We start from the raw sequence: 57671 nt of genomic DNA on the forward strand, positions 1-57671 counted from the left end.
ATACAGAAAGGTTCCAAGAAAAACTTCACGGCCTTTCCCCGATAGAATATCGGGAAAAGGCCGTGGCATAATACTCTTTTTATTACTGTCTACTTGACAGGGAGATGACCAGTAGCGCGTCTTTTTTATTAGTTACGGATTAAGTAATCAAATGCACCTAAAGCTGCGTTTGCACCTGAACCCATAGAGATGATGATTTGTTTGTACGGATTATTTGTACAGTCACCTGCAGCAAACACTCCTGGTACGTTTGTAGCGCCGTGCTTGTCTGTTACGATTTCACCACGAACGCGTTCAACTGTTTCGCCTAACCAGTCTGTGTTTGGCACAAGACCGATTTGTACGAATACACCTTGTAACTCAACGTGATGAACTTCTTCAGTTTCACGATCGATGTAAGAAATACCGTTTACTTTATCAGTACCAGTGATTTCTTTCGTTTGAACGTTTTTCAGAACAGTTACGTTTGGTAAGCTGTTAAGACGCTCTTGTAATACAGCATCAGCTTTTAATTCTGGCATGAATTCAAGAACAGTTACGTGCTTAACGATACCTGCTAAGTCGATAGCTGCTTCAATACCAGAGTTACCTCCGCCGATAACTGCTACGTCTTTTCCAGTGAATAATGGACCGTCACAGTGTGGGCAATATGCTACACCTTTATTTTTGAACTCAGCTTCACCTGGTACGCCAACATTACGCCAACGAGCACCTGTAGAAACGATTACGCTCTTACTTTTCAGAATAGCGCCGTTTTCAAGTTCCACTTCAATAAGTTCTTTTTTCTCTAAACGTTTCGCACGTTGTAGATTCATTACATCGATGTCGTATTCTTTTACGTGCTCTTCAAGGCTTGCTACTAGCTTAGGACCTTCAGTCTTTTTCACGCTGATGAAGTTCTCAATGCCCATAGTATCCATTACTTGACCACCGAAGCGCTCAGCAACGATACCAGTGCGGATGCCTTTACGTGCTGCGTAAATTGCTGCACTTGCACCAGCAGGGCCGCCACCAACAACAAGAACATCGTATGGATCTTTATCAGAAAGCTCTGATGCATCTGGACCGTTACCCATTTTAGCTAAAATTTCTTCAAGTGTCATACGACCGCTTCCGAAAGATTCGCCGTTTAGGTAAACAGTTGGTACTGCCATAATGTCTTTGCTTTCTACTTCCTCTTTGAATGCAGCGCCATCAATCATAGTATGTGTAATACCAGGGTTAAGAACGCTCATTACGTTAAGAGCTTGTACAACATCAGGACAGTTATGACAACTTAGGCTGATATAAGATTCAAAATGATATTCGCCTTGAATGTTTTTAATTTGATCGATTAATTTTTGTTCAACTTTTGGAGCGCGTCCACTTACTTGTAGTAAAGCTAACACTAATGATGTAAATTCGTGTCCTAATGGAATACCAGCGAATACGACACCAGTGTTTTCACCAGGGCGGTTTACGCTAAAGCTTGGTGTTCTCTCTAATTCAACTTTTTCTACTGTAATCTTAGATGACATAGTAGCTAATTCGTCTACTAGAGCTAACATATCTTTAGATACGTTATCGTCTCCTGCGCTTACTTTAAGTAAAATATCGTTCTCCATTAATTGAAGGTATTGGGATAGTTGTGTTTTTATATCTGCATCTAGTATCATTTTGATCGAACTCCTTAGATTTTGCCTACAAGGTCAAGGCTTGGTTTAAGTGTTGCAGAACCCTCTTGCCATTTAGCTGGGCAAACTTCACCTGGGTTGTTACGTACGTATTGAGCAGCTTTAATTTTGTTAACAAGAATGCTTGCGTCACGGCCGATACCGTCAGCATTGATTTCCATAGATTGGATAACGCCGTCTGGATCGATGATGAATGTACCACGAGCAGCAAGACCTTCTTCTTCCATTAAAACGTTGAAGTTTGTAGTGATTGTGCGAGTTGGGTCACCAATCATGATGTACTCGATTTTGCCGATAGTTTCTGAGCTATCATGCCATGCTTTGTGAGTGAAGTGAGTGTCTGTAGATACAGAGTATACTTCAACGCCTAAGTCTTTTAGAGTTGCGTATTGGTTTTGTAAGTCTTCAAGTTCAGTTGGGCAAACGAATGTGAAGTCAGCTGGGTAGAAACAAACTACACTCCATTTTCCTTTTAAACTTTCGTCAGTAACTTGGATAAATTCTCCATTATGGTAAGCATTAGCTTTAAACGGTTTTACTTCTGTGCCGATTAATAACATGTTAAAATTCCTCCTAAATGTTGGTTTTGAGCATCAAAAAATAGTGTGCTCATAAAATATATTTTTTAATTAACTATAATAATTCTAATTCGATATTAATTATCATATAGAAGTGGTTATTTTGTCAAGAGAATAAACCAACTTTATACCAATTTAATTAATATTTATTCTCAATTAAGACTAACAGGGAATGGAAAGGTAATTTTAAGTCTATAAATTTTAGATGAGTAGTTGAAAGTTTAGTGTGTATGTTAGAGATAGTGTGTAAGTTTAATTTCTTAGGAAGGAGATATTTCTTAGAAGTTGTGGTTTTGAAAAGGAACTGCTTACTTCTATTTTACAAAGAATTTTGTGATAAATAAAATAAAATGAATCGGAAATTTTTTGAACAATTTTTGTCATCTCAAATATATAATTAGGAAGTATATTACGATAATAGTTAGAAACATTGACTCAAAGTGCTAACAAGATATAATAAAACCTAGATATACATTTCAAAAAGAAGATCATATATTTTAGGATGAAAGATTTAATCCCATTATTTTTTATAGCTTTTAGAAAACGCTTACAATTAGTGTGGAGGGGAAACCATGTCTAAGTTCACGAAGTATTTTTTAATGGAAGCTAACGATGTGATTGCATATGTGAAAGAGAAATTATCTAAGTTTGAACATGCAAAGGGGCTAAAGTGTAAAGAAATAGGTGATGGCAATTTAAATTATGTGTTCCGCGTTTGGGATGAAAAAGAGAACATGTCTGTCATCGTAAAGCAAGCTGGGGATACAGCCCGCATTTCAGATGAGTTTAAGTTATCGACGAATCGTATTCGTATAGAATCAGATGTTTTGCAGTTAGAGGATGAGTTAGCACCTGGACTTGTTCCTAAGGTGTATTTATTTGATAGTGTGATGAATTGTTGCGTAATGGAAGATTTATCGGATCACACAATATTACGTACAGCACTTATAAATCATCAAATATTTCCGAGGCTTGCTGACGACTTAACTACTTTTATGGTAAATACACTTTTATTAACATCGGATGTTGTAATGAATCATAAAGAGAAGAAGGAACTTGTGAAGAATTATATAAATCCTGAATTATGTGAGATTACAGAGGACCTCGTATATTCAGAACCATTTACAAATCATAATAAGCGTAATGAGTTATTTCAGTTAAATGAGGGATGGATTAGGGAACATATTTATAGTGATAAAGAGCTTCGTATGGAAGTAGCGAAACGTAAATTTTCTTTTATGACGAATGCACAGGCATTACTTCATGGTGATTTACATACTGGTTCTGTTTTTGTAAGAGATGATTCTACAAAGGTTATTGATCCTGAGTTTGCTTTTTATGGACCTATGGGATATGACGTTGGGAATGTAATGGCGAATTTAATGTTTGCTTGGGTGAATGCAGATGCAACGATGTCACCTGGAGCTAAGAAAGATACGTATATGGATTGGTTACAAACTACGATGGTAGAGGTAATTGATTTATTTAAGCAGAAGTTTTTAGGTGCTTGGGATATTCATGTGACCGAGATTATGGCGAAGGAAGAAGGCTTTAGCGAAGTCTATTTGCAATCTGTATTAGAGGATACAGCTGCAGTGACAGGTCTGGAATTAATTCGCCGTATTGTTGGATTAGCGAAAGTAAAAGATATTACTTGTATTGGGAATGAGGAAGCACGTGCTAGAGCGGAGCGAATTTGTCTTCAAGTAGCGAAGGGTTTTATTTTACGAGCGAATCAATATAGAACGGGCACAAGTTTTGTAGAAACGTTAAAAGAACAGTCAATGCACTACGCGAAGTAAGGGGAGAATATGATGGAAGAGCAATTAATACCAATTCAGTGGAAAGATGATGCTTTAGTTTTGTTAGATCAAACGTTATTACCAAATGAAATTGTCTATGAATCTTTTAAAACAGCTGAAAGTGTGTGGGATGCGATTCAAGTAATGAAAGTACGAGGTGCACCCGCGATTGGTGTTTCAGCTGCTTATGGAGTGTATTTAGGGATAAAGGAATTTGCTGAAGGTACGGAAGAAGGATTTATGGATGAAGTAAGAAAGGTATGTACATACTTGGCGACATCAAGACCGACTGCAGTAAATTTATTTTGGGCACTTGAAAGAATGGAGAATGTAGCGACGGCGAATACTGACTTATCAATCTCACAGCTGAAAAATAGATTACTAGAAGAGGCAAAAGAGATTCATAGAGAAGATGAAGAAATTAACCGTCAAATTGGAGAACATGCATTAACATTATTCCATGATGGAATGGGAGTATTAACACATTGTAATGCTGGTGCGTTAGCGACAACTAAGTATGGTACTGCGACAGCTCCAATGTATTTAGCGAAAGAAAAAGGATGGGACTTAAAAATCTATTCTGATGAAACACGCCCTAGATTACAAGGTTCAACGTTAACAGCATTAGAACTGCAGCGAGCAGGCATTGACGTTACTGTTATTACAGATAATATGGCAGCTATGGTCATGTCACAAGGGAAGATTGATGCGGTAATTGTTGGATGTGACCGTGTAGCAGCGAACGGTGATATAGCAAATAAAATTGGAACATTAGGCGTATCTATTTTAGCGAAATACTACAACATTCCGTTTTATGTAGCAGCGCCAACGCCGACAATCGACTTAAAAACACCGACAGGAAAAGAAATTCCCATCGAGGAAAGAGATGCTTCTGAAGTGATTAATCGCTTCGGACAATATTCTGCTCCGAAAGAAAGTAAAGTATATAATCCAGCATTTGATGTTACTCCACATGAAAATGTAACAGCGATTATTACAGAAAAAGGGATTGTAAAGGCACCATTTACGGAGAATTTAAAAAAGCTATTTCAATAAGTAGATAAATATAAAAGTCAGTCATCATAAGCTTCATACTTAGGGGGATGTATATGTTATTACAAAAAGAAAGAGAAGAAATTGTAGCGTATGGAAAGAAAATGATTTCTAGTGGTTTAACAAAGGGAACGGGCGGTAATATTAGTATCTTTAATCGTGAACAAGGTCTTGTTGCGATTAGCCCAAGTGGTTTAGAGTATTATGAAACAAAGCCTGAAGATGTAGTTATATTAAACCTAGATGGTGAAGTAGTAGAAGGAGAGAGAAAACCATCAAGTGAATTAGATATGCACCTTATTTACTATAGGAAGCGTGAAGATATAAATGCGCTTGTGCATACACATTCTCCTTACGCGAAGACGATTGCTTCATTAGGATGGGAGCTTCCGGCTGTGTCATATTTAATTGCTTTTGCAGGCCCGAATGTCCGCTGTGCGCCGTATGAAACATTTGGTACGAAGCAATTAGCGGAGGCTGCTTTTGAAGGCATGATTGATCGCCGTGCTGTTTTACTTGCAAATCACGGTTTAATTGCTGGTGCAAATAATATAAAAATGGCGTTTACTGTTGCAGAAGAGATTGAGTTTTGTGCTCAAATTTATTATCAAACGAAAAGCATTGGGGAACCAAAGCTATTGCCAGAAGATGAGATGGAGAATTTGGCGAAGAAGTTTGAAGGGTATGGGCAGCAGTAGAATGAAACAAAGACACCCTCAAGAAAAGATCTTGAGGGTATTTTTTACGCTTTTTTAAGCAACAAATACATAAAGTAAGGAGCCCCAATTAAAGCAACGACAATACCTGCTGGAATGCCATTAGGATCAACGATATTTCGTCCGATTGTATCAGCTAATAATAATAGCCATCCGCCGATTAAAAGGGCGATAGGCATGAAGATTTGATGTCTTGGACCTACTAAAGATTTCGCGATATGAGGAGCCATTAATCCGATAAAGCTAATTCCTCCTGTTACGGAAACAGCTGCGGCTGCAAGTGCAACGGCTGCAACTAATAAGTACCTGCGTTCTTTTTCAATTTCAATTCCAACGCCAATTGCGACTGGTTCGTTTAATGCTAAAATGTTTAATCGATTTGCTTTATAGAAAACAAACGGAATTAATACGATTAACCATGGGAGCATTGCTAAAACGAAAATCCAGTCATCTCCCCAAATATTTCCGGCAATCCATTTTGAGATAAAGTCCACTTTCATACGATCAGCGGATGAAATAAGGACAATCATCGCTCCAGATAGTGCAAATGCAAAACCGATACCAGTTAATGTTAATCGTATTGGTTGAAGTCCAGTTGATTTACTATATGAAAACACGTAAATTAGAACAGCTGTCAGAAATGCCCCAATAAATCCAACGACAGGTAGTAAGTAAAGAAATGAACCTACGTCTATTGGAAAGTATAAAAAGAAAATAGCAACAGCAACACCAGCCCCAGAGTTAATACCAAGAATACCAGGTTCAGCTAAATCATTTCGGGTAATTCCTTGCAGAATAGCCCCTGATAAAGCGAGAGCCATACCAGCTAATAATGTAATGACAATTCTAGGTAGTCTTAAAGAGTATAAAACAAACTCCTCTTTAAAAGTCCCTTGCCCCATTAATGTTGGGAGTAGTCGATCATAAGATAAAGATGCTGAACCAAGTCCCATTCCAACTACAATGGTTGTGATGATTACTATAAGTAAAGCGAGTATAATGAGACGCTGTTTTCTTAAAATAGATTGCATCATGAGAATGTTTTTCCTCCTTTACGTACAATGAATAGGAAGAATGGTAACCCTACAATCGCGACAATTGCCGCAACTGGTGTTTCGTATGGAGCGTTAATAGTACGTCCGATTGTATCTGCAAGTAGCATAAAGGAAGCTCCAGCAATTGCTGACAGCGGTATAACAAATCGGTAATCTGGACCGACAATTGGGCGTACCATGTGAGGTACCATTAAGCCGATAAATGCCATATTTCCAACAAGCGCTACAGATGCACCTGCAAGTAAGATAATAATGATAAATAAAATAGTTTTAATAACAATAATTTTTTGACCTAGTCCAATAGCCACTTCCTCACTGAAACTAAGAACTGTCAATTTTTTTGCTAGTAAGATAGCGATAAAGATACTAATTGAAATGACTGGAATAATAATTTTTAATTGGCTCCAAGTTGTTCCAATTACGCCCCCAGCAGTCCAAAGTGATACATCTTGTGAAATTTTAAAGTAAATGCCGATTCCTTCTGAAATTGCGAGTAGAAATGCTGAAACTGCAGCGCCCGCTAATACAATTCGAAGAGGAGAAAGGCCGCCTTTTTTCACCATACCAATTCCAAATACCATAATTGCGCCAATTGCCGCACCGATAAAGCAAGCTAATGTTAAGTAAAGATAGCTGATGGAAGGGTTGAAAGCAAGTGTCAGTGCAAGCGCAGCATTTGCTCCACCAGATAGCCCTAATAATCCAGGATCCGCAAGTGGATTTCGTGTTAATCCTTGCATAATTGCCCCAGAAACGGCTAATCCAGCTCCTACAAAAATAGCAGCAACTTCACGTGGTAAACGTATTTCTCGAATAATAGATATTTTGTCTCCTTTAGCGGAGGAAGTGAGTGCTAACCATACATCCTTTATCGAAGTATCTGCAGCACCTAATACCATTGCAACCGTAAAAATAAGAAAGAATGCAATTAAGCTTAAAATTAGTTTGTATGTAAAAGCTATAGAACGTGGATTGTCATGATCTTTTGTCATTCGTTTCACATCTTTTCTGTTCATAGAATAAAGGAAGAGGAATTCTTAAATTAAGAATTCCTCATGTTTGTATTATTTACCAAGAAAGCTCTTCTTGAAGAAGTCTAGTTGGAAATCTAATGTAAGTGGATCATTGAAATAGAATTCCATCATGTTTGCTTCATATACGCGATTATTTTTTACTGCTGGGATGTTTTTATATGATTCTGTCTCTTGGAATGAGTTATCAGTATCTTTGTTTTTACTTACGATTAAGTAATCACCAGCAAATTCAGGTAATACCTCAGTAGATAATGCGTAGTAACCTTCTTTTAATGCTTTTTCTTTTACTTTTTCAGGCATTTTTAATTTCATTTCTTGGTACAGGATTTCTGTTCCACGGCCCCAGTTCTCGCCGTATACATAAAGCTGTTTGTTGAAGTTTTCAACAACAGAAACTGTTGCATCTTCACCGATTTTTGCTTTAATTTCTTTACCAGCTTCTTGTGCGCGTTTCTTGAAGTCATCAACCCAAGTTTTTGCTTCTTTTTCTTTGTTTAATAACTTACCAATTTCTAAATGCTGTGTTAAGTAATCAACTTTTCCGTAAGTGTAAGTTACAGTAGGAGCGATTTTCTTTAACTTATCAACATTTTTAACATTTGATAAACCAATGATTAAATCTGGATTTAGTTCAGCGATTTTTTCAACATTTTCATCTGATACTTCAGCAACATCTTTAAGTTTACTATCAAAACGTGGATTTTGTTTAGACCATGAATCTACCCCAACAAGATTTACACCTAATGACATTACGTTACCAGCGAATGATGATAATACAACAACGCGTTTTGGATTTGCAGGAACTTCTATTTTTTTACCATCTTCAGTTTGGTATGTAATTGTTTCTGATTTGCTACCTTTTGCATCATTCTTTTTGTCTGTAGAGCCATTGCTACAAGCACTCATGACAAGAACGAAAAGGACTGTTAGTGAAATAAATAACTTTTTCATCGTCTTTCTCCTTTAACATAGATGATATGTGTATACAATAATTTGTTTAACTGCAATCTTTTTGAAATAGTAGTGGTAATGCAAAATAATTTATTAAAAATCTTGAATATGAGATTTTATAATATAGTAATAACTATATTAATGAAAGAAGATGTAATCTCAAATTTGCTAATTATTAACAAAATGATAATGATTATCACTATTGATTCTTTAAATAATATAATTTTATATAGGTGTATTGTCAATAGTAATTTTGATTGTAAATTTTGCGGAAACAGGTTATATTTTATTGAGAATGATAATCAATGATTAATAGCTGAGGAGTGAGCACGAATGAATCGAGAAGAATTGTTTGATGTAACCGTGATAGGCGGAGGACCTGCAGGGCTTTATTCAGCTTTTTATAGTGGACTCAGAGAAATGAGAACGAAAATAATAGAATTTCAACCACATTTAGGTGGAAAAATACATGTGTATCCGGAAAAAATGATTTGGGATGTAGGAGGACTATTGCCAGTTACCGGTGATAAGTTAATTGAACAACTTGTACAGCAAGGGTTAACATTTAAGCCGGAAGTTGTATTAGATACAAAAGTAGAATCGATTATTCGTAATCAAGATGGTACTTTTACATTAAAAACAAGTACTGGCGAAGAACACTTTTCAAAAACAGTTATCGTCGCAACAGGAAGTGGTATATTGAAACCGCAAAAGTTATCTATTGAAGGTGCTGAGCGATTTGAAGTATCGAATTTAAATTATACAGTTAAATCTTTAAAGCGTTTCAAAGGTAAAACAGTTATTATTTCCGGTGGAGGCAATTCTGCTGTTGATTGGGCAAATGAATTAGAACCAATTGCGAAAAAAGTGTATGTAACCTATAGAAAAGAAGAATTATCTGGTCATGAAGCACAAGTAAAACAACTTATGAACAGCTCAGCGGAGTGTTTCTTTAATACATCGATTACAAAATTAATTGCTGGTGATAACCATGAAGCGATCGAATATGTAGAATTAACAAATCATGAAACAGGTGAGGTTTCTCATTTACCTATTGATGAAGTTATTATTAATCATGGATATGAACGCGACATTACATTATTAGAAAATAGTGAGTTAGACGTTGCAATTATAGATAATTATTATATTGCAGGTAATGCAAATAGTGAGTCTTCAGTAGATGGATTATATGCTGCTGGAGATATTTTAAAGCACGAAGGGAAACTACACTTAATTGCAGGTGCATTCCAAGATGCTGGAAATGCTGTGAATAAAGCAAAACAATTTATCCAACCAGATGCAAGTGAGTATGGAATGGTTTCTTCTCATAATGAAGTATTTAAGAAGAGAAATCGCGAACTGATTAAGCAGATGATGAAATAATAAGGAACAAGTATACCCCCACGTATTTCTCTATTCAAGTGAATGAGAGATGTACGTGGGGGTTTTCCTGTTTACTATATTTTCTATCATTATAATGACACCGGTTTCATCAGTTCATATGATATGAACATTTTATTGGTAAAGCATCCTAGAAAACAATTTAGCTATGTTTTGCTTACACAGAACATGGCTAAATTACGCTGTCCCTTTAGCGCGTTCATTAGGAAATGGCATATTTAGTATAGAAGCAATATACTGTTTTCCGTGTTTTCGAGCCAATGATTCTAATATTTGACGGACGCGTTTTGTAAGATGACCTTGTTTTTGGATGGCTTCACAATATGCGTCATAGAAGGCATATTTAGCCCAAAGGAAATCATCTTGTTGGAATAAGAAATGATTTTTGTACCATTCACCAATTGTATGATAACAATTGTTTTCATGTATTGCTGTGCTTTGAGAAAGAAAACGATCAGATAAAGATACATTCAAATGAGAAATTGTGTTTTCTGTTTCAACTTGTAGTGTTTTTTCTAACATTGTAATGATGTGACGAGTAGCCATATGTTAACTCTCCTTTGTGTAAATGGGTAATACCATTCTATATTTAAAAAATTCTTACTACATAATACTATACAATATATGGAATGCATCTACCTGCTTTTTGAACTGCATTTACAAAATCTTTTTTATTTGTTTACAAAAATAAAGTAAAGTAAGATACAGTATAGATGAAAAAATAATAAAGGAATGAATGCATTGTATATAACAATAGAAGAGACTGCGGAGTATTTGAATTTACCAAAATCGTATATTGAAGAGTTAATTCAGCAAAAGAAAATTCGTGCGCTATTCGATGGAGAGCAATATTTAGTAAATAAAGAACAATTCAATACGCATTTAGAACAAATGGAGAAATATAAGCAATTAGTGGAAGAAATATTGAACGAACCAATTCCAGAAGATATGGATGTTAAAGACGAAGATTAAACTATGGGAAATCCCTTATGAAGATATGCAGAAATGTATCTTCATAAGGGATTTTTTGTTTGAAGATATCAAAAACATAAGGAGTTCTTAGCCTTTCTTCAAATTTTGATAGGTAGTAGTCTACCATGTTAAAAGCATATTTTTTTCTAGCTAGGACAAACATAGAGAACGTAACCTGTACAGATACATATACTATCAGTGCAAAAGCTTATAAATTAATGGAAGGGGTTTTCTCGTGAGTTTATTTCATTGTGATTTTTTGAAAGACTTAATTGGATCTTTTGTGAGAGTAAACAGGGGTGGTCCAGAATCTCAAAAAGGAACAATAATATCAGTATGTCAGGACTACTTCGTATTGAAGAATGAAAAAGGTGAGCTTTATTACTATCAACTTAAACATCTAAAAAGTATTACAAAAAATGCGAAAGAATGTGGATCAAGTGATTGTGAGTGGGAAGATTGCGCCTGTGCAGAAGATTTTGAAGCACTACTTGAAAGTTTCAAATATTGCTGGGTGAAAATTAATCGCGGCGGTCCAGAGAAAGTGGAAGGCATTTTGCAAGATGTTTCTTGTGACTTCGTAACATTAATCGTAAAAGAAGAAATTATATTAATTGCAATAAAGCATATTAAAAGTGTTAACTATAATGCTTTAGCATGCGAAGAGAGCGATGAGAGCGACGATAGTAAGGAAAGTAGCGATAATTCAGGTCGTGCTCGTGCACAAAGACAATCAAGTAGAGGAAGATAATTAGAAAGGGGGATACGAAATTGGAGAATGTATTATGCTGTGACCAAATTAAATGTTTAGTTGGTGAGACTGTAAAAGTAAACCTTCGTGGACCAGAAAGTCGAGTTGGTGAGCTCGTATCGTTAGGAAAAGACTATCTTACATTACAACTACCTCATGGTGAATTAGTATATTATCAGTTGAAACATGTGAAGAGTCTAGTGAAGAAAGTGAAAGAAAGTAAATGTGGCGATTGCTATAGTTCATGTTTCTGCTCTGATGAGGATACTTTTCTAGATATATTAAAAGACTTGAAGTATAAGTGGGTAAAAATTAATCGTGGCGGTCCAGAGTGTGTGGAAGGATTATTAAGTGAAGTGCATGAAGAATGTATTACACTAGTAAACGGCGACGAAGTCATTTATATCATTAATTATCATATTAAGAGTGTGAGTCAAGTAGTGAAATGTAAAAAGAATGAAGATGAATAATGTTTAATAAATAAGAGGGGCATTATGAGGGAAAGAGAAGAAAAATTTCTTATTTCGATAGTATGAAAAGGAATTACTTACTATTAAAACAGAACTTTGCCCTGATTATTTTTTTAGAAGTGGAAGACAGGTAAGAAGAAATTCATAGGAAGGAGGATATAGATGAATGAGTTAAACAAAAGTATTGGAGAAAATATATATGTTAAATTAATCGGTGAAAAAAGATTTAAAGGTGTATTAATAGATGTAGGAAATGATATCGTTGTTCTTTACAATGGACAAGACTATGTATATATATCTTTATATCATGTACAATACTATAAGTTTTTAAGACCATATGACGAAGAAATATTAAAACCAGATGTTGATTCTGTAATTAAGAGGGAATCCCCTTCAATTTCTTTGAGAAAAGTATTAAGTACTTCTAAAGGAATTTTTACAGAAGTTTATGTAGCAGGAAGTGCTCCAATACATGGTTATGTTACAAGTGTGATGAATGATTATATTGTTTTTTATAGTCCGGTTTATAAAACGGTATATATATCTTTAAAACATTTAAAATGGTTAATTCCGTATAAAGAAAACCAAGTGCCGTATGCCCTCAATAAAAATGAACTCCCCGTAAATCCGTTAAATATTACGTTAGCTCGAACGTTTGAAGAACAACTTATTAAAATGGCTGGGAAAATCATGGTGTTCGATTTAGGTGAGGAATCTAATAAGATTGGAAAGATGGCGAAAATTGATGAAGGGCATATTGAAATATTAAAAGCACGTGATGCGAAAATGTATGTAAATATTCAACATGTAAAATCTGTCCATTGTCCGTAAGCTAGTTGAAAAAGGGCTGGCTTTTTCTTTTATATGCAGAAGAAAAGGTCGAGCCTATTTGTTTAGCTCGATTTGAATATGAGGGGAAAAATGAATTGAACATAAATATATTATGGTATGATTTTTTTTGAAAAATTTTGCACAAATTTATAAAGAAATGTGTACGAGCTATCTTTTTATGTATTCAATTTATTTTTTGAGGAGGAGCTGCTCAACTAATTTATTAAAGGGGTTTTGTTGGTGGAGCAGTTTCTAAATCCGTTATCGATTACATTACTTGGTAGTGCTGGTGGAGCAGCAAAAGCAGTTTTAGCAATTTTAAATCAAGCGATAGCAAATGAAAAAGATCCAATTTATGAAGTATTAAAGAATGCTAAATTTCATTTGGTGGATATAAAACAAAAAGATAGGAATTATTATGATGAATTGTTTTCGAATTTGAAAGATCAATTATATATATATGAAATAAACCTTCAAAATGTAGTGGAATTTAAAAAACATTTAAAAGAAAAAAGAACGAGTGTTGTGATTGATGTTTCAGGGGCAGATACAATTAGAGTATTAAGCTGCTGTAATGAACTAGGAATTTGTTATATTAATTCAGCCTTGGAAAATGAGGCAGTAGATCAGGACGATAGTTTAATTGGCTTTCAGCTTACGGAAAGATATACGAGATTTGAGAAGGAAAAAGAGAAATTTACAAATACAAAAGCAATTATAGGCTCAGGTATGAATCCAGGGGTTGTTCAATGGATGGTTGTTGAACTTATGAAGGAACGCCCGAATGAAAAGCCAAGAGCATGTTATATAGTAGAACATGATACGTCATTTTTGAATGATACAGAACTTATAAAGCCTCATACACTGTACGCTTCATGGGCAGTAGAGCGATTTCTAGATGAAGCGATCTGGAGTTATCCGATGTATATGAGTCATCATCGTCCCCTTTACTTTTATGAGGATGTATATGCTTCAGAGTATAAAGTAAAGTTGGGAGAGAAAGAGTTTTATGGTTGTTTAATGCCACATGAGGAAGTATTAATTTTAGGGAAAAACTTTAACATGGAAGTTGGGTTTCTTTACCGAATTAACGAGTATACAACAAATATAATTAGACAGAACTTAGATCAAGTAGAAGATTTATGGAACTGGAATCGTAAAGTGTTTAATCCAGCGGAAGAAGAGGTTGCTGGAGAGGACTTGGTCGGTGTGTTACTCGTTTATGAAAATAGTGAGACATATATGTATAATGTGATGAATAGTAGCCAAGTTTTTCGCAAATATAAAACGAATGCAACGTATTTTCAGGTAGGGTGCGGGATTTATGCGGGCTTGTCAAGTTTACTTTTAGATCAATTTGAACAAGGTGCTTATTACGTCGAGGAGTTGTTATTAAATACAGAAAGTAAGTACGGTGAGTATTTAAATTTATATATGAAGGATTTTGTAATGGGGCATAATACTTTTACTGATGGATTGTTACATGATAGGGTAAGATGGATATAAGTTGCTACCAAAAGGAAGGAGAGATCTCCTTCCTTTCAGTATTATAAGGTTAAATATTGCCCTGAAAGCAATTTCATACTTATACTTTAAGGAGATAACAATGAAAGTTTTTTGTATCGATCAAGGGGAGTTTTTATATGAACAAATACAAGAGCTTGATTTATGAAGAAAGAAGAGCCTTAAAGGTATTTATATTATTATTCTATATTATATTCTTTTTATATGACGCTATATATTATTTTGTATATCCTGCTATGAATATTAGTGGAACAGCGGTAGGGTGGCCAGAAGGTAGTCTTGGGATAGGTGTGCCTATATTTGTAATAGCATTATTTCCTATTTCGATATATCTTCAAAAAAGAGGGTATGTATATTCTATAAAATATTTATTTTTATTTGGATACATGTTTATCAATCTTGTTAATAATTTAATGATTTATTTGCGAACGGATAGACCTTTTGAACATGGTAGTATGGTAGAAATGTTATTAATTTTATTTGCCCCAGTTTTCGTGAATAGAAAATACTTTTATTTAGTGTCCTTTAGTGTAATTGGAAAGTACGTATTTTTCACATTGCTATTACAAGATTTAAAAGTGATAATTCCACTTGTTTTATGTGTATTTTATTTTATTATTTCACATTCTTTATTAAAACGATTTCAATCTTATGTAAGAACAGTGGTTGAAATGATGAACAATATGAAAGAGACGGAAAATTTAGCTGTGATTGGAACTATGTCTACAACAATTGCCCATGAAATTCGAAATCCGTTAACAGCGTTAAAAGGGTTTACGCAAATGCAAAAAGAAAGAAATCCAACTGATACGATGAGCTACGACATTATGCTACAAGAAATTGAAAGAGTCAATGGATTTGTTAGTGAATTGATGTTGTTAGGAAAACCAAAGCCAACAAATTATGAAAGGTGTAATATACGAGACATCCTTCTATATGTTGTGCATCTAATGGAAAGTTATGCAACGCAATATAGAGTTAAATGTTATTTACAAGTAGATGGGAATTTACCAGCTATAAACGGTGATGATAAGCAATTAAAACAAGTGTTATTAAATATCATTAAAAATGGAATAGAATCAATGCCAGAGGGTGGAGAAATTCATATTCGTGCATATCAAAAAACGCAAGGACATTTGTGTATTTCTGTTGAAGACCAAGGATTTGGTATAGAGAATGAGAAGTTAGAAAAAATTGGCAAGGCGTTTTACACAACAAAGGAGACTGGTACAGGACTTGGGTTAATGATTACATATAAAATTATTAAGGAACATCAAGGGAGTATCACGATTCAAAGTAGTGTAGGAGTAGGAACGAAAGTAGAAATTTTTTTGCCGACCGTTTAATGTATTGGGAGAAAAGATTTTTCAGAAAAGTGTTCTTGTTGTGTAAATATAAACATTTTATAAAATGTTTCAAGAAGGGTTTTTTTTATAAAATACTTCGTTTATAATGGAGGAAAATATCGACATGAGATTGATTGCTCATGTAGCGGTTCAGTAGTGTTATGAAAAGATAAGAAGGGGTGCACACGCATCCTTTTTTCTATGCAGATATTATGAAAGAGGTGGTATGATGGAATTAACATTAAATTCGACTGTATGTTTACACACGATTCAATTTCGAAAAGAGCAAAAGAATTATATTGTAAAAGATACAATTACAGGAGAAAAATATGAAATGCCGCCACTTTGGATTGATGCATTGGCAATGATGCGTGACGGTTTTTTATTGGGGGAAATTGAGGAGAAATTAAAAGAAGAGTATCCATCCGAAGAAGTGAATATGTTAGCATTCACGAGGCAACTGTTAGAACTAGAACTTGTTGAAATGGTTGATGGAGAAGAGATAGCTTGCACAAAGAAGAAAGAGATAGATTGTTTAGCTTGGGTGCGTCCCCGTGTGGAACAATTCTTTCTTAATTTAAATAGAAAATATAGAAGCAAAGACCAATAGTGGCCTTTGCTTTTTTTATAGGCTATGTTTAAAAAATAACAGCAAATGCTCTTGCGAAAGCACCGTCACTATTTTTAATTTTTAAAGGTGCTGCTGAGAAAAAGAAACGTTTTGCTTCGATAGCATCTAGATTTGTTAAATTTTCAATTAAGTAAATATTATTCCCTAGTAATATGTGATGAATCGGTGATGTTTCTGTTGTGACTTCATCAGGAGAAATGAAATCTAAACCGATAGATTTTACCTTTAATCGCACTAGTTCTTTAGCTAATTCTTCAGAAAGATAAAATGCTTCCTTTTCATAAGATTCTGTATTCCATTTGGTGGATAGATTAGAATGAAAAATAACAATATCACCTTCTTTTATGTCAGTATTATGCAATACTGCCTTAGGTAATTTTCGCTCTTGAATATGTGTTACATCTATAAGAACAGCTTCGCCTACAAATTGATCTAGCGGTAATTGATCGATGGTCGTTGCGCCTGAAATGAAATGCGCAGGGGCATCACAATGCGTGCCAACATGAACGACAGAATGAAAATCTGTAACTTGATATCCTGATTCTTCAACACTTGTAACAGCTTCTAGTTGTATTTTAGGTGTTCCAGGAAATTGAGACATATTATTTTCAAATGTTTGTGATAAATCAATTACTTTCATTTTACATACCTCCAATATATGTTTTTCAAATAATAAAAAGCTCATCCTTCAGTATCAAGAAAGATGAGCTTTACATGCTAGTTGAGTTTTATCTTCCAAAATGCATTGCATTTTGCAGGAATTAGCACCTATTCAGTTTGTATAAACTGAGGTTGCTGGGCTTCAAAGGGCCGGTCCCTCTGCCTCTCTTGATAAAGAAGTATTCAGTTTTTAAAATCGGAATTTTCCGATAGTTAAATTGTAATTCATTTCCTTTTTGCGTGCAATACAAAATAGGTATTCACCCAAATAAAGCTGCTCGCATATTGTAGCTTATGTAAATAGAATGCTGCGAAGGAGTGAGTGCAGTGACAGGAAATGTATTAAATTATTATGCTGGTGGTAATACAGCTAGGGGATTTCACAATTTATACGAAGAGAATTTAAAAGGATTAGACAGATTATTTATCTTAAAGGGTGGCCCAGGAACGGGAAAATCTTCTTTAATAAAGGCAATAGGTCGTGAATGGATTGAAAAAGGATATGATATTGAATTTTTACATTGTTCTTCTGATAATAAATCGGTTGATGGTGTAATTATCCCAAAATTAAAAGTAGGAATTGTTGATGGGACATCGCCGCATGTTATTGAGCCAAAAATGCCAGGAGTTGTTGAAGAGTATATAAATTTAGGAATTGCTTGGGACTCAGATAAACTAAGAAAGCAGAAGTTAGAAATTGAAAGATTTGTTTCAGAAGCAAGCAAAGCTTTTCAGTCTGCTTACGCACGTTTTAAAGAGGCATTGGTTATACATGATGAGTGGGAGAAGATATATATTGATAATATAGATTTTAATAAAGCAAATGAACTAACCAATCAGCTAATCCAGAAATTATTTGCAGATAAAAGCGGGAGACAATCGCTGGTAAAACATCGTTTTTTAGGAGCTGCTACACCGAAAGGAGCAGTTGATTTTGTTCCTAATTTAACAGAAGGGTTACCACATCGTTATTTTATAAAAGGGCGCCCAGGTTCTGGAAAATCAACGATGCTCAAAAAGTTAGCTAAGGCAGCTGAAGAAAAAGGGTTTGAAGTTGAAGTATATCATTGCGGATTTGACCCGAATAGTCTTGATATGGTTATCGTAAGAGAATTAGGTTTTGCAATTTTTGATAGCACCGCACCACATGAATATTTTCCAAGTCGCGAGGGTGATGAAATTATTGATATGTATGCCCTTATTGTTACGCCAGGGACGGATGAGAAATATGCGAAGGAAATTCGTGATGTTTCCATTCAATATAAAGCAAAAATGAATGAGGCGATGTCTTTCTTAGCGAAAGCAAAATCGGTTCGTGATAAATTAGAACGAATTTATATTGCTGCTATGGATTTTTCAATAGTAGATGCATATAAAGAGGAGATTCAAAAAGAGTTTGAACGAATTGCTGCTACTGTAATTGAAAAGCAACAATAGACGTTTCATTAGGCTGTCAGTAATTTCTGACAGTTTTTTTAGTATGTAGTAAAATTAATAGTGTATTGTCGAATTTCCAAGGAAATAATCAAAAAATGGAGGTGTTATGAAATGAGAGAGAAAATCGAGTTGGAGTTAGAAAGAATTGAAAAAGAGAATGATGTAAAAATTTTATTTGCGGTGGAATCAGGGAGTCGTGCTTGGGGGTTTCCATCGAAAGATAGCGATTATGATGTTAGGTTCGTTTATATACATCCGGTAGAATGGTATTTATCAATTCATGACAAACGAGATGTAATTGAATATCCAATTAGTGATGATTTAGATATAAGTGGTTGGGATATTAAAAAGGCGTTGCAACTATTCGCGAAGTCGAATCCTGCTTTACTTGAGTGGATTCGATCACCAATTGTTTATTCGAAAAACTCTAATTTTCCAGAACTACTTCAACAGATGAGTGAGAAGAATTTTGATCCAAAAGCAACGATATATCATTATTTACATATGGCGTCGAAAAATTATCGTGAATTTTTGCAAGGTGAGAATGTAAAGCTGAAAAAGTACTTTTATGTATTACGTCCCATTTTAGCTTGTAAGTGGCTAGAAGAGAAAACGACTTTACCTCCTGTAGAATTTGATCGATTAATTACAGAATTATCATTAGAACGTAGCGTATTAGATGAAATTGAAAAGTTGTTAATAAAGAAAAAAGCAGGTACTGAATTAGATGTTGGATTGAAAATTAAGGTGCTAAATCAATTTTTAGAAGAACAAATTCATTACTATCAGCAATATGTAAAAGGAATTGAAAAGGGATCAGGGATCGATATTGAGATTTTAAATATACTATTTCGAGACATGCTGTTTGAAGCATATGAAAAAGAGCACAAGTAAGTTTGTGCTCTTTTTATTTTGTAGGAATGAAGAAAACAGATATAGCTGCGATAAGACCTGCAAAGGAGAATAAGTAAAAATTCCATGCTAAGTCATATTGCATTGTCATAATAATACCGACGAGAATTGGGCCAGCAATTGCACCAACTCGGCCAAGCCCCAGTCCCCAGCCTAAGGAGGTAGCTCGGATATGTGATGGGAAGTATTGTGTTACATATGCATTTAATATTTGAGTAATACCGACTGATCCAATACCAGCAAGGCCAATTAAAAGATAAATGATTGTAACAGATGGTTTGATTGTTAATAGTCCGATACATATGGCTGCCATAAGATAAGAGATGCTAATAACGATTTTTGCTCCTATACGATCAGCAATTGCTCCAGCGAATAATGCGCCGATAGCTGCGGTAATATTTAGCATAAGTAGAAATGACAGACTAGACCCAAGAGGATATCCTGCCTGGCGCATCATCTGTGGTAACCAAGTGTTTAAACCATATATTAAAAACATTCCCATTATATAAGTAATCCAAAAAAGTAGTGTTGCTTTTATGTATTCTTTTGAGAATAAAGTAAAAAATCCATTTTTCTTTCGTATAGTAGATGGAGCTTGATGAGTTTTATCTTTTACATGAAATTCAATTTGAAAACGATTAAGAATTTGGTTCACTTCTTCTTGGTGATTACGTGATAATAAAAATTGAATGGACTCGGGTAAATAGCGAATAATGAAAGGGATGAGGAGTAGTGGAATCATTCCGATACCAAACATAATTCTCCATCCGAAATCTTCTAACATAAGCATGGACAAAATAGCACCTAACACGATACCTAAAGGATAGCCAGTAAACATAAGAGCATAAATAAAAGATTGCCTTTTTTTTGGTGAATATTCAACAGTAAGTGCTGAAGCTGTTGGGATAACACCGCCTAATCCGATTCCTCCTATAAATCGAGATAATCCAAATAACTCAGGAGAAGGAGCGATAGCCGCTAAACCCATTGTGATAGAAAAAAGTGCTAAACAGCATATAAGCGTCCATTTACGCCCAATTAGATCTGTAATCGTTCCAACTAGAATAGCCCCAATAAACATCCCAAATAAAGCATAGCTTGCAATTGTACCAGCATGCGCTGGTGATAGCGCCCAGCTTTTGTCTTCTAGGAGCTTTGGTAGAACGGCACCGTAAATACCTAAATCATATCCATCAGCTAAAATGGCTAGCCAACAAATAAAAACAACAAGTTTTGTAATAGAGCTTGGAAAGATAGTTTCTGTAGATTCTAGATGAGGTGGAGCTGAAGGTTGCATAATATTCACCCCTTTTAATTTGTAGATGAATATATTATTTTATTTAATGTTAATATTTTCCTCCTTGTGTCGAATTTTATCTGAAAAGGGTTTATAACAAATAAAGAAGTTCAACAGTAATTTTGTTGAACTTCTTTATTTGTTTACTCATTATCAACTCGTTTTAACGGTTGATCTGCTGGGCCTTCAAGAACGTCTCCCTCAATTGAAAAACGAGAACCATGGCAAGGGCAATCCCAAGTACAATCACCATTATTCCATTCAACTTCACAGCCGAGATGTGTACAAGTTGTATCGACGATATGTAATTTTCCTTCTTTGTCCTTATAAGCACCTGCTCGTTTACCGTTAACATGTACGACAGATCCTTCACCAACTTCGAGATCTTCTGGCTTACGTAATGCGGTTTCAATCTTTCCTGCAATTAAATGTTTCGCAACATCAATGTTTTGGGAGAGGAACGTTTTTATATCTGGATTTGCATGGAAGCGTGATGGTGCATACAGTTCTTTATAGGGACTGTGAACTTTTAGGATGGAGTCCTTCAGTAGGTGAGCGGCAGCAGTTCCAGTTGTCATTCCCCATTTGCGATATCCAGTTGCAACAAATATATTTGGATTTCTTTCGTTAATATGTCCGATATAAGGAAGCTTATCTAGAGTAATTAAATCTTGTGCTGACCATCTATAAGGAACTTCATCTATTCCAAAAGTGGCTTCAGCAAAAGAATAGAGTGCTTCATAATGAAGCATCGTATTTATTCCCTGACCTGTTTTATGACTCTCTCCGCCAATCAAAATTAATTTTTCTCCATTGTTTGTTATATAGCGTAAGGAGCGCTTTGGATCATCAATACTTAAATACATGCCACCTGGATACTCCGTTTTTGCTTTTATTGCAAGAGCGTAGGAGCGTTCTGCGTACATTCGCGTAAAGAAAAAGCTATTCGCATCATAAAAAGGAAAATGTGAACAAGAGACGACATATTCACAAGTGATATGATGGCCCTCTTTTGTAATTATTTGTGAATAATCGCCCTTTTCCACATCCATAGCTGTTGTTTGTTCGTAGACCTTTCCGCCCATCTCCACAAACTTTTCTAAAAGTGTTTTTAAATAAAGAAGGGGATGGAATTGTGCTTGATTTTTCATTACAAGCGCAGATTGTACTGGAATAGGAATCGATAGAGATTGAACATAGTCACAAGGTATATTTAATTTTTGATAAGCTTCATATTCTTTCGTTAAATTTCTTAATCCGTTATCGGTAGTTGTATATAAATATGAATCTTCATTTGAGAAATTACAGTCGATTTTATATGTTTGAACAGTTTCATTTATGAATTGTAGAGCCTGATTATTTGATTCATAGTAAAGCCCGGCCTTTTCTACACCGAAATGATTTATTAATTCATCATAAATAAGATCATGTTGTGCTGTTACTTTCGCTGTTGTATGCCCAGTTGTTCCATTTAAAATACGACCAGAATCAATTAAAACAACATCGATGCCTTCTTTTGCAAGTAAATAGGCGGTAGTAATACCTGTAATACCAGCACCGATAATAGCAACTTTCGTCTTTATATTTTCGGATAAACGAGGGAAAGTAGGAAACTGAGTAGATTCAATCCAATAAGATAGCGGCAGTTGTGGAAATGTATCACTTGTCATTGCGGAAACCTCCTGATTTTAGAACAATTTTCCTTTTAATATTTCCATATTATATGAAATTCATGTGTGTTGTTTTAGAAGTAGTCTATTTTTATTAAAAGAGGTTATAAATTATTTTAATATAATTAATTAGATGGGGCATTATGAAGTGGTAGGATTTATATAAAACTAAATTCAAGGGATTCTGTTTGTTGATTACATAGGGAGTTATTGAGTGAGATAGAGTCTATGGCGTTTAAGAAAATGTCTATATATAGTGGGTAAATCCTTATGGAATCTATACATTTTCTTTAGTGAAATAAAGTATGATTATAAAAATATAACCACCTTTTATTACTAGGTCATAAAAGGTGTTGACAATATAGAAATTCTATTGTTATGATTCATCATGTGGAAAGGTTGATAGAGAGTAAAAAGAGAAATGTTTTTCATTGATAATAAAAGCGAAAAATAAGTGACGATAGAGTGAGTATATTTTCCTTATAATAGATGCTTTTTGGATCATCTAGTAAAATCAATCTGGAAGCAAGAATTGATATATGTAAGTTGCGCAAGGCGCGGCATAAGAAAGGAGCAAAAGGATGAAGGAGCTTCATACGTTTGGGTGGTATGCAGCACGTGTATCACCACATTTGCCGAAAAAAGCATTTAAACCAGTGCCTACTCGTTTATTTGGTGGACTGGCTTATTTGCTTGTGGCATTGGCGGGGTTAATATCGATTGGTGTATTTGAATTGAATGTGTGGGCGAATCTAGGAATTGCGATTGTTCTTGGATTATGTTTTGCTTCACTAGGATTTTTAGGGCATGAAATTTTACATGGAACTGTTGTAAGAAAGGCATGGCTTCGTGACTTCTTAGGCGCGATTGCATTTATGCCATTATCAACAGGGCCAAAGCTTTGGAGAAAGTGGCATAATGCAACGCATCATGTTCATACACAGCATGAAGAGAATGATCCAGATGCATGGCCGACACTTGAGAAACTTAAGAAGAGTAAGTTTTTGAGTTGGGTATATCGTATGCCTTTACATGTACGTTCATTCTTTAGTTTTCTGTCACTAACAATTCAATTTACATTGCATTCGACTCGAATGTTCTTTCATTTTATAAAAGAGTTCAAGTCATCCAATCAAAAATCTGTATGGCTTCAACTTCTTTTGCCTTGGACAGTTTGGATTAGTTTATTGTTTATTATGGGACCTGGAAAATGGTTATTTGCATATGTCATTCCGTTGTTAATTGCTAACTTTATTGTAATGGCATATATCGCAACAAATCACCGCTTAAATCCAATTGTTCCAGTAAATGATCCGTTAGCAAACTGTTTGTCAGTAACAGTGCCGCGCTGGGTAGACGTTTTACATTTCAATTTCTCATATCATACAGAACATCATCTGTTTCCTGCTATGAGTTCTAAATACTATCCGTTAGTAAAAGAGAAGATTAAAGAAATGTGGCCGGAACGCTATCATGAGATGCCGATGACAAAAGCTTTGGCAGCGCTATGGAATACACCACGTGTGTATTATCAAGGAAGTGAATTAGTGGATCCGCATAGAGAGCATTTCTATGGTTCTTTAGGAAATGGACTAGATCCTCATAATATTTCATATCGTGAGGAACATATAGAAGAAGAAAAGAGTATTAAAAAAGTAAATCAGTAAAAATTAATATATTTTTGCAATGAAAAAGCAAGCCATCTCAGGCTTGCTTTTTCTTATAAAGAAACTTCCTTTTTGTTCCTTTTATGGACTTGGACGGAGTTAGTTTCTTTTCGTTGTAATCGGTTTTCTAAAAGATTAACAAAATAAGTAAATAGAAGAACAAGTACGAGATAGTATGCACCAACGATTATGTAAGTATCTAATTGTTGGAAGTTACCTGCTGCAATTGATAAACCTGAACCCCATAATTCGGACATTCCTACATAAGCAACAAGTGAAGAATCTTTTAATCCGATAATAAATTGGTTTCCTAGAGGAGGAAGAGACAGACGAAATGCTTGTGGTAATATAATTCGTCGCATAGCTAAAGGATAAGGCATGCCTAAAGAGCGAGCTGCTTCTAATTGTCCCCGGTCAACGGATTGAATAGATCCACGGAAAATTTCCGTAATATATGCACCGTTATGAATTGCTAAAGCGATTGCACCTGCCCAAAAAGGGGTGAAAACAACAACGGATGTAATTCCAAAATATAGAATGGCAATTTGAACAATTAAAGGTGTACCACGAATAATAGCAATGTAGACATGAGCGATACTATTTAAAACTTTATTGTTAGAGATTCGAAAGAAAGCGAATAATAATCCAATTAATGAACCGAGTACTAGGGAAGTTAATGTTAATTGTAATGTGACAATAGTAGCCTTTAAGAGTGTGGGATAGGAAGAGATAAAAATTTCAAACATGCGTTTCACCTCATATTGTATAGATTTTAGTAGAGAATGAAATGCCCCACATAAAATGAACATTTAATCAGTGGGGCATTGTTTATGAATCTTTTGAATGGCTAACTTACTTCGTTTTTTCCTCTTCACCGAGAATATTACGCCCGAACCATTTTTTACTGATCTTTTCATACGTACCATCTTTAATGATTTCATCTAACGCTTTATTTACTTTCTCAACCATTTCTTTATCATCTTTGCGAATAGCAATTCCCATTTCATCAAGATTTAATGGTTTTCCGGCTTCTTTTATATTCGATTTTCCTTCTTTTATCATACGTAGACCAACCATTTGATCCGTAATTACTGCGTCAACACGCCCAGGCTCTAAATCCATAAGAGCAGTAATATCGCTGTCATATTCTGTGATTTGATCTGTATATTTTGCAACAAGATTTTTAAAGGTACTAGCTTTTACAACACCAATTTTCTTACCTTTTAAATCTTCTGGAGAAGAGATAGCGTTATTCTTTTTAGCTACAAAAATTTGGGCGCCAGAGCGATAGTACGGATTTGAGAAACTAACAGCTTTTAAGCGCTCCTCTGTAATTGCCATACTACCCAGTATTACATCATATTTCTTCGCTTGAAGACCTTGAATCAGCGTTTCCCATGGGTTTGTAACGGGCGTAGCCTTCATGTTCATCTTTTTAGCAAGAGCTTCACCGATTTCTACATCAAAGCCGACAAGTTTGCCGTCATTTTCTTTATAGTTAAAAGGTTTGTATAATCCACTCATCGCATAGCGAAATTCTTTTTCACCATTTGATGAAGTAGTAGAGCTTTCTTTGCTACAAGCTCCTAGTATGAAAGATGTACATAGTGTAATGCTAGCAACAATGGTTAATAGTTTTCTTTTCATAAAACCCCTCCTATATATTGATCATACGGATGGTTTTTTAGTATGTTATTGAAATATTTTATTTGGATGATTAGTTGTGCACCGTATGAATGTATTCCTTTTCGTTTGAAACAAAAGTTACATTATAAAACGTTGCGTAAAAATTGTTTTGCCCGTTCATGTGATGGAGCTGAAAAGAATTGTGCTGGCGGAGCATCTTCTACAATCTTTCCATCATCCATAAAGATGACGCGATCAGCTACATCTTTTGCGAAATTCATTTCATGAGTAACAATAACCATTGTCATCCCTTCTTCAGCAAGTTCTTTCATAACTTGCAATACTTCTCCAACAAGTTCAGGGTCTAAAGCTGAGGTAGGCTCATCAAATAGCATAATCTTAGGGCTCATTGCAAGAGCTCGTGCAATGGCAATGCGCTGTTTTTGACCACCTGAAAGAAGATGAGGAGTTACATCCGCTTTATCTTGAAGGCCGACTTTTTGGAGAAGTTGATTTCCAATATCCTGTGCATTTGCTTTCTCTAATTTTTTTACGTGAATAGGTGCTTCTATGATGTTTTCTAGTGAGGTCATATGAGGAAAGAGGTTAAAGTGCTGAAAAACCATACCGACATTTTCACGGACTTTATTTAAATTTGAATGCTTTGGATCAATTCGCTCACCTTGTAAGTGAATTTCGCCTTCATCGTACATTTCTAAAAAGTTAAGACAGCGAAGTAATGTACTTTTACCAGAACCACTGGCACCAATTAAAACAACAACTTCTTTTTCTTTTACTTCTAAATCAATTCCTTTTAACACATCAAGTGAACCGAATGATTTTACTAGATTTCGAACTTGAATCATACAAAACCCCCAGTTAAAAATATATTTTACAAATGTTGCCCTGTATTTCTGTTATTAGTCATAAATTGTCAGAATCCTTTATTTTTTTCGTGCAATTTGATATTCAAAGAAATAATGATTTTTAAAATCTCTATATCCTTCTATAATGAAAATATGGATAATAATATATAGGTAGTATTTATATTGCTTATAAAAAGGGGGAAAGGGAAGATGGAAAAAGAAAGAAAAACATTTTCTTTTGGATTACGTACACAACTTATGCTATTCACTACAGTTTTAGCTTTCATTACATATTCAACAAGTATCTTTTTTATTTACGTGATATACGATTATTTTCAAAGTTATGTAAGTCAAACTGTATATAATATTATCGTTATGTTATTAGGGGTAGTATGGTCTGGAATTTTAGCATATGGAGCAGCCGTATTTTTAATTAAACCGCTTCGCAAGTTAGAGGAGGCGGCAAGAAAAGCAGCTGAGGGTGATATTCGTGAAGATGTTCCATTACCGAAGACAGATGATGAAATTAAATCTTTAAGTGTTGCATTTAATATGATGTTAGGAAACTTAAGGGGCATGGTAAAAAATATTGATACAACATTTTCGTATACAAATAATCAAGTACAGCAGATTAGAAAACAAACAGGCGAAGCAACGAGACAAGCGCAAGGTGTATCTGAGACACTTGCAGAGATTTCTTCAGGCGCTGAGCAATCAGCGGCATCAATTCAAGCAATTGTTTCTGCTGTTGATACAACGACTTCTATTGCAAGTGAAGTAGAAGAAAAAGCGAAGCAGTCTGATACATTGTCTTCAGAAATGGTTGAAGCTTTAGGGCATAGTACTCGTGTCTTTACGTCTTTAATTCAAGGTATTCAAACATTGGCAAAAGAAAATGAAGATTCAATGCAAAATGTACAGAAGTTAGAAGAACGAATGAAACAAGTAGAACATATTGTGTCTGTTGTGAGTGCGATTGCTAGCCAAACGAATTTATTAGCACTAAATGCTTCTATTGAGGCAGCTCGCGCAGGAGAGCATGGAAGAGGCTTTGCGGTTGTTGCGGAAGAAGTACGTAAACTTGCTGATGAAAGTGATCATTCTGCAAGAAACATATCGCAGTTATTACGGAATATGCAAGATGAAGTACAACAAGTTGCAATGAAAATGACAGAACAAGTGAAAATAGCTAAAGAAGAGGCGAAACGTGGGGAAGCTACGGAATTAATTTTAAAAGAAATGTCATCAAGTGTTATGGAAGTAGCCGATGCAACTCAGCAAATTAGTAGTTATATGAATGAACAAGTGAGCCACATTCATCAAACAGGAGCACAAACAAAAGCTGTAGCAGCAATTGCTGAAGAAACGTCAGCTGGTTCGCAAGAAGTAGCACGTGTGACGCTACAACAATCTAAAAATATGATAGTAATCGATCAATTATTAAAGGATTTAGAGAAGCAAGCAACTGATTTGAAACAAACAATTGAACGATTTTCAATGTAAAAGGAAGAACAGAATATTGTTCTTCTCTTTTTTATTTAGCTTGATTTAATATTTACAGTTAAACTATGAACGTTTCCGCAACATTCTTTTCTGTCCCTTTCGGATGAAAATTATAGCGAGCTATAATATTAAAAGGGGTGTCTTTTATGAAAAAAGAAAAAAGACAACGGTTAATTAAACAATTTGTAAAGGAGTATGAAATAGATAAGCAAGAAAGATTGGTAGAATTGTTAGCAAAAAAAGATGTATTAGTAACACAAGCTACGGTTTCTCGCGATATTCGTGAGTTAAACTTAACGAAGGTACCTTCTCAAGAAGGATTAATGATATATAAAGTTTTCTCAGAAGAGCATTTACAAACTGATATAAAGTTAAAGAAAAAATTACGAGAAGTTGTTGTGAAAATTGATTGTGTAGATCAATTAATGGTTATTAAAACATTACCTGGTAATGCACATGTTATTGGTGTTTTATTTGATGAGTTAGATTGGAAAGAAAAAATAGGATGTATATGTGGAAATGATACATGCCTTATAATTTCACAGTCGAAATCAGATAGGGAGATTATAGAAGAAAGATTAAATTTAATTATTTAGATGCAAAAATCCTGTTTTTAATAAAATTAAAAACAGGATTTTTGTTTAAATACGGAAGTTAAATATTCAACATATATGCGTAATATATGTATTTTTTATTGAGAAAGCAAGATAGTTTGTTATAAAAATACATATTCGTATGATTTTAAAAAAATAACTTGTTTAATATTTCACAATGATAATGTGGATGCTTTCACAAAGATGAAAGTACAGAGCATTTATTATGTACTTGTAAGACATCAAACATATTTAAAAGGAGGTACAACAAATGAAACATCCGATACATGTTACTTCAGAAATTGGGGAATTACAAACGGTTTTATTAAAACGACCGGGTAAAGAAGTGGAAAACTTGACGCCAGATTATTTGCAGCAATTATTATTTGACGATATTCCATACTTACCAATTATTCAAAAAGAGCATGATTATTTTGCACAAACGTTACGCAATCGGGGTGTTGAAGTTCTTTATTTAGAAAAACTAGCCGCTGAGGCGTTAGTAGATAAAAAACTTCGAGAAGAATTTGTTGATCGTATTTTAAAAGAAGGACAGGCCGACGTAAATGTTGCACATCAAACTTTAAAAGAATATTTACTTTCCTTTTCAAATGAAGAATTAATTCAAAAAATTATGGGCGGTGTACGTAAAAACGAAATTGAAACAAGTAAGAAGACACATTTATATGAATTAATGGAAGATCACTATCCGTTTTACTTAGATCCAATGCCTAATTTATATTTTACTCGTGACCCAGCAGCTAGCGTGGGCGATGGCTTAACGATAAATAAGATGAGAGAACCAGCGCGTAGACGTGAATCATTATTCATGGAGTACATCATTAAATATCATCCAAGATTTGCAAAACATAATGTACCAATCTGGTTAGATCGTGATTATAAATTTCCAATTGAAGGTGGCGACGAGCTAATTTTAAATGAAGAAACAATTGCGATTGGAGTATCTGCTCGTACTTCAGCTAAAGCAATTGAACGTTTAGCTAAAAATCTTTTTAGCCGACAAAATAAAATTAAGAAAGTGTTAGCAATAGAAATTCCAAAATGTCGAGCATTTATGCATTTAGATACAGTATTTACAATGGTTGATTATGACAAGTTTACAATTCACCCAGCCATTCAAGGGCCAAAAGGGAATATGAATATTTATATTTTAGAAAAAGGATCAGATGAGGAAACTCTTAAAATTACACATCGTACTTCTTTAATGGAAGCATTAAAAGAGGTATTAGGCTTAAGTGAATTAGTTCTTATTCCATGTGGAGGAGGAGATGTAATTGCTTCTGCTCGTGAACAATGGAATGATGGCTCGAACACATTAGCAATTGCACCAGGTGTAGTTGTTACATATGATCGTAACTATGTATCTAATACGTTATTACGTGAACACGGTATAGAAGTGATTGAGGTGCTAAGTTCGGAATTATCTCGTGGTCGTGGGGGTCCACGTTGCATGAGTATGCCAATTGTTCGTAAAGATATTTAGTATAAATAACGGAGAAAGTAGGGATGAATTATGTTAATGACTAGACCAAATTTAAAAGGAAGAAGCTTTCTAGCAGAAAAAGATTTTACACAAGAAGAATTGTTATATTTTCTAGATTTGGCAGCAGAATTAAAAGAGAAAAAGAAAAATGGTATCCCGCATCATTATTTAGAAGGTAAAAATGTAGCGCTCTTATTTGAAAAAACTTCTACTCGTACGCGTTGTGCATTTACAGTAGCATGTACAGATTTAGGGGCAAATCCTGAATATTTAGGGAAAGGTGATATTCAACTTGGGAAAAAAGAATCTGTAGAGGATACAGCAAAAGTGTTAGGGCGTATGTTTGACGGAATTGAGTTTCGTGGATTTAATCATGAGACTGTAGAATCTTTAGCACAAAATTCTGGTGTGCCAGTTTGGAATGGATTAACAGACATGTGGCATCCAACACAAACACTAGCAGATTTATTAACAATTAGAGAACATGTAGGGAAGTTGAAAAATGTGAAGCTCGTTTACGTTGGCGATGGACGAAATAATGTTGCTAATAGCTTACTAGTTGGTGGAGCAATCGTTGGAATGGATGTACGTATTTGCACACCAGAATCTTTATGGCCTGCACAAGAAGTAATTGATTTAGCAAAAAAATATAATGAACAAGTAATGATAACAAGTAATGTGGAAGAAGCTGTTGCGAATGCAGATGTAATTTATACAGATGTATGGGTGTCTATGGGGGAAGAAGAAAAATTTGCTGAACGTGTCGAGTTATTGAGACCTTATCAAGTAAATATGAAAATGATTAAAGAAACAGGGAATAAAAACGTGATTTTCTTACATTGTTTACCTGCATTTCATGATGTTGAAACGATGTATGGCGAAGAAGTTTACGAGAAATATGGGTTGAAAGAAATGGAGGTAACTGACGAAGTATTCCGCAGTAAACATTCAAAAGTATTTGATCAAGCTGAAAATAGAATGCATACAATTAAAGCGGTTATGGCAGCTACTTTAGGAAACATGGAGTAAAGAAGAAAGGGAGTCTTCCTTTCTTCTTTCTCCTCCTTTAGACACTATCATTCACTATTGCTTTTGTATTGTTATTGCAATTAAAGAGAGGTGAGTGGAATGGGTGAAGATAAGAAATTAGGGTTGTTTACACTAACGGCTCTTGTAGTTGGGTCTATGATTGGCGGTGGAGCCTTTAATTTAGCGAGTGATATGGCAAAAGGTGCTGGTGCTGGAGCCATTATTATTGGCTGGGTTATAACAGGAATTGGGATGATTGCACTTGGATTATCTTTTCAAAATCTAACTGTAAAACGGCCAGATTTAGATGGTGGTATTTTTAGCTATGCAAAAGCAGGATTTGGTAATTTTATGGGATTTAATAGTGCGTGGGGATACTGGCTATCTGCTTGGCTTGGGAATGTAGCTTACGGTACATTATTATTTTCTTCATTAGGATATTTCTTCCCGATCTTTGAAGGCGGTCAAAATGTAGAATCCATTATTGGTGCAAGCGTATTATTGTGGTGTGTTCACATGTTAATTTTACGTGGAGTTCAATCAGCAGCACTTGTGAATTTAGTAACTACAATCGCAAAATTAGTACCTGTATTTGTATTTATTGTCATAGGAATCTTCGCGTTTCATATTGATACATTCTTAGATGGATTTTGGGGGCAAACTGGTTCTTTTTCATGGGGAGCAGTTGGCAGCCAAGTTAAAAGTACAATGCTTGTAACTCTATGGGTATTTATTGGGGTAGAAGGGGCTGTTGTTTTATCCAGTCGAGCAAAAAATAGAAGTGATGTAGGGAAAGCAACCGTTATTGGCTTAATTGGTACACTCATCATTTACATTTTAATCACATTATTGTCTCTTGGACTTATGCAGCAAGCAGATATTGCAGGTTTGAGAAATCCGGCTATGGCTTATTTATTTGAAAGTGTTGTTGGAAAATGGGGTGCTATCTTTATTAATTTAGGTTTGGTCATCTCTGTATTAGGTGCTTGGTTAGGTTGGACTTTGCTCGCTTCTGAAATTCCATATTTAGCGGCTAAAGATGGAGTATTTCCAAAATGGTTCGCAAAAGAAAATAAAAATAAGGCTCCAGTAAATTCGTTATGGATAACAAATGGTTTAATACAAATGTTCTTGTTAACATTCGTCGTTTCTGATCAGGCGTATAACTTTGCATTCTCTTTAGCATCTTCAGCTATTTTAATCCCATATGCTTTTTCAGCATTTTATCAACTGAAGCATAGCTTAAAGTCTGAAGAAGCAGATCGAAATAAAAATATAATAATTGGCTTGATAGCAAGTATTTATGGCGTGTGGTTAGTTTATGCAGCCGGTTTAGAGTATTTATTATTAACAATGACTTTATATGCGCCAGGTATTTTTATTTTTTATAATGTTCAAAAGCAAAAGAGTTCGAAGCAAATATTTACTCGAGTGGAATTAGCATCATCCGTAGCAATTGGTGCTTTAGCATTCTTTGCGATTTATGGATTAATTACAGGCAGTATTACTTTATAAAGCGCTGTGAAAGCGAAATCAACTGGAGGGCTGGAATATGGTACGAAGAAAAATTGTAGTTGCACTAGGGGGAAATGCGATACAGTCTGGAGAAGCTACTGCGGGAGCGCAGCAAGAAGCGTTGGAAAAAACGGCGGAACAACTTGTGAAAATAATGGAAAATGATGTGGATATAGTAATTGCGCATGGAAATGGCCCACAAGTGGGGAATATTTTATTACAGCAAAAAGCTGCAGAAACGGAAAAGACACCTGCAATGCCATTAGATACTTGTGGGGCAATGAGTCAAGGGATGATTGGGTATTGGATGGAAAATGCAATTGAAAAGGCATTGAAAAAACGGAATATAAACAAAGATGTAGCAACGGTTATAACACGCGTTGTTGTGGATAAAAAAGATGAGGCATTTAAAAATCCAACTAAACCAATTGGTCCTTTTTATACAGAAGAAGAGGCCAGAAAATTAATGGATGAAACAAAAGCAGTGTTTAAAGAAGATGCTGGTAGAGGATGGAGACGTGTTGTTCCATCACCGAAGCCTGTAAGTATTCATGAACATAAAGTGATTAATTCTTTGGTCGAAGATGGAAACATAGTGATAGCTGTTGGCGGAGGTGGAATTCCAGTAATTGATTCCGAAGAAGGGTTAAAAGGAACTGAAGCGGTTATCGATAAAGATTTCGCTGCGCAGAAATTAGCAGAATTAGTAGATGCCGATACGCTCGTTATTTTAACTGCAGTTGATCATGTGTATGTAAATTATAATCAACCGAATCAAAAAAAATTAGAGCATGTCACAGTGAATCAATTAAAAGAATATATTGAAGAACAACAATTTGCTGCGGGAAGCATGCTTCCAAAAATTGAAGCTGCTATTAATTTTGTTAATACAAATCCAAAAAGAAAAACAATTATTACGTCTTTAGAAAAAGTATATGAAGCACTAGAAGAAAAAGCCGGTACTATTATTTCAAAACAGAATGTATGCATGTGTGTTTAAAATTATTATGTACGCTACTTAGTAGTAAAAAAAGAATGAGGTTAATAACTTCATTCTTTTTATTTATTAATATTTTTTGTATTCATTGTTCATAAAGTTTTCATGATGAAATCTGAATATACAAGTTAATTATGATAAAATTCAAATTGAATACGCTTTCTTGATTTTTCGCTCCAACATACAGCAAGAGAGAGGGAATTTTATGAATAGACGGAACGTAGTGAAAGACTTAAAGCAGTTCGAATTATTTGCTCATTTAACAGAAAAAAAATTGAAAGGCTTAACAGAGTTTGTTTATTGGCGAACTTATAAAAAAGGTCAATTTTTATTTTTAGAAGGGGATTCAAGGGAAAGAATTTACTTCATGTTAGATGGTTTTGTAAAGTTAGAGCGGGTTAATCAAAATGGGAACTTATTATACGATGACTATGTAAAGCGGTATTCTATTTTTCCTTATGGTGGTATGTTTACAGACAGAGGATATAACTATACAGCAGAAGCAATGACGGATGTGGAGGTATATTATATTCCAACGGTAATCTTTGAAGATATGGTAAAGTCCAGCAGAACGCAATTGATGTACGTTGTTCAGCAATTATCATCTATATTAAAATTGAACGAAAATCGAGTGCAAAATATTACAATTCCTAATGCACAAGATCGTGTTATCCAAACGTTAAATTATTTAATGCAGGATTTAGGAGAACAGAGTGGAGAAAAGATTGTAATTTCATGTCCACTTACAACAATTGAAATATCCAAAATATCTGGAACATCTCGAGAGACAGTTAGCAGCGTATTAAAACAATTAAAAAATGATAGCATTGTTACAATTTTAGATAAAAAAATTACAATACATGATCCAACATATTTTGAAGAAATCTCTATGTGAAAATTGTATATTGATTTTTTAATTCATAGTGTATATTAATAAGGTTCTTTATATATTTATAAGGAACTTTTTTACGTTATCCTCTATAAAAAGATTGTATAGTATGGTAATAATAGCTAAAATCGATAATAAAATACAAAGTGAAGGGGAGAAAGAATGATTCGTATTGAGTATGATCGATTAGTAGCTATTTGTTACAGTATAGGGGTTTTGTTATTATTAAAAATTCCAAATGATAATGAATTAATTGGGGAAAAACTATTCAATGTCTATAAGATTCCGATACATACGTATGTTTATATGGATTATAAAGTCTCAAATATATTGATTGTTTCTTTCATACTACATGTAATTGCATTTATATTATTTTTAAAATGGCTAGGAAAAAAGGAGTCTAGTACATTTAGAAAAATGAATAAAATAAAAGTAGTAGGTACTAGTATTTTGATTGTAATGATGCCGTTTATTTTAAATACAATCCTCCAGACATTAAATAAAACATGGTATTATGCAGGAAAAACAGGGGTAGAAGCAATAGAATATAAAAAAGAAGATAGCCAGTGTAGAATGGAGAAAAATGGAGAGAATATCCAACCGAAGTGCATTGTTACTTTAAAAAATTATCGTAATCATTCACAAGCATTAAAAGTTGTTTTATATGATAATGCAAACGAGAATTCAAAAAGCTATCCAGTACCGAAACCAGTCTATTTACAAAAACATGAGACAAAGCAATTTGAATTTCAAGTTCCTGTTTCTTATAATAGAGGTATTGAAAAAGATAAAGTACCAAATATTAAATTACATTCATTGCATGAAAATGATACGAAATACAATTAATCTGTAAGTAAAAGTTTATGAGTAGGAGCAAGAATTTGAAACGATATAGAAAATCAACTTGAATCATCCAACATACTGCGAGGTAACGGTATATTGGATGATTTTTTTATGTTATCCCCTTTTTTCACGTATGAAAAGGAGGAATACTTTGTTGGAAATGAAAAACATCACAAGGATCATACATGGTTTTTACTTTACGTAATCTGTGAAAGTTAGAGCCATAATAACTAGTTTGCCAATTTTTAATGTCGATATCGGGCCAGTTCACATAGTCACCTAGTGTATAAGGATCTAAGCTTTCTCGTAAACCTTTAACCCAGCGTATATTTCGATTTTCTTCATCATCGCATTTCCAAGAGGTAATGTATTCTTGAGCAATAATTGCTTTACGATGAAAATAAGCCGTTTCATTCGGCGAAATATTTTCAACAGCACCTATGAGCGATTGATGCCAAATACTAGCATCTTTATTTGGTGCATGAGAAAGAAAGGATTGCATGATTTGAATGCCTTTAAGGGGAATAGGTTTATAGATATAGGAACCAGAGCGCTTGAAATTTTTAGGGATGTTACCTCCATTAAAAAATTCAACAGCCTTTATATAAGGAACTTCTTCTATAAAGAGAGAGGGGCTACCAGTTTCAAGAAGAGGGGATAATAGGGAATGGAGTTCAGAGGGAGAACCGATAAACTCGCCTTGTGCTTCGATTTTATTTCGTTGCTTGGCGAATAATTCGATCGATGAAGTGAGACGTTCATCTATATAAGGTGCCCAGTTTTGCCACGCTTGAAATGCAGCAATAAAGTCTTCCCATTCCCATGTAATTGAGAAAATTGATACATTTTTTATCGGGTGGACTCGAAAAGTTAATGAAGTGACAATTCCGAAGTTTCCACCGCCACCACCACGGCATGCCCAAAAAAGGTTAGAGTTCTCTTGTTCATTTGCACGAATGAGTTTTGCACCAAATTTTCCACATGCTTGTACCATTTCCACTTCCATTAATTGATCACATGTTAATCCATATAAGCGCGAAAGCATACCAATACCACCACCAAGTGCTAATCCAACAATTCCAACGCTTGCACTTGTACCAGCAGGAATTGTAACACCGTAATTCCAAAGTTCTTTATAAACAGTGCCAAGATTTGCACCAGCCTCAATTGTTGCTGTTAATTTCTCTGTATTAACAGTAATGCGATGCATTTCACTCACATCAATAATAAGTCCTCTATTTAAAAGAGAAAAATTTTCATAGCTATGACGTCCACTTCTTAACCGAAATGGTATATGACGTTCACGTGCCCATTTTAAGGCGTTACAGATATCCTTGCTATTTTGACAAAAAACAATAATACAAGGGAGTTTTGGAATACTTAAATTTAAATTCATTCGGGCTACGTCGTAGTCAGGATCTGAGGGAACAACGATACGACCTGTTAATTTTGTTTGCTTCAATTTATTACTCCTTTCTAAAATAATCAGAGTTTTTTATTAATATATGAAAAATGTCTGTAATACGCGTGGACAAGGAGAGGTGAAGAATGAGATTTACCTTTGTGAGAAATAAATAAAGCATAAGAATAAAGAATCTACATAGAGTTCAATGAAAACAGTTGCAAACTGTTCATATTTTGTTATGATAGTGTTACGAAAACGTTTGCATAAAATTCCGATGGGATGCAAAAGGAGAGAATGACTATGAATAAGACATGGTGGAAAGAAGCGGTTGCTTATCAAATTTATCCACGAAGCTTTATGGATTCAAATGGTGATGGTATTGGAGATTTACAAGGTATTATTGCAAAACTGGATTATTTAAAAGATTTAGGTATAGATGTAATTTGGATTTGTCCAATGTATAAGTCGCCTAATGATGATAATGGTTATGATATTAGTGATTATCAAGATATTATGGATGAGTTTGGTACAATGGCAGACTTTGATGCTTTACTAGATGAAGTTCATAAGCGTGATATGAAGCTTATTATTGATTTAGTTATTAATCATACGAGTGATGAACATCCATGGTTTATTGAATCACGTTCATCTAAAGATAATCCGAAGCGTGATTGGTATATTTGGCATGATGGTAAAGATGGTGCGGAGCCAAACAACTGGGAAAGTATTTTTAATGGTTCGGCATGGGAATATGATGAAGAAACAGAACAATATTATTTACATTTATTCTCACGTAAACAACCAGATTTAAACTGGGAGAATAAAGAAGTTCGCGAAGTACTATACGATACGGTTAATTGGTGGCTTGATAAAGGTATTGATGGTTTCCGCGTTGATGCGATCAGTCATATTAAAAAAGAAGAAGGCCTCAAGGATATGCCAAATCCAAAAGGGTTAAAATATGTGCCATCTTTTGATAAACATATGAATGTGAAAGGTATTCAACCTTTATTAGAAGAGCTAAAAGAAAATACATTCTCTAAGTACGATATTATGACTGTTGGTGAAGCAAATGGTGTTAAGATTGAAGATGCTGAGCTTTGGGTTGGAGAAGAGCAAGGTAAGTTCAATATGGTATTCCAATTTGAACATTTAAGTTTATGGGATGCAGAGAAGAAGAAAGACCTTGATGTTGTAGGATTGAAAAAAGTATTAACGAAATGGCAAAAAGGATTAGAAAATAAAGGATGGAACGCTTTATATATTGAGAATCACGATAAACCACGTATCGTTTCAACATGGGGAGATGATAAACAATATTGGCGTGAAAGTGCAACAGCTCTAGGGGCGATGTATTTCTTTATGCACGGTACACCTTTTATTTATCAAGGCCAAGAAATTGGTATGACAAATGTTCAGTTACCAAATATTGAAGATTACGATGATGTAGCAATTAAAAATTTATATCGCGAGAAAATTGCAGAGGGCGTACCACATCAAGATATGATGGAGATTATATGGGCTTCTTGCCGCGATAATTCACGTACACCTATGCAGTGGAATGATGAGATGAATGCTGGTTTCACAACAAGTACACCTTGGTTTAGCATGAATCCAAATTACAAAGAAATTAATGTTGAAAAGCAAAAAAATGAAGAAAAGTCTATTTTTAATTTCTATAAGAAAATGATTGCCCTGAAAAAAGAGCACGATGTACTGAACTATGGTACGTACGATTTACTTTTAGAAGACGATCCACAAATTTATGCATATACACGTACGTTACAGGATGAAAAAGTCATTGTAATTAGTAATATCTCAAAAGAGGAAGCTGTGTATAATGAGGGTTCATTTGCACTAGAACGCAAACGTTTGCTTTTAAATAACTATGAAGTTGCGGAACATGAAGAAGTAACAACAATTGCTTTAAAGCCTTATGAAACAAGGGTTTATCGCATTTCATAATAAAAAAGGATGCTCTTTGAGCATCTTTTTTTATGAAAAAAAATAAATTTCTATTGCAAAGTGAAAACGCTTTTATTAAAATAGATTTATGAAAACGGTTGCGTAAAGATAAAAATAAAGTAACATAAGGAATCGTTTTCATAAAGGGAACAGAAATTATAATTTAAATCATTATGTTTTTATAAATAAAGGGGAGGAAGAACAGATGAAAATTACGTCTTTTGATTTTTGGCAAAAGTTCGGGAAAGCGTTATTAGTTGTTGTAGCCGTAATGCCAGCAGCTGGTTTAATGATTTCCATCGGTAAGTTAATTGGTATGTCTGCTGGGGATGTTAACGCAGTTCATACAATCGCTCGCGTAATGGAAGACATCGGTTGGGCAATCATTACAAATCTACACATCTTATTCGCAGTAGCAATTGGGGGATCTTGGGCGAAAGATCGCGCGGGTGGTGCATTTGCAGCGCTATTAGCATTCGTCTTAACAAACCGAATTACAGGAGCTATATTTGGGGTAAACGCTGAAATGTTAGCGGATTCAAAAGCGAAAGTTTCTTCAGTAATAGCGGGAGATTTAATTGTAAAAGATTACTTTACTTCTGTACTTGGTGCACCTGCATTAAACATGGGAGTGTTCGTAGGGATTATCACAGGTTTCTTAGGAGCTACTTTATATAACAAATATTATAACTATAATAAACTGCCACAGGCATTAGCATTCTTTAATGGAAAACGATTTGTACCATTCGTTGTAATTCTTTGGTCTACAGTTACTGCGATTGTATTATCACTTCTATGGCCATTCATCCAAAGTGGGTTAAATGAATTTGGTCGCTGGATTGCAGCTTCAAAAGATAGTGCACCAGTTGTTGCACCGTTTGTATATGGAACGTTAGAGCGTTTATTATTACCATTTGGTTTACACCATATGTTAACGATTCCGATGAACTATACAGAGCTAGGCGGAACATATACGATGCTAACTGGTTCAAAAGTTGGACAAGTTGTAGCAGGACAAGATCCATTATGGCTTGCATGGATTACAGATTTAAATAATTTATTAGCAAATGGAGATACGAAGGCATATAACGATTTATTAAATAACGTTGTACCAGCTCGTTTCAAAGCTGGACAAGTTATCGGCTCAACAGCAGCTTTAATGGGAATTGCATTTGCGATGTTCCGTAACGTTGATAAAGAAAAGCGTGCAAAATATAAACCAATGTTTTTATCAGCAGCATTAGCAGTATTCTTAACAGGTGTAACAGAACCAATTGAATTCATGTTCATGTTTATTGCTCCAGTATTATATGTTGTATATGCTATTACAACAGGACTTGCATTCGCGCTAGCTGATTTAATTAACTTACGTGTTCATGCATTTGGATTTATTGAGTTAATTACTCGTACGCCAATGATGGTTAACGCAGGTTTAACAAGAGACTTAATCAACTTTGTTATTGTTTCATTAGTGTTCTTCGGTCTTAACTTTACAATATTTAATTTCTTAATTAAAAAATTCAATTTACCAACACCAGGGCGTGCAGGTAACTATATTGATAATGAAGATGAGGCATCAGAAGGAACAGGAAATGTACAAGACGGTTCATTAGCAACAAAAGTTATCGATTTATTAGGTGGAAAAGAAAATATTGCTGACGTAGATGCTTGTATGACGCGCTTACGTGTAACAGTAAAAGATTTAGATGTTGTTGCACCAGAAGCACAGTGGAAACAAAATGGTGCTTTAGGGCTTATTGTAAAAGATAAAGGTGTACAAGCGGTATATGGTCCGAAAGCTGACGTATTAAAGTCAGACATTCAAGATATGTTAGGTGCGTAATAATATGAAATTGCTAACTTTAAACTGTCATTCTTGGCAAGAAGAGAATCAAATAGAAAAGATACAATACCTTGCTAAAGTAATTCAAGAAGAAGAGTACGATGTCATCGCATTGCAAGAAGTAAGTCAGTCCATACAAGCTGAAAATGTATGCGGTAACAAGAAAAAAGATAATTTTGGACTTTTACTATTAGAAGAGTTAAAAGCGCTACATGTAAAAGATTACAATATTACTTGGGATTTCTCTCATATTGGTTATGACGTGTACGAAGAAGGATTAGCGATTATAACGAAGCATAATATTATAAAAGAAGATACGTTCTTCATTTCAGAAAACGAGGATACAACGTATTGGAAAACGCGTAAAATTGTAAGTACAACAATTGCTTATAATGGTAAGGATATAACGTTTTACTCTTGTCATCTCGGTTGGTGGAATGATGAAGAAGAGTCATTCAAAGGTCAAGTCGATCGTTTGATGGAGCGTGTAGATAGCAATAAGCTCGCCTTCTTAATGGGGGATTTTAATAATAATGCTCGATTGAAAGGCGAAGGTTATGAGTATATGATGCAAAAAGGGTTGTATGACACATATGAATTAGCAATAGAGAAGGATGAAGGAACGACTGTCCAAGGTGAGATTGCTGGTTGGGATGAAAATAAACATAATTTGCGAATCGATCTAATATTGTGTAACCAAAGTAAAAAAGTTCATTCTTCAAAAGTTATTTTTAATGGTACAAACAGAAATGTAATTTCAGATCATTTCGGTGTAGAGGTTCAATTGGATATATAATAGAAGAAATCCTCACAGAGAATAAAAGCTGTGAGGATTTTTTTTAGGAATACAAGTATTTCCAAGAGAAAATACTTGTATTTTTTATGACATTTCATATATATTTGTTATTATTGAATGTAAAACCGATTTGGTCATTTTGTATTCATACTTTGACTCACTTCGTTATATAATGAAGTAAGTGAAAGTTAATGGGAAAAAATAGTACGTTTTTGGTTAATACACGATGTAGAAAGTGATATAATTGCAAAATGTATGTATCATTTTCTAAAGAAGGAAAAATATATAATTAGGTGATAACTTCTATGAAACAGATTTGGCGTATTTATAAGACAGATTTACGGAATGTAGCCAAACATTGGGCTGCAATTGTTATTGTTTTAGGATTAATGATTTTACCATCGTTATATGCATGGTTTAACATTAAAGCTTCTTGGGATCCATATGGAAATACAAAAGAGGTTCCCATTGCAGTTTCTAACCAAGATGCAGGCTCTAATTTAAGAGGGAAAGATATCAATATCGGGGACGAGATTGTAGATTCTCTGAAGAAAAACAAAAATCTTGGTTGGAAGTTTGTAGACGAAAAGCAGGCAATTTACGGAGTTGAACGCGGGGATTACTATGCAAGCATTACAATCCCAAAAGACTTCTCTGAAAAAATTGCAACTGTTCTGGATGAAAATCCACAGAAACCAGAACTTGATTACTATGTAAATGAAAAGGTAAATGCGATTGCACCAAAAATTACAGCAAAAGGTGCATCAGGTATTACGGAAGAAATTAGTAAAAACTTCGTTAAAACAGCGAACGGTGAGATTTTTAAAATCTTCAATGACCTTGGAATCGATTTAGAAACAAACTTACCAAGTATCGAGAAAGTAAAAGATCTTGTCTTTAAGTTAGAAGCGCAGTTCCCAGAAATGAATACATTGATGGATAAGGCGTTAGATGATGCGACTCGAGCAGAGGATGTTGTAAAAGTAGCGCAGAAAGATTTACCTGTTGTAGAGAGTGTAATAAATGATGGACAGGAAGCGTTAGCGAATTTAGATAAGTTCTTTGCAAGACAAGATCAAACATTAAAAAATGCTCCAGGGACGATAAGAAATGATTTAGTAGCAGCAAAAGGCGTTATGGATAGTGCAGCTGCATTTACTGACTTTTTAATGAATCCAGGTGTAGAACTAAATATTCCTGACTTGTCTGGAATGAATGGATTACCTGAATTCCCAGCGAGACCAGATCTTTCTAAGTTGAATAGTGATGGTTATAAGAGTATAGCGCAAAATATTAATCAAACAGTAAATAATGTTTTAAGTTCATCACGTGCAGGAACAGCTTATGGGAAAAGTGTTTTAAATGGATTGCAAAATGGTCAGTTTGATCCAGAACAAGCAAAGAGAGATTTAAATGCGGTATCAGAACGATTACAAACTGGTACAGATGGTATTTCATATCTTATTAATTTCTTTACTGAACTTCAAAAATCGGCGACTACTGATTTTGGTCAAAGCTTTTTCAAAGGGCGAGTGGATCACTTAACTAATGTTAAAAAAGGTATGGAAAATGCAAATAACGGTATTAAAGATATTGTAAATGTTATTGGCAAAGGACAAGAAGTAAAGAAAGATGTAACAGATGTAGCGAATCAAAAATTAGATGCAGCAAATGGATTAATTGATCAAGCTGAAAAAGATTATAATGAAACGTTTGTAGCAGATTATAAAAAAGCAGTTAGCACAGTCGATCAAGCTAAAGTTGATGCAAATGCAGTATATGATAATGCAAAAGCAGATTACGATAAAGTAAAAAATGGTATTGAGGGTGCAAAAGCAGATTTACAGAAAGCAAAAGAAGATGTACAAAATAGAGGTATTAACGGTTTAGATTCAACGAAAGTAGCTTTAAATAGCTTAAATGGTCAATTCCAATCTGGAATCGGTTTAATTGATGATATGATTCCAGTTCTAGAAAGTACAAATAAGGTTTTAGCGGATGTAAATAGTGATAAAAACCTTAATAATGGAATCGCAAAATTAAACAAAGCGAAAAGTAGTCTGCAAAAAGGTGTAGATGCAACGAATAAGGGGATTACACTTCTTAACAATGGCCAGAAACCTACAAAAGATGTAATTGAAAGTATTAACAACGCTGCGAAGGGCGGATCAGCTCAATTAACAGATGTATTATCGACGTATGATTCAGAAATTGTACCTAATTTCAATACAGCAATTGCTCGTACAAAAGAGATGTCGAAAAATACAACTCAAATTTTAAATGATGCAGACAAAAAGCTTCCAGATGTTAAAAAATTACTAGAAGATTCATCAAAAGGTTTAGTAGATGGTAAAAAGAAATTAGCAGACATTAAAGCTGAAATGCCAGCTACTGAGAAAAAGATTAAAGAATTAGCAGATAAAATTCGTGATTTTGAATCTGAAGAGGATTTAAAAGACATTATACGCTTATTGAAAAATGATGTTGAAAAGCAAAGTGATTACTTTGCGAATCCAGTAAATTTAAAAGAAAATAAATTATTTGCGATGCCGAACTACGGTTCAGCGATGTCACCATTCTATACAGTGCTTGCATTATGGGTAGGCGCATTATTAATGGTTTCATTATTAACAGTAGAAGTACACGAAGAGGGCGCGAATTATAAGAGCCATGAAATTTACTTCGGACGTTTATTAACATTCTTAACGATAGGTCTTTCACAAGCGTTTATCGTATCAATGGGAGATATATTCTTACTCGGTACGTACGTAGTCGATAAGTTCTGGTTTGTGTTATTTAGTTTATTTATTGGTGGAGTCTTCGTTTGTATCGTATACTCACTCGTTTCTATTTTCGGAAACGTTGGGAAATCGATGGCGATCATTTTACTTGTACTACAAGTAGCGGGATCGGGCGGAACATTCCCAATTCAAATGACACCAGCGTTCTTCCAAGCGATTTATCCGTTCTTACCGTTCACATATGCAATTAGTGCAATTCGTGAAACAGTAGGCGGGATGCTTTGGGATATCGTAACGCGAGATTTACTTGTGTTAAGTGCTTTCGTAGTAGTTATGATTGTAGCTGCGTTATTACTGAAAACACCAATTAACAAATCAAGTGAAAAATTTGTTGAGAATGCAAAAGGAAGTAAAATCATTCACTAAAATAAAAGGTTCCTACCGATAGAGGTAGGAACCTTTTTGTTTAATCAAATTTTAATTTTTTTAATGCTTCTGCGAACGGGTTGTTTAATGGTTCTTCTTCTTTGTTCTGTTGTTTCATATATTTTTGAACGTCGCGCTTATCAGCTTTGTTTCCAGATTCTTTTTTACGTCTTTCTTGGAATGTTGATAATTTCTCGCGATAGCCACATTTACATGCAAAGATTTGACCTGCACCTTCACCACGTAATTCTAGTTTCTTCTTACATTGCGGACAGCGAGCGTTTGTTGTACGAGATACATTTTTACGATGACCACATTCACGATCTTGGCATACGAGCATTTTTCCCTTTTTGCCGTTTACTTCTAGCATTGGTTTACCGCAATCTGGACAAGACTTCGTTGAAATGTTGTCATGTTTATATTTTTTATCACTCGATTTAATTTCAGAAACGATTTCTTTCGTATAGTTCTTCATTTCAGAAATGAATACTTCTTTTTTCAATTTACCTTTTGCGATAGCCTCAAGTTTTTGTTCCCATTCACCAGTTAGTGTAGGAGATTTTAATTCTTCTGGTACTAAATCAAGTAACTGGCGACCTTTTGAAGTAATGTGAATATCTTTACCGCGTTTTTCAATTAAGAATGAATTGAATAGCTTGTCGATAATGTCTGCACGTGTCGCTACAGTACCTAATCCACCAGTCGATTTTAACGTATCAGCAAGTTGTTTATTTTGCGTATCCATATATTTTGTAGGATTCTCCATTGCTGAAAGTAAAGTCGCTTCGTTAAATCGTGCAGGTGCTTTTGTTTGACCTGATGTTTGCATAATTAACTTTACAGCTAATGTATCGCCTTTCTCAATGTGAGGTAGAAGTTGCTCTTTTACGTCATCAGTTACATCATCATCTTCAAAGCGATTTTCATATACTTCTTTCCAACCGGCATGTAGAATTGTTTTTCCGCGCGCAATGAACGTTTCATTGCCAACCTTTGTGCGTAACGTTAGTTGCTCATATTCGAATGCCGGGAATAACACAGCTAAGAAACGTTTTACAACTAAATCATAAATTTTGCGTTCTTTATCTGTGAATGCTGAGAAGTTAACGTATCCTTCTGTTGGAATAATCGCATGATGATCGCTTACTTTACTATCATCAACAAATGATTTGTTAGGTTTGATAGGCTTTTGTAATACTTTATGTGCGAAGGGACGGTATTCTCCAATACCACATGCTTTTAGACGTTCTGGAAGTGTTCCAACGATATCAGATGAAATGTAGCGTGAATCTGTACGAGGGTACGTTAGTACTTTATGCTGTTCATACAATTTTTGCATAATATTTAATGTTTCTTTAGCAGAGTAACCGAACTTTTTATTCGCATCACGTTGCAATTCAGTTAAATCGTAAAGACCAGGAGAGAATGACTTCTTCTGTTTCTTATCAATTTCCACAACAGTAGCATTTTGTTTATCTAAACGTTTTACAATACCATCGATTTTTTCTTTATTAAAACTACGGCTATTGCCATTTGCATCTTGCCAAGTAAGTTTGAGCTTCTCCATTGTTTGAGCTTCGATGCCGTAGTAAGTTTGTGCTTTGAAGTTCTTTATTTCATCCTCACGACTAGCAATCATAGCAACAGTAGGGGTTTGTACACGGCCGCAATTTAACTGGGCATTAAAGCGAGTCGTTAAAGCACGAGTTGCATTAAGACCGATATACCAGTCAGCTTCTGAACGCGCAACTGCTGAAGCGTATAAATTGTCATAGGCTTTACCTGGTTTTAAATTTGCAAAACCATCTTTAATTGCTTTATCGGTTACAGAAGAAATCCATAAACGTTTGATTGGTTTATTTAGCTTAACTTTATCGATAATCCAGCGTGCGACTAATTCCCCTTCACGTCCAGCGTCTGTTGCTACAATAATTTCATTTACATCTTTTCTAAGTAGCTGACTTTTTACAGCATTAAATTGTTTACCAGTTTGTTTAATAACCGTTAATTTCAAACGCTCAGGTAGCATCGGTAAATCTTCTAAATTCCACTTTTTATATTTCACATCATAACTTTCTGGATCTGCTAATGTAACGAGATGACCTAAAGCCCAAGTTACAATATATTTACTACCTTCAAGATAGCCGTTTCCTTTTTTATCACACTTCAGTACACGAGCAATATCTCGTGCAACGGAAGGTTTTTCAGCGATTACAACGCTTTTTGACATATTAAAAACATCCTTTCAAATTTCCATAAGTTAAATATAGCATACATCTTCTTGAGATTCAGTTTCGCTCCATATTTCAGCTGTTTTTAATGGAGTTAACAAAATCCCAACTGATTAAAGTTTCACTTTATCAGTTGCCTCTATATCAAATAGAAAAGTAAAGAACTTGTTATTTTACTAGAATAAGAGTAGACTTTGAAGTAGATGAATAAGAAACACATGGGAGTTTGTGGATACAAACTGAGAGTATGGCTACTAGTCCGTCATTGACCATTTGAACCTGTTGGATAATGCCAGCGTAGGGAGAGTGTAAAAGCACATATTCAGGCACTTTGCGTACGCGCAAAGTGTCTTTTTGTGTATCTCCCATCATTATAGTTAGGAGATGAAAAGGATGAATATGAAAGAAATTAGTAAAGTAGTGGATTTGGTGAGAGAATCTAATCCGCTTGTTCATAATATTACAAATGTTGTTGTAACAAATTTTACTGCTAACGGTTTGTTGGCACTTGGGGCATCGCCTGTAATGGCGTATGCGAAAGAAGAAGTAGCAGAAATGGCTAGCATTGCTGGAGCGTTAGTATTAAATATGGGGACACTTCGTCCTGAAGAAGTAGAAGCGATGTTACTCGCGGGTAAATCAGCAAATGCGAACAATGTGCCAGTACTATTTGATCCAGTTGGTGCAGGAGCAACTTCGTATCGAACAGAAGTTGCGAGACATATTCCGGCTGAAATTGAGTTAGCAATTATCCGCGGAAATGCAGCTGAAATAGCAAATGTTATTAATGAGAAATGGGAAATTAAAGGGGTAGACGCTGGTACTGGAAATGGCAATGTTGTAAGTATTGCAAGGCAGGCAGCAGATGAACTAAATACAGTTGCGGTCATTACTGGAAAAGAAGATGTTGTTACAGATGGAGAGAGAACTATTGTTATTCGAAATGGTCACCCTATTTTAACGAAAGTTACGGGAACAGGTTGTTTACTAACTTCTGTAATAGGAGCATTTGTAGCAGTGGAAAAAGATTATGTAAAAGCAGCAGTAGCAGCATTAACGTTTTATGGTGTAGCTTCGGAACTGGCAGCTGCTAAGACCGTGGAAAAGGGACCTGGTAGTTTCCAAATTGAATTTTTAAATCAGTTAGCGAATACTACTTCTAGTGATATTGAGAAGTATGGAAAGATTGAGGAGTTAGAGTAAGAGGGAGTGAAAGAAATGGCACGCATTGAAATAGATAAAATGTCTAAGCTATTGCAAGTGTATTTTATTATGGGAAGTAATAACTGCACGAGGGATCCTTTAGCTGTATTGAAAGAAGCGTTAGATGGTGGAGTGACAATTTTTCAGTTTCGCGAGAAGGGGGAAGGTTCTTTAATCGGAGAAGATAGAGTGCGCTTTGCAAAAGAATTGCAGACGCTTTGTAAGGAATATAGTGTTCCTTTCATTGTAAATGATGATGTAGAATTAGCCATTGAATTAGATGCAGATGGTGTTCATGTAGGACAAGATGATGAAGGAATTACATCTGTTCGTGAAAAAATGGGAGATAAAATTATCGGCGTATCTGCTCATACAATTGAAGAAGCACGCTTTGCAATCGAAAATGGAGCAGATTATTTAGGCGTTGGACCTATTTTCCCAACGAGTACGAAAAAAGATACGAAAGCGGTTCAAGGAACGAAAGGATTAGCCTATTTTAGAGAACAAGGAATTACAGTGCCAATCGTTGGTATTGGTGGGATTACAATTGAAAATACAGCGGCAGTTATAGAAGCGGGTGCGGACGGTGTTTCAGTTATTTCAGCAATTAGTTTAGCTGAATCTGCGTATGAAAGTACGAGAAAATTAGCTGAAGAAGTAAAGAGAAGTTTGTAGGGAAGGACGTGTAGTATTTTAAGTGCTACATGGAGAAATAGACTGCCCTAAAATTTAAACAAACGTTTGATTAAAAAAGCACAAACCTTTTTAAATAAAGGTTTGTGCTTTTTCTTTAAAACATAATTGAAATTAAGAGCATTCCAATTCCGATAGAAGTAAATGTTGCGATTAAGCCTGGAATCATAAAGCTATGATTTAATACGTATTTACCGATACCTGTTGTACCAGTACGGTCAAAGTTAATAGCAGCAACGATTGTTCCATAGTTTGGAATGAAGAAATATCCATTTACTGCAGGGAACATCGCAATCAGTAGCGCTGGTGGAATACCGAGTGATAATCCAAGAGGCATTAAAGCACGTACTGTGGCTGCTTGGCTGTACAGTAAAATAGATAGAATGAATAGTGCGATGGCAAATAGCCAAGGTGCACTTGTTACTAAATGCTGAATGGATCCTTGAATCATATTTAAGTTTCCATTAAAGAAAGTATCTCCCATCCAAGCGATACCGAAAATAGCAACAACTGCTGTTGCCCCCGCTTTAAAGACGTTACCAGACACAATGCTTTCTACATTTGGTTTACAGAAAATAATAATAAGAGCCGCGATAGTTAACATAACCATCTCAATTGTATTCGGCATGGAAAGACGGGCTAACTTCCCATCAACTATCCATCCTGGACGAAGTGCTTCAAATGAACCAAGAAGTACAACAAGGAAGGTTCCTACAAGGAAAAGGATAACTGATAATTTTGCGCCCTTTACACCTACAAATTCTTTTTTCTCTTCAAGCTTAGGAATCATTCCTTCTTTTAATCGTTTTAAGTATTCAGGGTCTTCATTTAATTCTTTTCCCATCTTACTAGCAACGAATGCTGCTAACATACAAGCAATGAAAGTGGAAGGAATACTCACTTTTAAAATATCTAATAAAGTGATTTTATAGTCAGCTAACATTGCTAAAAGAGCAACTGTGGCAGCTGAAATTGGACTAGCTGTAATTGCTTGTTGAGAAGCGATTACGGCAATCGACATTGGGCGTTCCGGTCTAATCCCTGATTCACGAGAGACTTCTGCAATAACAGGAAGTACAGAATAGGCAACGTGACCAGTACCTGCACATAGTGTGAATAAATAAGTAACAATTGGAGCAAAAAAAGTAATACGCTTTGGATTTTTTCGTAATGCCTTTTCAGCTAGATGAACAAGATAGTCCATTCCTCCAGCAGCTTGCAAAGCACCAGCAGCTGTAATTACTGCCAAAATCATAAGCATTACATCGATAGGAGGCGCGGTTGGTTGTAGGTGGAAGACAAAAACGAGTATTGCCATACCAACTCCACCCATTACTCCTAAACCAACTCCGCCTAGGCGTGCACCAATAAAAATACAGAGTAACAAGGTAAGAAATTGTAGCCAAAACATGATAAACTACCTCCGAAATTCATTAGTTAAGATATATTCGAATAGTTTAATTTGAATGAAAATTAAATAAATACCCGAAGAAATCCTTGTTATTTATACATTTTTTATTATATAACACAAAAAAAGTAACATTCACGTACTTTTTGAAATTATTTCGAAAAAGCAATGCATTAAAAATTTGTATTTATATCTCTAAATAAGTAGACATTTTGATTTATATGTTGTAATCTTTGAAAGAGAATAAATTAATTCTCATAGAACTCCCATATCGTTCAACTCGTTCAGCGAGAAAGGCAAACTGATGGAAACATGAGGACGCAAAACTACAGGAGCTAAGGTCGAAAGGCTACGCTAGCCAGTTACCGGACGGATAGGGTTGGTCTTGGCCAATGCTTTTACATTGGCTTTTTTTTATTCTCGAACATATTGAGAAACATTTTCAAACAAAATATCCATATATTTTGTTTTTTTGTTTGTGTTGATTAAGGAAGGTGGATATTAATGAAAAAATATTGGCATAAGTTATCGTTCCTTCAAAAGAACGTCTTATTAACCGTATTAGTTATTTTGACACTTGTTGGAAGTATGGGTGCATTAAGTTTCAATATGTTTCAAAATAGTATGATGTCTTTATTTGAAAGGCAGTCTATTGAAACAGGAGAAATAGTATTGAAAAAACTGGATGTAGAATTAGTTAGAGACATGGCGAAAGATCCTACAGCCGAAAAAGTGAAAAAAGAAAAGTTAACAGAGAAATTAGATGAAGTATCAAAAGAATTGAAAAGCGTTGGACAAACGTATGTTACAGGAGCAAAGCCGAATGAAAAGCGAGAATTACAACTCGTTGGTTTGACTACAGAGTTAACAAATGCGTTTCCTATAAAGCCGGGAGATTATTATGAACAACCCGCTCATTGGATGAAGGCATACGATAAAGTGATTGATACGAAAAAGGCTCAAATGACAGAAGTATATGAAGATGAAATAGGTTCGTGGGTGACAATATTAGAACCAATTACAGATGGAGAAAACAATATTATTGCAATTGTTGCCGCTGACTTAGATGCTTCCATTGTTCCTATTACAAAAGAGAAGTTTATGATACAGGGTTTACTCTTTATCATTATTTCATTAGCAATTGCGACTATTACTCAATTCTTTATCGTGCGTCACTCGCTAGCTCCGTTAAAAGATTTACGAGAAGGGTTACGTAAAATTGGTGAAGGTGACTTGAGTATTAAATTAAAAGAAAGACCAGATGATATTGGAATTATTAATGTTTATTTCAATAACACGATTGAAAAGTTTAAAGGGATTATAGATAAAGTAAGGCAAACTGCTGAGCAAGTTTCTTCTTCTTCACAAGAATTGTCGGCGAGTACAGAGGAAAACAGCATGGCAGTTCAAGAGATTGCAAGTTCTATTGAAGGTTTAAGAGTAGGGGCACAGTCTCAAAAAACTTCAGTACAACAATGTTTAGGGATTGTACATGGAATGGAAGATAAGGTAGAAGAGATAACTGGGGCTGCGAAACAAGTTGCGGTTGCTTCTGAAGGTATGGAACAACATTCAATTGAAGGTAATGAAGTGATTGGACAAATTATTAATCAAATGAGTTTAATCCAAAATGCAGTACAAGATTTGTCTTCCATCATTTATTCGTTAGAAACAAGGTCAAAAGAAATTAGTGATATCGTAACTGTAATTACAGGTATTTCAAATCAAACAAATTTATTAGCTTTAAATGCTTCTATTGAGGCTTCACGTGCTGGAGCAGCTGGAAGAGGGTTTGCAGTTGTTGCTGATGAAGTACGAAAATTAGCAGAACAGACGGAAGCGTCTGCTAAAGATATAGCGAAATTAATTGGTGAAACACAAGCTGAGACAGAAGATGCTGTAGTTTCCATGCAAAAAGGTTCAAAAGAAGTAGAAACTGGAATTTCGCTTGTTCAAAGTAGCGGAGATTTCTTTGAAAAAATCTCAAAATCAGCGCAATCTGTTACAGATCAAGTAAAAGCTGTTTCTGGTAATTCGAGTGATATTTTACAAAATAGCCAGAATATTGTTCAAGTCGTAAATGAATTATCACATATTGCAAATACTTATGCCAACAGCAGTAGTAATGTTGAAGAAAGCATGAAAGAGCAAGAAATATCAGTACAAGATATTGCAGAATTAGCGACTTCTTTAAGTTGGCTCTCTCAGGAATTACAAGAGCTTATTGGTGAGTTTAAAAGCGAATAAGGAGAAAGTTCAATTCTAATCAAGGGGGTATCTCCGCTACTGATTATGAATTGAACGAATCTGCCCTTTAATAAGGGATAAAAAAGGTGTGAATTTTCACACCTTTATTATATTTAAGAGAGGAATTTACATAAATATGAAATTAGCAATTTCTTATAGTGAGATGGTAAAAGAATTTTTAGAAAAAGTAGAAGGAAGTATTAAAATACCTAAAGATGTGCAAGGAACAGAACTTAGGATAAAAAGGAAAACGGAACTGTTTTCAAATTTGACTCACATTGTAGATTTAATAGGAGCGACTGCAACGTGGTTATATCATATTTCTAAAGAAAAACATATTGTCGTGCTTTATCATGTAAGAGGAAGTTTATTTCCGATTACTATTGAAGTTTCTAATTTTCTCTCTTATGAAAGTTTAAATTTACAAATTGAAGAGCAACTGGAGCAAATTAAAGAAATGAATGAGGAAGAAATAGAAGAGTTTCAAAACGGTAATACGTTATATGAAATGTCACCTATTATTATTGGTGAAACATATTATGAGCTAAAAGACACGAATACATTACAATTTGTATTTAGTAAAAATATGCAAAGTGTAGAAATAATATTTAATAGTGTTAATTGGAAAGAGACAACAATTACTCGTTATGCACAACAAATACAAGGTGTTTTAATTAATAAATCACAAAATAATAATAATCATATAAATAATTTTAATGTTATTACAGAGGCCGAGATGGCACTTTATAGTCAAGTGAATGATACGACAGCAGTATATCCTGAGAAAAGTATCGTCGATATGTTCTATAATACTGTTACTCAATTTCCAAATCGTATAGCTTTATCTTCAAGGGAAGGTACTTTAACTTATGAGGAGCTAAATAAAAAAAGTAATCAAATAGCTCATATGTTAATTAAAAACGGCGTCCAATTAGGAGACTATGTTGGAATATTTATGAAACGTAGCATAGACACAGTAGTAAGTATGGTAGCTATATTAAAAGCTGGTGCAGCGTATGTTCCGATTGATCCAGATTATCCGGAAAGTAGAATACAGTACATTATTCAAGATAGCCAAGCGAAAGTTATATTGATGAAAGAGACGCCTATAACATGTGATGGGGTTCAAACAGTTTCAATGTATGATAGTGAAACTTATGAAGATACAGATGTAAAGTTGTCTATTCATTGTGATGATATAGCTTATATGATTTATACATCTGGTTCAACAGGGAATCCAAAGGGAACGATGTTAGCACATAGAGGCGTTGTTAATCTGTATACTTGGATGAAAAAGCAATATGAATTGACAGAAGAGGATGTATTTGCCCAATTTCCTTCCTTTAGTTTCGATGCTTCTGTATGGGAGTCATTTGCTTCTTTATTCTGTGGAGGAAACTTATATGTACTATTAGAGGAAGAGCGATTGTCTGTAGAAGCATTTGCAAATGCAATCTATAAAGTGAAAGCAACTTCAATCTTGGCATTAGCAACAATTTTTGTTCGACAAGTAGCAACTTATTTAGCAGAAGAAGATATATATAAGCTAGCTTCCCTAAAAAGAATTGCGATTGGCGGTGAAATGTTGCCTGTAGAGGTTATTAAATTGTGGAGAGAAAGAATAGGTACAAATGTTGAAATTCATAATGTATACGGACCGACAGAATGTACTGTAGTGACGACAACCTATAAAATACCTAGTCAGTTAAATGAGGATGTTGCGAGTATTCCCATTGGTAAACCATGTGCTAATTATCAAGTTATGATTTTGGATGAGAATATGAATCTTTGTCCAATTGGTGTACCTGGTGAATTATATATAGATTCAGTGGGATTAGCAAAAGGGTATTTTAATAAGCCTAATAAAACAATTGAAGCTTTTATTCCGAACCCTTTTAATCCTATAGTTAATATATATAAAACAGGTGATATCGTTAAGTTGCTAGAGGATGGAAATATAGAGTTTTTACATCGGAAAGATGATCAAGTAAAAATTAGAGGACATCGTATTGAACTAGGCGAAATCCAAAGTAAAATTTCTCAAAATCATAATATAAAAGAAAATGCTGTTTTTGCTAAGAAGAGTAAGGAAGGTAGCCAATATTTAATCGCGTTCTATACAACTTTAAATAAAAAAGAAATACCAGAATTAGTTTATCAGTTACAAGAGCAATTACCAGATTATATGGTGCCATCTAAACTAATTTATATTAATGAATTACCACTTACACCTAATAAAAAGATTGATGTTAAGAAGTTAGCTCAGTTAGAAGAAAAGTATGAACCGGTTCGGCTACAAGAATATGTTGCACCTTCTAATAAAGCAGAAAAACAAATAGCGAACGCCTGGGCGGAAGTATTAGGAATTTCAAAAGTTGGAGTGCATGATGATTTCTTTACAATTGGTGGACATTCATTAAAAGTATTACGAGTCTTAACATTGTTAAAAGAAGATTTCTCACATTTAACAATTCAAGATTTCTTTAAAGAAAGAACGATATATGGATTAGCTCGAATTGAGCGAGAAGTAAAAGTAGAGAAAGAAGAAGTATTTCGTGAATATAAAGTGATTCACGAACCAGATACTATCACGTATGCAAACGTTTTGGAAGAAAACCAGATTTCAAATGTCTTTTTAACAGGAGCTACTGGTTATTTAGGATCACACATATTATATGAATTGTTGAGAGGTACATCTGCTACTATTTATTGTTTAGTAAGACCAACTAAAGATGTGCAGCAAAGAATTATAGATACATTAACAGGCTACTTTAATGATATATGTGAAGAATGGTTACAGCGTATACAGGCCGTAGCTGGTGATCTGGGAGAAGAGTATCTTGGGATGAGCGAAGAAGAATTTATGTTCATCAGTTCTAAGATGGATACGATAATTCATTGCGGTGCAGATGTAAGACATTTTGGAGATGTAAAACAATTTGAAAATATAAATGTCCAAGGAACTAGCCGTATGCTAACATTAGCGGAGAAAGGTGCTACATTCCATTTTATTTCTACAATTGGTATCCCGTTAGAATTAGCGGTAGATCAATGGGATACATACATGAAAACTGGTGATTTTAATTACAGTGTAGACTTAGAGAATGTATATTCAAATAGTAAACTACAAGCGGAAAACATTGTTCGTGAAGCAATGAAAAATGGTTTGCGTGGAAATATTTATCGTGCAGGTAATTTAGCATGTCATTCAGAAACAGGTTCGTTCCAACAAAATATTGAAGGAAACGCATTTTATCGTCTTATTAAAACAATGCTATTAATTGGGAAAGCACCAAATGTGAAGTGGAAAGTTGATTTCACACCAATTGATTTTGCTAGTAAATCAATTGTATCGTATTTGCAAGATGCGCAAATTATAGGAGAGACGTTACATATTTGTCATCCACATCAAATTGAGTTTGAACAATTTATACAGCTAATTGGAGAGTGTGGATACAATCTTGAAATGGTTCCACTTTCAGAATATGTAAATACCGGACTTGCATTAGCGAAGGGAAATGAAGTAATAGCAGAGTTAATTGCTTCTCAAGTTGCAGGAGATGGAGCGCAGCAATCTGAAATTGTAATGGGTACGCGTAGAACGAATAAATGGATTAAGAAAAAAGAATTGATAGTACCAGCAATTAATAAAGAATTTATTCAGCAGTTATTAGCTCATGGTGAAAAAGTTGGTTATTTTCCAAAAATAATGAAATGATTATGCATGCTTTTGTTTGTTCAATAAAATAAATCATGCTACAATGAAAACGAATTAAGGACCGGGGAGCCAATTGGCTGAGAGGATGTAAGTAAACATCGACCCTCAACCTGATCTGGATAATGCCAGCGTAGGGAGTTACTTAAAGTGATGTAGCATATGTTATTCTGTAATAACTTGCATACAAGGCTTTCCTACTGCGTAGGAAAGCCTTTTCTTATTTTTGAAATTTATTTTTATAAGGGGGATTTTATTATGTCACAACAAGTTACAATGTCATTTTCAGTAGTACCACAAGCAAAAACGAAAGATGTATATTCTGTTGTCGATAAAGCAATTGAAGTTGTGCAACAATCGGGAGTTCGTTATGAAGTAGGGGCAATGGAAACAACTTTGGAAGGAGAATTAGATGTACTTCTTGATGTCGTTAAACGTGCGCAACAAGCTTGCGTCGATGCTGGAGCAGAAGAAGTGATTACTTCTATTAAAATCCATTATCGTCCAAGCACTGGTGTAACGATAGATGAAAAGGTTTGGAAGTACCGTGATGAATATGCAAAACCAGAAGCAATCTAAACTTATTACAACTATTTGGCTTATCCTTCTCATTGCGATATGGGAAGGATCTGTTTCATTATTTAAAATCGAACCGTGGATTTTACCAAAGCCTTCTGCCATTGTTCAAGAATTAATTGGGATGAAAGATTTACTATTACCAAATACGATGCAAACACTGCAGGAAGTTATAATTGGACTATTCTTTGCAATTTTATTGGGGACGAGCATCGCAATTATTATGGACGTTATACCGTTATTTCGTATTTTAATAAATCCATTGCTCGTTATTTCGCAAACAATTCCAATTGTTGTACTTGCACCGCTATTTATTATTTGGTTTGGATATGGGATGTTACCGAAAGTAATGGTCGTAATACTCGTTTGTTTCTTCCCAATTGCGCTTAGTATTTTAGAAGGTTTTCAAACAGTAGATAAAAACATGCTGAAACTGTTACAAACAATGAAGGCGACAAAATGGCAAGTTTACCAGAAAGTAAAATTTCCAGCAGTGCTTCCATACTTTTTCTCAGGTTTAAAAATTGCAGTTACATATAGCGTAATGGGGGCAATTATCGGAGAATGGCTCGGTGCAAGTGAAGGATTAGGCGTTATGCTTACGAGGGCTACAAAATCCTTTTTGA

General features: G+C 34.7%; 47 protein-coding genes, 2 pseudogenes and 4 riboswitches (1 of these 53 running past the window's edge). Of the genes and pseudogenes, 34 read left to right on the top strand and 15 right to left on the bottom strand.

Annotated elements, in window-relative coordinates; genetic code table 11:
* A partial coding sequence (locus MR136_RS28695; RefSeq protein WP_325782447.1) for an IS3 family transposase occupies positions 1–71 on the top strand: 71 nt, incomplete at its 5' end.
* Between the two features lie 57 nt (positions 72–128).
* On the opposite strand, the gene ahpF is transcribed toward MR136_RS28695, so the two are convergent.
* Positions 129–1655, bottom strand: coding sequence for an alkyl hydroperoxide reductase subunit F (gene ahpF / locus MR136_RS24765; RefSeq protein WP_000599508.1), 1527 nt, complete (start codon positions 1653–1655; stop codon positions 129–131).
* A gap of 14 nt (positions 1656–1669) precedes the next feature.
* Positions 1670–2233, bottom strand: coding sequence for an alkyl hydroperoxide reductase subunit C (gene ahpC / locus MR136_RS24770; protein ID WP_000924420.1), 564 nt, complete (start codon positions 2231–2233; stop codon positions 1670–1672).
* Positions 2234–2823: 590 nt separating this feature from the next.
* On the opposite strand from ahpC, the gene mtnK reads away from it, so the two are divergent.
* From mtnK to MR136_RS24785, 3 genes are read left to right on the top strand one after another with little or no spacing between them, the layout of a single operon-like run.
* On the top strand, positions 2824–4053 hold the full coding sequence (gene mtnK, locus MR136_RS24775; protein WP_242259657.1) for an S-methyl-5-thioribose kinase: 1230 nt from the start codon (positions 2824–2826) through the stop codon (positions 4051–4053).
* 9 nt (positions 4054–4062) lie between these two features.
* Entirely contained in the window at positions 4063–5109 is a 1047-nt protein-coding gene (gene mtnA, locus MR136_RS24780; RefSeq protein WP_031312272.1) for an S-methyl-5-thioribose-1-phosphate isomerase, read from the top strand.
* A 53-nt stretch (positions 5110–5162) separates the two neighbouring features.
* The gene (locus MR136_RS24785) at positions 5163–5804 is read left to right on the top strand and encodes an L-fuculose-phosphate aldolase (RefSeq protein ID WP_000926557.1); all 642 of its coding nucleotides are present in this window, start codon (positions 5163–5165) and stop codon (positions 5802–5804) included.
* A gap of 44 nt (positions 5805–5848) precedes the next feature.
* Here the strand turns inward: MR136_RS24785 and MR136_RS24790 are convergent, their stop codons facing one another.
* From MR136_RS24790 to MR136_RS24800, 3 genes are read right to left on the bottom strand one after another with little or no spacing between them, the layout of a single operon-like run.
* Positions 5849–6856, bottom strand: coding sequence for a FecCD family ABC transporter permease (locus MR136_RS24790; protein ID WP_000983752.1), 1008 nt, complete (start codon positions 6854–6856; stop codon positions 5849–5851).
* Positions 6853–7893: a FecCD family ABC transporter permease gene (locus MR136_RS24795; RefSeq protein ID WP_031312273.1), complete on the bottom strand. Its 1041-nt coding sequence runs from the start codon at positions 7891–7893 to the stop codon at positions 6853–6855. The genes MR136_RS24790 and MR136_RS24795 overlap by 4 nt, the downstream gene beginning before the upstream one ends.
* Positions 7894–7941: 48 nt before the next feature.
* Positions 7942–8862, bottom strand: coding sequence for an iron-hydroxamate ABC transporter substrate-binding protein (locus MR136_RS24800; protein WP_000732585.1), 921 nt, complete (start codon positions 8860–8862; stop codon positions 7942–7944).
* 333 nt (positions 8863–9195) lie between these two features.
* On the opposite strand from MR136_RS24800, the gene MR136_RS24805 reads away from it, so the two are divergent.
* Complete coding sequence (locus MR136_RS24805) at positions 9196–10245, top strand: NAD(P)/FAD-dependent oxidoreductase (protein ID WP_001078299.1); 1050 nt, start codon at positions 9196–9198, stop codon at positions 10243–10245.
* A 195-nt stretch (positions 10246–10440) separates the two neighbouring features.
* Here MR136_RS24805 and MR136_RS24810 read toward each other — a convergent pair whose 3' ends face one another.
* Positions 10441–10809 carry a hypothetical protein gene (locus MR136_RS24810; RefSeq protein WP_016121517.1) on the bottom strand — a complete coding sequence of 123 codons (369 nt, stop codon included), beginning with the start codon at positions 10807–10809 and terminating at the stop codon, positions 10441–10443.
* A 186-nt stretch (positions 10810–10995) separates the two neighbouring features.
* On the opposite strand from MR136_RS24810, the gene MR136_RS24815 reads away from it, so the two are divergent.
* From MR136_RS24815 to MR136_RS24845, 7 genes are all read left to right on the top strand, one after another.
* A complete protein-coding gene (locus MR136_RS24815; protein ID WP_002025240.1) occupies positions 10996–11235 on the top strand; it encodes a helix-turn-helix domain-containing protein in 240 nt (79 codons plus the stop codon).
* Between the two features lie 235 nt (positions 11236–11470).
* The gene (locus tag MR136_RS24820) at positions 11471–11986 is read left to right on the top strand and encodes a hypothetical protein (RefSeq protein WP_017673756.1); all 516 of its coding nucleotides are present in this window, start codon (positions 11471–11473) and stop codon (positions 11984–11986) included.
* A gap of 20 nt (positions 11987–12006) precedes the next feature.
* Entirely contained in the window at positions 12007–12456 is a 450-nt protein-coding gene (locus tag MR136_RS24825) for a PI-PLC domain-containing protein (protein ID WP_017673757.1), read from the top strand.
* A gap of 162 nt (positions 12457–12618) precedes the next feature.
* Entirely contained in the window at positions 12619–13287 is a 669-nt protein-coding gene (locus MR136_RS24830) for an LSm family protein (protein WP_001004274.1), read from the top strand.
* Positions 13288–13527: 240 nt separating this feature from the next.
* Positions 13528–14793 carry a hypothetical protein gene (locus tag MR136_RS24835; RefSeq protein ID WP_000434666.1) on the top strand — a complete coding sequence of 422 codons (1266 nt, stop codon included), beginning with the start codon at positions 13528–13530 and terminating at the stop codon, positions 14791–14793.
* 137 nt (positions 14794–14930) lie between these two features.
* The gene (locus MR136_RS24840; protein WP_001046101.1) at positions 14931–16157 is read left to right on the top strand and encodes an ATP-binding protein; all 1227 of its coding nucleotides are present in this window, start codon (positions 14931–14933) and stop codon (positions 16155–16157) included.
* 229 nt (positions 16158–16386) lie between these two features.
* Entirely contained in the window at positions 16387–16767 is a 381-nt protein-coding gene (locus MR136_RS24845; RefSeq protein ID WP_000424116.1) for a hypothetical protein, read from the top strand.
* A 28-nt stretch (positions 16768–16795) separates the two neighbouring features.
* On the opposite strand, the gene MR136_RS24850 is transcribed toward MR136_RS24845, so the two are convergent.
* Positions 16796–17428 carry a cyclase family protein gene (locus MR136_RS24850; RefSeq protein WP_242259658.1) on the bottom strand — a complete coding sequence of 211 codons (633 nt, stop codon included), beginning with the start codon at positions 17426–17428 and terminating at the stop codon, positions 16796–16798.
* Positions 17429–17513: 85 nt separating this feature from the next.
* Positions 17514–17626: riboswitch (SAM riboswitch) on the bottom strand.
* A gap of 149 nt (positions 17627–17775) precedes the next feature.
* Here MR136_RS24850 and MR136_RS24855 point away from each other — a divergent pair.
* Both MR136_RS24855 and MR136_RS24860 read left to right on the top strand, forming a co-directional pair.
* Entirely contained in the window at positions 17776–18885 is a 1110-nt protein-coding gene (locus tag MR136_RS24855; protein ID WP_000147462.1) for a PRK06851 family protein, read from the top strand.
* 111 nt (positions 18886–18996) lie between these two features.
* A complete protein-coding gene (locus MR136_RS24860) occupies positions 18997–19779 on the top strand; it encodes a nucleotidyltransferase domain-containing protein (protein WP_017673760.1) in 783 nt (260 codons plus the stop codon).
* 13 nt (positions 19780–19792) lie between these two features.
* Here the strand turns inward: MR136_RS24860 and MR136_RS24865 are convergent, their stop codons facing one another.
* Together MR136_RS24865 and MR136_RS24870 are read right to left on the bottom strand one after the other, a co-directional pair.
* Positions 19793–21094, bottom strand: a complete 1302-nt coding sequence (locus MR136_RS24865) for an MFS transporter (RefSeq protein ID WP_017673761.1) — start codon at positions 21092–21094, stop codon at positions 19793–19795.
* 143 nt (positions 21095–21237) lie between these two features.
* Positions 21238–22764 (bottom strand): FAD-dependent oxidoreductase, encoded by a 1527-nt coding sequence (locus tag MR136_RS24870; protein WP_017673762.1) that lies wholly within the window; start codon positions 22762–22764, stop codon positions 21238–21240.
* A 581-nt stretch (positions 22765–23345) separates the two neighbouring features.
* On the opposite strand from MR136_RS24870, the gene desB reads away from it, so the two are divergent.
* Positions 23346–24431 (top strand): Delta(10) desaturase DesB, encoded by a 1086-nt coding sequence (desB, locus tag MR136_RS24875; RefSeq protein WP_000661226.1) that lies wholly within the window; start codon positions 23346–23348, stop codon positions 24429–24431.
* 53 nt (positions 24432–24484) lie between these two features.
* Here the strand turns inward: desB and MR136_RS24880 are convergent, their stop codons facing one another.
* From MR136_RS24880 to MR136_RS24890, 3 genes are all read right to left on the bottom strand, one after another.
* Entirely contained in the window at positions 24485–25240 is a 756-nt protein-coding gene (locus MR136_RS24880) for an amino acid ABC transporter permease (protein ID WP_002023139.1), read from the bottom strand.
* 43 nt (positions 25241–25283) lie between these two features.
* Positions 25284–26078: an ABC transporter substrate-binding protein gene (locus tag MR136_RS24885; RefSeq protein ID WP_000823753.1), complete on the bottom strand. Its 795-nt coding sequence runs from the start codon at positions 26076–26078 to the stop codon at positions 25284–25286.
* A gap of 122 nt (positions 26079–26200) precedes the next feature.
* A complete protein-coding gene (locus MR136_RS24890) occupies positions 26201–26923 on the bottom strand; it encodes an amino acid ABC transporter ATP-binding protein (RefSeq protein WP_000616926.1) in 723 nt (240 codons plus the stop codon).
* 375 nt (positions 26924–27298) lie between these two features.
* Here MR136_RS24890 and MR136_RS28790 point away from each other — a divergent pair.
* The 9 genes and pseudogenes from MR136_RS28790 to MR136_RS24930 all read left to right on the top strand — a co-directional run.
* Positions 27299–27484 (top strand): annotated as a pseudogene (locus MR136_RS28790) (HAMP domain-containing protein); the annotation flags it as partial.
* Positions 27485–27853: 369 nt separating this feature from the next.
* Positions 27854–28426, top strand: a pseudogene (locus MR136_RS28795) (methyl-accepting chemotaxis protein); the annotation flags it as partial.
* A gap of 146 nt (positions 28427–28572) precedes the next feature.
* Positions 28573–29022, top strand: a complete 450-nt coding sequence (argR, locus tag MR136_RS24900; RefSeq protein ID WP_000711826.1) for an arginine repressor — start codon at positions 28573–28575, stop codon at positions 29020–29022.
* 268 nt (positions 29023–29290) lie between these two features.
* Positions 29291–30523: an arginine deiminase gene (arcA, locus tag MR136_RS24905; RefSeq protein ID WP_000682331.1), complete on the top strand. Its 1233-nt coding sequence runs from the start codon at positions 29291–29293 to the stop codon at positions 30521–30523.
* A 30-nt stretch (positions 30524–30553) separates the two neighbouring features.
* The gene (gene argF, locus MR136_RS24910; RefSeq protein ID WP_000930294.1) at positions 30554–31552 is read left to right on the top strand and encodes an ornithine carbamoyltransferase; all 999 of its coding nucleotides are present in this window, start codon (positions 30554–30556) and stop codon (positions 31550–31552) included.
* 99 nt (positions 31553–31651) lie between these two features.
* Positions 31652–33067, top strand: coding sequence for an arginine-ornithine antiporter (gene arcD / locus MR136_RS24915; protein WP_061456721.1), 1416 nt, complete (start codon positions 31652–31654; stop codon positions 33065–33067).
* Positions 33068–33104: 37 nt separating this feature from the next.
* Positions 33105–34067, top strand: a complete 963-nt coding sequence (arcC, locus tag MR136_RS24920; protein WP_061456722.1) for a carbamate kinase — start codon at positions 33105–33107, stop codon at positions 34065–34067.
* 202 nt (positions 34068–34269) lie between these two features.
* A complete protein-coding gene (locus MR136_RS24925; RefSeq protein ID WP_001081905.1) occupies positions 34270–34959 on the top strand; it encodes a Crp/Fnr family transcriptional regulator in 690 nt (229 codons plus the stop codon).
* A gap of 156 nt (positions 34960–35115) precedes the next feature.
* Complete coding sequence (locus MR136_RS24930) at positions 35116–35799, top strand: hypothetical protein (protein WP_000619186.1); 684 nt, start codon at positions 35116–35118, stop codon at positions 35797–35799.
* A gap of 124 nt (positions 35800–35923) precedes the next feature.
* Here MR136_RS24930 and MR136_RS24935 read toward each other — a convergent pair whose 3' ends face one another.
* Positions 35924–37258 (bottom strand): FAD-binding oxidoreductase, encoded by a 1335-nt coding sequence (locus MR136_RS24935; protein ID WP_017673764.1) that lies wholly within the window; start codon positions 37256–37258, stop codon positions 35924–35926.
* A 243-nt stretch (positions 37259–37501) separates the two neighbouring features.
* Between MR136_RS24935 and MR136_RS24940 the strand changes: the two genes are divergently transcribed.
* From MR136_RS24940 to MR136_RS24955, 4 genes are all read left to right on the top strand, one after another.
* On the top strand, positions 37502–39166 hold the full coding sequence (locus tag MR136_RS24940) for a glycoside hydrolase family 13 protein (protein WP_001044710.1): 1665 nt from the start codon (positions 37502–37504) through the stop codon (positions 39164–39166).
* 205 nt (positions 39167–39371) lie between these two features.
* The gene (locus tag MR136_RS24945; protein ID WP_017673765.1) at positions 39372–41009 is read left to right on the top strand and encodes a PTS transporter subunit IIBC; all 1638 of its coding nucleotides are present in this window, start codon (positions 39372–39374) and stop codon (positions 41007–41009) included.
* A gap of 4 nt (positions 41010–41013) precedes the next feature.
* Positions 41014–41805, top strand: a complete 792-nt coding sequence (locus MR136_RS24950; protein WP_000771997.1) for an endonuclease/exonuclease/phosphatase family protein — start codon at positions 41014–41016, stop codon at positions 41803–41805.
* A gap of 305 nt (positions 41806–42110) precedes the next feature.
* The gene (locus MR136_RS24955; RefSeq protein ID WP_017673766.1) at positions 42111–44972 is read left to right on the top strand and encodes a YhgE/Pip domain-containing protein; all 2862 of its coding nucleotides are present in this window, start codon (positions 42111–42113) and stop codon (positions 44970–44972) included.
* 40 nt (positions 44973–45012) lie between these two features.
* On the opposite strand, the gene topB is transcribed toward MR136_RS24955, so the two are convergent.
* Positions 45013–47202: a DNA topoisomerase III gene (gene topB / locus MR136_RS24960; RefSeq protein ID WP_000047291.1), complete on the bottom strand. Its 2190-nt coding sequence runs from the start codon at positions 47200–47202 to the stop codon at positions 45013–45015.
* A gap of 209 nt (positions 47203–47411) precedes the next feature.
* Positions 47412–47524, top strand: a riboswitch (TPP riboswitch).
* Between the two features lie 72 nt (positions 47525–47596).
* Between topB and thiM the strand changes: the two genes are divergently transcribed.
* Both thiM and thiE read left to right on the top strand, forming a co-directional pair.
* The gene (thiM, locus tag MR136_RS24965; RefSeq protein ID WP_001056096.1) at positions 47597–48406 is read left to right on the top strand and encodes a hydroxyethylthiazole kinase; all 810 of its coding nucleotides are present in this window, start codon (positions 47597–47599) and stop codon (positions 48404–48406) included.
* A 15-nt stretch (positions 48407–48421) separates the two neighbouring features.
* Positions 48422–49081: a thiamine phosphate synthase gene (gene thiE, locus MR136_RS24970; RefSeq protein ID WP_000090960.1), complete on the top strand. Its 660-nt coding sequence runs from the start codon at positions 48422–48424 to the stop codon at positions 49079–49081.
* Between the two features lie 115 nt (positions 49082–49196).
* On the opposite strand, the gene MR136_RS24975 is transcribed toward thiE, so the two are convergent.
* Positions 49197–50510, bottom strand: a complete 1314-nt coding sequence (locus tag MR136_RS24975; RefSeq protein WP_000498704.1) for an anaerobic C4-dicarboxylate transporter family protein — start codon at positions 50508–50510, stop codon at positions 49197–49199.
* Between the two features lie 282 nt (positions 50511–50792).
* A riboswitch (cyclic di-GMP riboswitch) is annotated at positions 50793–50877 on the top strand.
* Between the two features lie 134 nt (positions 50878–51011).
* On the opposite strand from MR136_RS24975, the gene MR136_RS24980 reads away from it, so the two are divergent.
* The 4 genes from MR136_RS24980 to MR136_RS24995 form a co-directional block, all read left to right on the top strand.
* A complete protein-coding gene (locus MR136_RS24980; RefSeq protein ID WP_000761079.1) occupies positions 51012–52754 on the top strand; it encodes a methyl-accepting chemotaxis protein in 1743 nt (580 codons plus the stop codon).
* A gap of 136 nt (positions 52755–52890) precedes the next feature.
* Positions 52891–56472, top strand: a complete 3582-nt coding sequence (locus MR136_RS24985; RefSeq protein ID WP_000761481.1) for a non-ribosomal peptide synthetase family protein — start codon at positions 52891–52893, stop codon at positions 56470–56472.
* 52 nt (positions 56473–56524) lie between these two features.
* Positions 56525–56626, top strand: a riboswitch (TPP riboswitch).
* A gap of 101 nt (positions 56627–56727) precedes the next feature.
* Positions 56728–57048: an MTH1187 family thiamine-binding protein gene (locus MR136_RS24990; protein WP_000082906.1), complete on the top strand. Its 321-nt coding sequence runs from the start codon at positions 56728–56730 to the stop codon at positions 57046–57048.
* Positions 57020–57671: the 5' portion of an ABC transporter permease gene (locus MR136_RS24995; protein ID WP_001057166.1), read on the top strand. The gene runs 122 nt beyond the window's last position; only the first 652 of its 774 coding nucleotides appear in the window; its start codon is at positions 57020–57022; the stop codon falls past the right edge of the window. Before MR136_RS24990 ends, MR136_RS24995 begins: the two co-directional genes overlap by 29 nt.

Origin of the sequence: Bacillus cereus group sp. BfR-BA-01311 (genome assembly GCF_022664295.1) — a bacterium.
In the GTDB taxonomy this organism is placed as follows: Bacteria; Bacillota; Bacilli; order Bacillales; family Bacillaceae_G; genus Bacillus_A; species Bacillus_A cereus.

Bases quoted from the DNA above. Each gene is read 5' to 3' on its own strand.
- ahpF (WP_000599508.1), bottom strand. From the start codon at position 1,655: ATGATACTAGATGCAGATATAAAAACACAACTATCCCAATACCTTCAA.
- ahpC (WP_000924420.1), bottom strand. From the start codon at position 2,233: ATGTTATTAATCGGCACAGAAGTAAAACCGTTTAAAGCTAATGCTTAC.
- mtnK (WP_242259657.1), top strand. From the start codon at position 2,824: ATGTCTAAGTTCACGAAGTATTTTTTAATGGAAGCTAACGATGTGATT.
- mtnA (WP_031312272.1), top strand. From the start codon at position 4,063: ATGATGGAAGAGCAATTAATACCAATTCAGTGGAAAGATGATGCTTTA.
- MR136_RS24785 (WP_000926557.1), top strand. From the start codon at position 5,163: ATGTTATTACAAAAAGAAAGAGAAGAAATTGTAGCGTATGGAAAGAAA.
- MR136_RS24790 (WP_000983752.1), bottom strand. From the start codon at position 6,856: ATGATGCAATCTATTTTAAGAAAACAGCGTCTCATTATACTCGCTTTA.
- MR136_RS24795 (WP_031312273.1), bottom strand. From the start codon at position 7,893: ATGAACAGAAAAGATGTGAAACGAATGACAAAAGATCATGACAATCCA.
- MR136_RS24800 (WP_000732585.1), bottom strand. From the start codon at position 8,862: ATGAAAAAGTTATTTATTTCACTAACAGTCCTTTTCGTTCTTGTCATG.
- MR136_RS24805 (WP_001078299.1), top strand. From the start codon at position 9,196: ATGAATCGAGAAGAATTGTTTGATGTAACCGTGATAGGCGGAGGACCT.
- MR136_RS24810 (WP_016121517.1), bottom strand. From the start codon at position 10,809: ATGGCTACTCGTCACATCATTACAATGTTAGAAAAAACACTACAAGTT.
- MR136_RS24815 (WP_002025240.1), top strand. From the start codon at position 10,996: ATGAATGCATTGTATATAACAATAGAAGAGACTGCGGAGTATTTGAAT.
- MR136_RS24830 (WP_001004274.1), top strand. From the start codon at position 12,619: ATGAATGAGTTAAACAAAAGTATTGGAGAAAATATATATGTTAAATTA.
- MR136_RS24840 (WP_001046101.1), top strand. From the start codon at position 14,931: ATGAACAAATACAAGAGCTTGATTTATGAAGAAAGAAGAGCCTTAAAG.
- MR136_RS24845 (WP_000424116.1), top strand. From the start codon at position 16,387: ATGGAATTAACATTAAATTCGACTGTATGTTTACACACGATTCAATTT.
- MR136_RS24850 (WP_242259658.1), bottom strand. From the start codon at position 17,428: ATGAAAGTAATTGATTTATCACAAACATTTGAAAATAATATGTCTCAA.
- MR136_RS24860 (WP_017673760.1), top strand. From the start codon at position 18,997: ATGAGAGAGAAAATCGAGTTGGAGTTAGAAAGAATTGAAAAAGAGAAT.
- MR136_RS24865 (WP_017673761.1), bottom strand. From the start codon at position 21,094: ATGCAACCTTCAGCTCCACCTCATCTAGAATCTACAGAAACTATCTTT.
- MR136_RS24870 (WP_017673762.1), bottom strand. From the start codon at position 22,764: ATGACAAGTGATACATTTCCACAACTGCCGCTATCTTATTGGATTGAA.
- desB (WP_000661226.1), top strand. From the start codon at position 23,346: ATGAAGGAGCTTCATACGTTTGGGTGGTATGCAGCACGTGTATCACCA.
- MR136_RS24880 (WP_002023139.1), bottom strand. From the start codon at position 25,240: ATGTTCATTTTATGTGGGGCATTTCATTCTCTACTAAAATCTATACAA.
- MR136_RS24885 (WP_000823753.1), bottom strand. From the start codon at position 26,078: ATGAAAAGAAAACTATTAACCATTGTTGCTAGCATTACACTATGTACA.
- MR136_RS24890 (WP_000616926.1), bottom strand. From the start codon at position 26,923: ATGATTCAAGTTCGAAATCTAGTAAAATCATTCGGTTCACTTGATGTG.
- argR (WP_000711826.1), top strand. From the start codon at position 28,573: ATGAAAAAAGAAAAAAGACAACGGTTAATTAAACAATTTGTAAAGGAG.
- arcA (WP_000682331.1), top strand. From the start codon at position 29,291: ATGAAACATCCGATACATGTTACTTCAGAAATTGGGGAATTACAAACG.
- argF (WP_000930294.1), top strand. From the start codon at position 30,554: ATGTTAATGACTAGACCAAATTTAAAAGGAAGAAGCTTTCTAGCAGAA.
- arcD (WP_061456721.1), top strand. From the start codon at position 31,652: ATGGGTGAAGATAAGAAATTAGGGTTGTTTACACTAACGGCTCTTGTA.
- arcC (WP_061456722.1), top strand. From the start codon at position 33,105: ATGGTACGAAGAAAAATTGTAGTTGCACTAGGGGGAAATGCGATACAG.
- MR136_RS24925 (WP_001081905.1), top strand. From the start codon at position 34,270: ATGAATAGACGGAACGTAGTGAAAGACTTAAAGCAGTTCGAATTATTT.
- MR136_RS24930 (WP_000619186.1), top strand. From the start codon at position 35,116: ATGATTCGTATTGAGTATGATCGATTAGTAGCTATTTGTTACAGTATA.
- MR136_RS24940 (WP_001044710.1), top strand. From the start codon at position 37,502: ATGAATAAGACATGGTGGAAAGAAGCGGTTGCTTATCAAATTTATCCA.
- MR136_RS24945 (WP_017673765.1), top strand. From the start codon at position 39,372: ATGAAAATTACGTCTTTTGATTTTTGGCAAAAGTTCGGGAAAGCGTTA.
- MR136_RS24950 (WP_000771997.1), top strand. From the start codon at position 41,014: ATGAAATTGCTAACTTTAAACTGTCATTCTTGGCAAGAAGAGAATCAA.
- MR136_RS24955 (WP_017673766.1), top strand. From the start codon at position 42,111: ATGAAACAGATTTGGCGTATTTATAAGACAGATTTACGGAATGTAGCC.
- topB (WP_000047291.1), bottom strand. From the start codon at position 47,202: ATGTCAAAAAGCGTTGTAATCGCTGAAAAACCTTCCGTTGCACGAGAT.
- thiM (WP_001056096.1), top strand. From the start codon at position 47,597: ATGAATATGAAAGAAATTAGTAAAGTAGTGGATTTGGTGAGAGAATCT.
- thiE (WP_000090960.1), top strand. From the start codon at position 48,422: ATGGCACGCATTGAAATAGATAAAATGTCTAAGCTATTGCAAGTGTAT.
- MR136_RS24975 (WP_000498704.1), bottom strand. From the start codon at position 50,510: ATGTTTTGGCTACAATTTCTTACCTTGTTACTCTGTATTTTTATTGGT.
- MR136_RS24980 (WP_000761079.1), top strand. From the start codon at position 51,012: ATGAAAAAATATTGGCATAAGTTATCGTTCCTTCAAAAGAACGTCTTA.
- MR136_RS24985 (WP_000761481.1), top strand. From the start codon at position 52,891: ATGAAATTAGCAATTTCTTATAGTGAGATGGTAAAAGAATTTTTAGAA.
- MR136_RS24990 (WP_000082906.1), top strand. From the start codon at position 56,728: ATGTCACAACAAGTTACAATGTCATTTTCAGTAGTACCACAAGCAAAA.